This is a genomic window from Mesorhizobium sp. M1142 (assembly GCF_040318565.1).
Taxonomy (GTDB): domain Bacteria; phylum Pseudomonadota; class Alphaproteobacteria; order Rhizobiales; family Rhizobiaceae; genus Mesorhizobium.
On the sequence record NZ_JAMYMK010000027.1, the window covers coordinates 1 to 43,807 of the forward strand.

Here is a 43,807-nt window from a genome sequence, read left to right on the forward strand (position 1 = left end):
AGCACGCCCATGAACTCACGTTGCTCAAGCCCGCAAGCGGGCTTGAGTGGCGGCATGGACTTCTAAGAAGTCCATAAAGCACGCCCATGAACTCACGTTGCTCAAGCCCGCAAGCGGGCTTGAGTGGCGGCATGGACTTCTAAGAAGTCCATAAAGCACGCCATGAACTCACGTTGCTCAAGCCCGCAAGCGGGCTTGAGTGGCGGCATGGATTTCCAGTCCAGCCCATCTACCTTCAGATACGGAAAGGGCGGCCGAGAGGTCGCCCTTTTTGTTTGCTTTGCTTAGCGGTTTGCCCGCTCAGACGGCGGCGTCAATCCGCCGAGGGTGAGATTTGGCAGGCAAAGCACCCTCAATCAGCGCCGCGACTTCATCGGCTACTGCCAGCACAGGGGCACGGTCGTGGGTGGCGCGTGCGATCACCATCAGCCCTTCCAGCGATGATTCGACCAGCAATGCGAGCGCGTGCGCGCGGCGCTCGGGCACCCCTGCCCTGACGAAGGCGGCCCTGAGCAAGCCTATCCACTGCTCGAAAGCCGAGCGGCACAATTCGGCCAGTTCCGGCACGTCTGCCGGCGAGTCCAGCACCACGGGCGCGATCGGGCAACCGAGCGTGAACTGGTTGTCTTCCAGCATGCGCGCGACCGACTGGTAGATGTGGTGGACAGCCACCGCCGGGTCCTTTTCGGCGGCGAGCGCGGCGTCCAGCCTCTGCGTGACATCGGCGACGCTGTCGCGCGTCACCTCGATGACCAATTGGTCCTTGCCGCCCGGAAAGTGAAAGTAGAGCGAGCCTCTCGGTGCGCCTGAGGCGCTCAAGATGTCGTTGAGCGACGTGCCGTGGTAGCCGCGCTGCCTCAGCAGCCGCGCCGTCGTCTCGATCATGCGGGTGCGGGTGTCGTTCGCCATGCCAACCTCTGTCAGGAGTGAACACTATAGGCCTTGCCTCGAATATAGCAATCGATCTACATAATATGTAGATCAGTCTACATATTCGAAAGAGAAGGCCGATATGCATAGTTATCGCCTTGAAGGAACCGGCGGAATCGAACGCCTGGTGAGGCGCGACGAGGCGCAGCCGGCGCCGAAGCAACACGAGATCGCCGTGCGTGTGCGCGCCGCTTCGCTCAACCGCCGCGACACGATGATCCTCAACGGCAACTATCCACTGGCGCCACGCCAGGGCGTTATCCCGCTGAGCGACGGTGCCGGCGAAGTCGTTGCCGTCGGCGATTCCGTCACCCGCTTCGCCGTCGGCGACCGCATCACCGGCAGCTATTTTGCGCGCTGGACCGACGGCCGCATCAATGCCGGGCTGATCGACCAGCTCGGTTGCACGCTGGACGGGATGCTGACCGAATACGCGGTGCTCGATGAGCAATGGGCGGTGCGGCTTCCCGATCATCTCGACTGGCATCAAGCGGCGACGCTGACCTGCGCCGGCCTGACCGCCTGGAATGCGGTGACGGCGGCCGAGATGCCGAAGCCCGGCCAATGGGTTCTTGTCATCGGTTCAGGTGGCGTCGCGCTGTTTGCGCTGCAATTCGCCAAGCTGCTCGGCTGCCGGGTCGTGGCCGTCAGTTCGCGCAGCGAGAAGCTGGACCGGATGCGGGCGCTGGGCGCCGACCTCGTCGTCTCGACAGCCGGCATGCCGGAATGGGGTGCTGCGGTGCGCGAGCAGACCGGCGGCATCGACCTCGTCGTCGAGACCGGCGGCCCGCCGACCTTCGCGCAATCGATGATCGCCTGCGCGCTTTACGGGCGCATCGTGCTTCTCACCATACAGGATGCGAAAGGCGGGACGGTGCAGATCCCCGGCCCGATCTACCAGCGCAGCCTCGCCACCATCAGCCGGCTGTTCGTCGGCAATCGCACCAACCTCGAAGCCATGCTGCGCGCCATCTCGGTGCATCGGCTTAAGCCTGTCATCGACAAGGTGTTCGCCTTCGACGAGGCCCAAAACGCCTACCGCTATTTCCAGCAAGGCGACGTCTTCGGGAAAGTGGTCGTCGACGGCGCCTGACTGGTTCACCCCCAAAATTCGATCGAGCCTCAAACTAAAAGGAGAGACGCAATGACCATTCGTGAAGCAGAAGCTCAATGGCAGGGATCGTTGAAGGAAGGTTCGGGTCGGCTGAGACTAGGTAGCGGCGTCTTCGAAGGTGCCTACTCCTTCCCGTCGCGTTTCGAGAACGGTCCCGGCACCAACCCGGAGGAATTGATTGCGGCGGCGCATGCCGGCTGCTTCTCGATGGCGCTAAGCGCCATTCTCGGCCGCGAAGGCTACACTCCCGCGCGCATCCACACGATCGCGAAAGCGCATCTCGGCGCCACCGCGGCCGGACCGACGCTGACCCGTATCGAGCTGGAGACGGAGGCAAGCGTCGCCGGGCTGGCGGCGGGGGATTTCGAGCGGCTGGCGCAGACGGCCAAGGAGAGCTGCCTCGTATCGCGGGCGCTGGCCGGCGTCGCCGTGATCACGCTCACGGCCCGCCTCATCGAAACCGCTACTGATCACCGAAGGGAAAGGAATATGCAATGACACAGGAACTCATCATCGACATCGCCGCGGCCAAACGCTCCGCCGAAACGGCCGAGATCATGCGGCGCTACAACGACGTCTTCCAGCGCCACGACCCATCGGCGCTCGACGATCTGGTGGCGGAAGACTGCGTGATCGAGAACACCACGCCGGCCCCGGACGGCGCCCGCCGCATCGGCAAGGGCGCCTGCGTCGAACTGTGGTCGGCGATCGCGACCGGACCCGGCACGCGTTTCGACATCGAAGAAACCTTCGTCGCCGGCGACCGGGCGACGATCCGCTGGCGCTACTGGATGGCCGACGGCAATTCCATCCGCGGCGTCAACCTGATGCGCGTGGCGGACGGGCAGATCGTCGACGCAATGGGCTACGTGAAGGGATAACGCTTGGCGCGACCAGCTGCATTCAGCCAAGCTGCATTCAGTGAGGCCGCGCTCAGGCCCAGCCCGGAATCCCCAAAGTTTAGGATTCCGGGCAGGGCGCGGTTACCGCACGACTTTGTGAAGCTTCACGAAGGTCTTGGGACTGCGCTGGATCGTCTGGAAGATCACGCAGTAGCGATCGGTGAGCTCGAGCAGGTCAGTCAGCCGGTCTTGCGCAACGTCGGTCTCGATGTCGAACCGCAGGCGGATCTCCTTGAAGCCGACCGGCACACCTTCGGTGACGCCGAGCGTGCCGCGAAGATCGACGTCGCCCTCGGCGGAGATTTCGGCCGACTTGATCGGTATTTCGAGAACGGCGGCCGCGGCCCTCAACGAGACGCCGGCGCATGCGACAAGGGCTTCCAGCAGCATGTCGCCGGAACAAAGCTCCTGTCCGCTGCCCCCGGCCTTCGGATGGATGCCCGCCAGCGCGAGCCCACGTCCTGTCTCGACCTTGCAAGTGACCTTGGAGTCGTCGGCACTGCCCTTGGCCTTCAGCGTAAGAAGTGCCGCGCGCGCATCCTTGCGATAAAGATCCTTGATCGGCTCCTGCGTGGCGCGAAATGTCGTGATGCCCATGCGTATTCTCCTGTCGTGAGATGTGGCTGTTGGAAATCGTGTGTCATTGCCGGGTTACTCCGGCACGCTCACGCCCGAGCCCCTGAGTTCGGCGGGGAAGTCTTTCAGCTTCGGCAATCCGTCCTTCATCGGCAGGACCGTCTCGGCGTAGTTGACGTGAACCCCCGGCGTGAACTTCACCGTCGGTATCGTGGCCGCATAGACGTCGACCAGTCCGAGCGGCGGATGATCGGTCATCAGATGGCCGCCGCACTTCGTGCAGAACTGACGGTCGCTCATGTTTGACTTCTCGAAGCCGGACAGGAACTCCTCGCCCTTGGTGACCTTGACGTTTTCCGGCTTCCACAGCGTGAAGGCGTTCACGGGAGACGCCGACCACGAACGGCAGGAACTGCAATGGCAGTAGCCCATCGCCTCGGCTGCTCCGTGCACTTCGATTTCCACGGCGCCGCAAAAACACCCGCCCTTATGTACCGTCATGACTTAGATCCTCATTTTTCTTGAGTTCGACTGCGCTCAGCAGCTGATTTGAGACAGAGCTCAGCACCGACGGGTGTAAAGCTTCCGGCAATGAACGGAATGACGGGGCGTCCGCCTTACTTGACAGCGCGTCCGGAACTCGAAAGGGATGTCGCGCCGGGTTGCCGCGCAACTTACGGGATATAGATGGAATGGCCGGGGACGCTCTGTCTGACCTCTTGAAAAAGGTGCGTCTCACCGGCGCGACATTTTTCGACATCGCGGCCCAGGACCCCTGGGCGGTCTGCTCGCCCTCCCCCGCCTCGATACTGCCGAGGATACTGCCGGGCGCGGATCACCTGATTTCCTACCACGTGCTCACGGCCGGCCGCTGCTTCGCCCGCATCATCGGCAAGGAGGCGATACCCGTGGAGGCCGGCGAAGTCGTGGTCTTCACCAGGAGCGATCCGCATATCATGTCGAGCAATCCGGCCCTGCGCGCGGATCCGCCGACCGCGGATGTGCTGGATATCGCCGCCGCCAGCCAGACACCGTTTCCCATCAACTACGTCAAGGACGGATCGCTGTCGGCCCGGCTGGTATGCGGCTATCTCGCTTGCGATGCGCTGCCCTTCAATCCGCTGCTCGAAGCGCTGCCGCCGGTCATCAAGGCCGGAGACGTGAAAGGCGACGGCGGCTGGCTCGGCCAGTTCATCAAGCTGGCGGTGTCGGAGGTCGCGGAAAAGCGTGCGGGCAGCGAGACGGTGCTCACCAAGCTCAGCGAATTGATGTTCGTCGACGTGCTGCGCCGTTATGTGGAGTCGCTGCCGCCACAACAAACCGGCTGGCTGGCGGGCCTGCGCGATCCGCATCTGAGCAAGGCGCTGGCGCTGATCCATGACCGGCCGGCGCACAATTGGACGGTGGAGGCGCTGGCGAAGGAGGCCGCGCTGTCGCGCACCGTGCTGGCCGAGCGCTTCACGAAACTCGTCGGCATGCCGCCGATGCACTATCTCGCCAAGTGGCGGATGCAGATTGCCTCGGAATTGCTCAGCGCCGGCAACACTAACGTCGCAAACATAGCGGCGGAAATCGGCTACGAGTCGGAGGCGGCGTTCAGCCGTGCCTTCAAGAAGATGATCGGCGTCCCCCCGTCGGCCTGGCGGCTGGGTGTTCGCGCTGCGCCCGGTTTCGGAGGCGGCGAGGCTTCCGAAACCGCAGGCGGGCCGGCCGATCCGCAGCGGTAAGCAATTCCAGGAAAGGTGTGAAAACGGTTTCCCGTCCGGAATTGCGTCAAAAGAGCGAGAGCTAGCGATCCGCCAGCGCCAGTTTGGCGCCGAGCATTACAAAGGCTCCGGCGAAGGTACGGCGCATCCAGGTCAGCACCTTTGGCCGCGACACGACATGGCTGCGGATTGACGCCGCGAAAACGCCGTAGCCGACAAAGACCAAGAAGGTGAGCAGCATGAAGACGCTGCTGAGTTCCAGCATCTTCGACAGCGCATGCGGTTCGGTGGTGCTGACGAATTGCGGGAGGAAGGCAAAGAAGAAGATCGACAGCTTCGGATTGAGGATGTTCATCAGAATGCCGGAGGCGATCACTTTGCCGGCGGATCGCGGCGCGACATCTTCGTCGACGCCCAGGCCGCCCCTCTCCTTCAGCGTGTTCCAGGCCATGTAGAGAAGATAGGCGACGCCAAGATATTTCAGCGTTTCGAAGGCGACGGCGCTGGTGTGCAGCAGTGCCGCGAGGCCGGTGATGGCGGCCGCCATGTGCGGGATGATGCCGAGCGTGCAGCCGACAGCGGCAATGATGCTGGCGCGCGCACCACGCGAAAGCCCGGCGCTCAGCGTATAGAGAACGCCGGTGCCGGGCGAAGCCACGACAATCAGCGACGTCAACAGGAATTCGATGCTCACGGATGGTCTCCCGGCGTTGGCCCTGCCGCCGGCAGCGCGAAAGCGGCGCGACAACTCTTCTTTGTGCGAGATATTCACTCGACGGCGTCGGGCCATATCCGATGGTTTCGCTGTTTCCTCCGCTGATTCATTTGACCCGGAATCAGATCCACACCAGCGAGCCGCTGCGGCTTGCCCTGGAACTTCTACAGGTCGAAGCGAAAGGCAATCTCGGCGGCCACGACATTGTCGCCCCACGCCTTCTCGACAGCACATTGATCTTCTTGTTGCGTGCCTGGATCGAACATCAGCCACTCGGAACAGGGGGATGGTTTGGCGCCTTGCGCGACAAAGGCATTGCGCAGGCCTTGCGCCTGATCCACGAGCGGCCGGGCAATCCCTGGACCATCGCTTCCCTTGCCAGCGGCGCGGCACAGTCCCGAGCCACCTTCGCGCGTCGCTTCGCTCAACTGGTGGGACAGCCGCCGCTGTCCTATGTGACCCGGTGGCGGATGAACCTTGCCGCCAGGGCTCTGCGCGAAACGAACCAGCACATCGGCGAGATCGGGCGCGCCGTCGGATATGAATCGGTGCCGTCGTTCTCGCAGGCATTCAAACGGTTGACCGGACGATCGCCCGGCCTCTACCGCAGCGACTTTCGATCATCCGACTGAGGAAATTTAAACTGGGGACGCCAGCGCGTGTGCTGTCATTACAGCGTCGGCAGTCCGTGAGCCCGGCGCGCCATCAGGCAGTCGTCATCGCCCGGCATGCACGCGCGGCAGACGTCGGGACGGATCTCATAGATTCCGCAGGCGGTCGACTTGCCGACCTCGCCGCGCAGTGCCGAACAGCGCGCGCCGTCGCAGCGCATGCCGGCTTCGTCGGCAGCCACGTATTTTTGCGGGATAAGGTCGAGCTGAGCGTCATCCTCGGTTGAAAAGCGCGGCCATCTTGACGAGTAGGCGCAGCAGGCGCCACAGGTCTGGCAATCGAAGGCAACCGGGTCGGCGCCCTCTTGTGGCGACGAAAAATCCTCTGCGACCGCCAAGGCAAGCAGCCTTGGCGCCGATTTCCGGCCGGCATCCTGCTGCAAGGGCGCTATTTCTTCTTCGGCTTGCGCGGCGGCGCTTCGGCCGGCGACCTGAACAGATCGGTGCCCGCTTGGGCGGCTTCGCCGGTTTTTGGCGCGGCGGCCGGCTTGGCCGGCTTCACGGCGGCAGCAGGTGCTGCCGGTTGCCCCTTGGCGGAAAACTTGATTGCCATATCAATCCTCGTCAGAGAAACGCGATGATGGCGCGTTCGGATTGCGAAGGCGGCCGATGAGCGCCGAAACGGCCGTGATGTTCATTTCTTCGGGCGACCAGTTCCTGGCCTCCTCGATGTGCCGGGGGGCCAGTTCGCGATGCGTGCTGCCGCTGTAGGCGGCGTCCTGAAAGGTCACGCGCTCGTGCGTCTTGGCGTTTTCCCGGACGTATTCGATCAGATAATTGGGGCATTCGGCGCGGCCGCGCACGCCGAGCCGCACCTGGGCATCGCCGTGGACACGCCGGCAGCGCTCGAGCTTTTCGAGCACGCGCCGGACATATTCGACCGGCTTGTCGAGTTCGCCCACGACATCGGCGATGGTCGAATCGGCGGCGATCGCCTTTTGAGGCACACGTTTGGTGGCCATCAGCGTTTGCCCGCGCGTTTCGGCGAGGCCGCGAGCGCAACCGCCGCCGCCATGTCGTCGGCTTCCTTTTCCAGGCGCAGTTCGCGCAGCCGTGCGGTCTTGGCTTCGCGGGCCTGGCTGACGGCATCCCGTTCGGAATTGATGCGGTCGAGCGACATCGACTGGGTCCGCGTCTTGCTGAAGATGGATTCGGCCTGGTCGCGAGGTTTTTTTGAAGGTTCGGTCAAGGTCTTTCTCCCGGTTCGGAGCGCGCCGCCCAAACGGTGACGAGACTGGTCTTCGGCCAGGATCCCGCACAAAGCAATACGGCAGCCGGTTTCAAATTGCTGGGAAATTCTCCTCTGACGGCCATTTGATGGCGTTTTCCGCGCTTCCGGTGCTCACGGGCCAAATGTCCGCTGCGCTCCGGTTCTCGAACCCACCATATGACTCGCCAGAGCGAATTTCGAAACAGCCTCTTAGCACGTCCGGGCCGTCGAGCAGCGCTCTTTCGGCGGTCGAAGCGCAAAAATGAAAAAGGCCAGGCACCGCCTGACCTTCCATGAGAGCGCCTGCGCATCCCGAGAGACGCGCAAAGAGACGCTCTTCTCATGCGCATGAACTGGGACTTAGCCTCCCCGCGATCATGCGCTGGAATTAGCCATTCACCGGTGCCAGTACATCCGTGGTCACCGGTGAGGCTGAATTCCGTTTTAGGCCGCCTTCAACTGGTCGGCGGACATCTTGCCCGACTTGTTGTCGCGGACCATCTCGTAGCCAAGCTTCTGGCCCTCGACGACGTCGCGCATTCCGGCGCGCTCGACGGCTGAGATGTGGACAAAAACGTCGGCAGAACCGTCGTCAGGCTGAATAAAACCAAAACCCTTGGTGGCGTTGAACCATTTAACTGTGCCTGTGCTCATAACGAACCCTTTCCATGGCAAATATTCGTTCGTCGTCATGCGGATGCACGACAACGTTTGTCTCGATTTTGATGGGGAAGTTCGTCAAAGGCGCGCCTTGGCACGCGGATAACAAAAGTCGGTCAAACAAACATCGACAAAGTTCTTATAGGACTTCTTTGCGCGCCGTGTCAAATTTTTTGATTTGCGACACTCGTGGAGACGCGCGGCGGCGACCCTCGCGCCGGCGAATCCGACAGCAAGGGCCGGACTATTGCCTGCCAAAAAACCACTTGGAGCTCTTTGTTTTTGCGCAATTCCGGACGGAAAATCGTTCACACTTGTCCTGGAATTGCTCCAGCCGGGAACCATTTTGGCGCCGGGGCATTTTTTCGGTGTCGAAAAGCCTTTCTCGAAAGAGCGATCTTGAGAAAGGCGGACGACAAACAGGACGCCCCCCGCGCAGATAAAAGGCACGAGGGGCGTTCCTGTGTGATGCGACCATCCCGCCGCTGCTCGTGCTCCTCACAGCATGCCGCGGCTGAGGCCGCCATCCACCGGCAACGCCACGCCGGTAATATAGGCGGCGTCGCTGGCCAGGAATGCGGCAACAGCGCCGAACTCGGCGGGGGTGCCATAACGCTTTGCCGGGATTTCGGCCTGACTCTCGGCGGCGATCACGGCGGCGTCGACACCCCTGTCGGCTGCGTCCATGGCGTCGAACTCTTTCGTCCGATCCGTCGCAAAACGGCCCGGCAGCAACAGGTTGACGGTGACGCCGTCCGCCGCCACTTCGCCGGCCAGCGTCTTGGCCCAGCCGGCGAGCGACGCACGCAGCGCATTCGAAGCGGTGAGGCCGCGGATCGGCTCGCGGACGGAAGTCGAAGAAACGGCGATGATGCGCCCCCAGCGCTGCGCCCGCATGCCTGGCAGGAAAGAAATGGCGATGCGCATCTGGCTCAGCACCATGCTGGTGAACTGCTTCTCCCAGACGCTCGCATCGAAGACGCTGGCCGCGAAGGGCGGCGGGCCGCCGCCATTGAGCAGGACGATGTCGATCCGCTGATGCTCGTCCTCGACGGCACGGATCAGTCGGGAGACGCTGTCGTTGTCCGAGAGGTCGGCGCTGAAGGTCGAGCAGATGTGGCCGGCGGCCTCGATCGCGCGCCGTGCCGCATCCAGGGTCGCCTCCCCTCGTCCGACCAGAATGATCTCGGCACCTTTCGTCGCGAGCGCTTCGGCAACGCCGAAACCGAGGCCCTTGCCTCCGCCAAGAACAAGCGCCTTCCGTCCCTCAAGATTTGCACTTATCAAGCCAAGCCTCCTCCTGGTTCGACTGCGTAGCCTCGGGTTAGGCCCGAGGGCATGCTTTGGGGGTGCATCAGCGGACATGCACGATAGCGTCGGCTTCGACCGGAACATTGGCCGGCAAGCCGGCCATGCCGAGCGAGCAGCGGGCGTGCTCGCCACGCCCGCCGAAAACATGGAGCAGAAATTCGGATGCTCCGTTGCCGACCTCCGAATAGGCCGAAAAGCCGGCCGCCGCATTCACATAGACGGTCAGCTTGGCGAATTTCACGACGCGGTCGAGATTGCCGTCCAGTTCCTTGTCCAGCCAATAGACGACGTTGGCCGCGCAAAGCCGGGCGGCGTTGCGCGCAGCAGCCAGATCGATCTCTGCGCCAACCCGGCCGATTGCGGCGATATCCGACCCGATCTCGGGTATCTGGCCGGAGACATAGACGATGTCGGCGACGCGAACCGTCGGCGAGAACGGCAAAGCGGGCCGCTCGAGCGACGGCCAGGCGACACCGAACTCCTCAAATCTTCTTCTGTAGGACAAGGTGGCTGCTCCTGTTTTCGTTCGCGCGAGCAGACCTTGAATTCAGATCTGGCTTTCGGATAGCCTGATAATGCTGACACAGCTATCAGGAATTCTTATGACCGGAGATATCGACGTCAGACTGCTGCGCGCCTTCGTCACCGTGGCCGATACCGGGACGGTGAGCCGGGCAGCCGATCGGCTTGCCCGCACCCAGGCGGCGGTGAGCATGCAGCTTCAGCGCCTCGAGGGCGAAGTCGGCGCGGAGCTGCTGCACCGCTCGCCGCGGGGCGTGACGCTGACCGAGGCCGGCGAGATCCTGCTCGCCTTCGCCCGCAAGGCCATCGCGATCGGCGACGATGCCAGGCGTGAGATTGAAGGCCGCAGGCTGGTCGGCCGTGTCCGGCTGGGCATCGTCGAGGATTTGGCGGTAACGCGGCTGCCGTTGATCATCGCCGACTTCCGGCGCCGGCATCCTTCCGTGGAGATCGAACTGACATCGGCCAGCAGCAGCGATCTCAGCAAGGCGTTGGGCGAAGGAAGATGCGACATCGTCATGGCCGATCCAGCGCGCTTCACAATGGCGCCGCGAGGCCATCTGTCGCGACAGCTGGTCTGGGCGGCAAGCCGCATGATCGAGATCGACGACGAGGTCGACCTGCCGCTGATCATCTTCGACGGCGCCTGCTCCTGGCAGGACAGGATGCTGGCTTCGCTCGCCGAGGCCGGGATCGGCTGGAAGATCGGCTGCCGCGTGTCGACCTTCGCGACACTAATCTCGGCGCTGAGGGCCGGGCTTGGCATCGGGCTTCTGCTGCAGGAGGGGCTGCCGCCCGATTGCCAAAGCCTCAACGGACGCTTCAACCTGCCGCCGGCGCCGACGGCGGATTTCGGCGTCTACCTCGCGACGGACCCGTCGCGGCTGGTCGAGGAATGTGGGGACTTCCTGCGGGCGGGATTCGAGGCGTAGCGAAAAGATCCGACGCCGTTCATCGTTCCTGGTCGGTCGGGCGGATGACGATCTCGTTGACGTTGACGTGCGGCGGCTGGCTCACGGCGTAGAGAATGGCCGCGGCGATGTCCTCGGCGGTCAGCGCCTCCATGGCGGCGAGCCGCTTGTCCAGATCAGCCTTGAACGCCGGATTGGTGATGTGGTCGCCGAGCTCGGTGCGCACCAGGCCGGGCTCGATGACGGTGACGCGAACCTTGTCGGCGTAGACTTCGCGGCGCAGCGATTCGGAAAAGCCGACGACACCGAACTTGGTTGCTGCGTAGCCGCTGGCCCCCGGATTGGCGACACGGCCGGCGACCGACGAGACGTTGACGATGTGACCCTTGGCGGCCCTGAGATGCGGCAGCGCCGCCTTGGTGACCCCCATCAGCGCCAGCAGGTTGAGCTCGACCATGCGGCGCCAGTCGTCGAGCACCGCTTCGGCGGCCGGCGACAGAAGCATCACGCCGGCATTGTTGACGAGGATGTCGAGGCGGCTCCATTCGTCGACAACCTTGTCGACCATGCCGGTGACATCATCGTTGCTGGTGACGTCGGCCTCGATGCGGAGCGCCGCGCCGCCGGCCTTTTCTATACGCGCGGCCAGCGCTTTGAGGCGATCGGCGCGGCGCGCCGCAATCGCCACCTTGGCCCCGGCGGCGGCCAAAGCCGCAGCGGTCGCCTCGCCAATGCCCGACGATGCGCCGGTGACCAGCGCAACCTTGCCGGCCAATGCGGAAGGAACAGATATCATTGTGAAGTCTCCAAGGCCCCAGCCCGATCTTCAGATAGGCCGCGGGCGGCGAAGTGGAAGACCAGCTTTGCTCGGCTCTATTCGTCTGGGCCGGGCTCCGGCCAAGGCTCTTTCGCCGCCTCGGCATACCAGTGGCGCATCGCCGGCATCGAAAGCACGGCGTCGACATAGGCGCGGGTATCGGTTGCCAGCGTGCCGCCATAGGTGTCGAAGCGGGTGACGACCGGCGCGTACATGGCGTCGGCCGCGGTGAAATGGCCAAACAGGAACGGGCCGCCTTTGCCGTATTTTTCGCGGCATTCGCGCCATAGCTCCTCGATGCGCGCCCGTTGTGCCTCACCTTCGGCGTCGAGCGGCTTGTGGCCTTTTGGCCGGCGCAAATTCATCGGCCAGCGGTAGCGGACCTCGCGAAAGCCGGAATGCATCTCTGTCGCCGCCGAGCGGGCCAGCGCGCGGGCGCCGATGTCGGCCGGCCAGAGCTTTTTCCCGGGAAACAGCTCGGCGAGATATTCAAGGATGGCAAGGGTTTCCCAGACGATCCGGACCTCGCCATTCGGCAGCCGATGGTTCAGCGCCGGCACCTGGCCTGTCGGCGATATCCTGGCCAGATTGGCCGCGGTCTCGGGCGTGCGCAGGCGCACAAGACCTTCCTCGAACGGGATCTCCAGATACTTCATCGCCAGCCACGGCCTCAGCGACCACGACGAAAAACATTTGTTGCCGATGAAGAGCGTGAATTCAGCCATTGTCCCTCCGGCCCCTGTCTGTTCGGGCGTCCTGGCGCACCCTATCCTGTCGGCTCCGCGGCCGGAAGCTATCCCAATCGACGGGCAGAACCCGGAACCTAAGCGATCCGCAACCGTTTCTCCAGGCGAACGGTTCAGGAGATGCGAGATGGTGAACAAGGATCAGGTTGCCGGCGTTGCCAAGCAAGCCAAGGGCTCGGTCAAGCAGACCGCCGGCAAGGCCACCGGCAACAGGCGCACCGAGGCCGAAGGCGACGTCGACAAGGCGACCGGCAAGATGCAGAAGGCTTACGGCGACGTGAAGCACAAGGTGAAGAAGGCGCTTTGACGCCGAGCCCTTCGCAAACCAGAAAAAAAGGCGGCTCGGCCGCCTTTTTTTGCGCCCTCTCCTTCCCGTCAGAAAGTCAGACTTTTGCTGTACGCATTGGTGAAGGCGACCTCGCCATGATCTCCGGCGGCTTCGCCCAGCACCACATCCATGCTGCTGCCGGTCACCGCGCCAACGCGAAGCCGCCCATGAAGGCAGCCTTCGGCTTGAACAAATCGAGCCCGTCACGGTGGTAGATCATCGGCGTCGCGTGCTGATGGCCATGGAAGATGCCGACGACATTGTAGCCCTTCAGCACGGCCAGCAGCGCCTGCCTGTCGGCTTCGCTCCACCAATGCGGTGGGCCCGTGCCGTTGTCGTCGAAGGTCTTCTCGGCGGCATCCCATCTTTCGATCGAAAAAGTATCCCAACCATAATGCTGGAACAGGATGACCGGGCGGCCGTCGCCGGCATAGGTCGCCAGGTCCTGCTTCAGCCATGGCAGGCTGCTGACTGCGCCATGGCCGGTATCGCCGGCGAAACGGTGCGTCTGGACAAGATGCAGACCGCCCCAATCCCATGAATAGCAATCGGTCTCGAGATCGTAGTTGGTCGCCGGCGCGGGCGGCTTGAAGAAAACGCCGGGGCGGTGATTGACCTCGACGTAGTCGCGCATTTCGCGGCGGTACCAGTCGACATGCGAGCGCGGGCCGTTCTGGTCGAGGTCGTGATTGCCGAGGCCGACATAGACCGGCATGTGCACGCGGTCGGGGCCAACGCCCTGCTGGTAGCGCTGGCTGAACTGGAGCAGCTGCGTGCCTTCGCTGGGCTGGGTGATCTGGCCGCCACCATCATCGGTGATGTCGCCGCCAACGACGAGGCCGAGCGGCGTGCCGATATTGCCCGTCGAATGCAGACCGGTGGCGACGCCGTTGATTTCAACCGGCCATTGCCTGTCACCGACGCCGTTGAGCGCGGCGACATTGCGCAGCAGGGCGGCGTCGGTCTTGCCCTCCTGCTCGCAGTGCGGGCTCAATCCGTTCGCCATGCGGCAGGCATGGACATCAGCGATAAACAGGAAGGTGGCGTCGATCGGCGGAATGCGCTGCCCGGTCTGGCCGAAGGCCGGGCGCGAAACGGCGCCGGCCGCGGCAACGGCCGCTGCCTTCATCAGGAAACTGCGCCGGGAGACCGGTCGGGCGGAAATGCGATGCATCATGCGCTAAAATTCAGCACGACGCGAACCGGCAGTCCAGTTGCTCGCAAAGTGTGTCGACACGTTCTCCCAGGTCTGGCATTGCTTTCGGAATTCAACTTGCGCGGGCAGAGGAGGACGCCATGAAAACTGCATCCATCGGCATGACAATGGCGATCCTGGCGATGACGAGCGCAGCGCACGCCTCCGCGTGCATCGACGCCAAATCGGCCAAGGCCGGCTTCGTTCTCGAAAGGCCTGGCATCCACAGCGAATTTCGTCCGGCGGCGGGCGGAATGGTGGCGGTTGCCAACAAATACCAGTCGCAATCGCCGCAGTCGCAGTACCTGTTCGGCGGGCTGATCGAAGTGTTTCGCGACAGCAGCACAGGGCAGATGGCGATGATCCCGTTTTCCGATCTCAGGAAGGTGTTCCCACTGAAGGCGGGGGCCAAGAGCAAGATCGTGTTTGCCCGTCTTGCACCGAACAAGCCGCCGAAGGGCACCGAGACGCTGGAGATCAACGTCAAGGGCAAGGAGACGTTCAGCCTGGGTGATTGCAAATACGCCGTGCTTGCGGTCAAGCAGACGATCAGGAGCGAGGCCGGCGCGACGCGGGACGAGTTCACCGCGCTTTACGCACCCGATCTGCAGGCAGTTGTGGCCAGGCGCTATGACGAGGGCACCAGTGCCGAAAGCGTGGTCGGCTACGAGTTGATCAAGCCGCTGCCGAATTAAGCGTTCGGCCTCCCGCCTCGGTCATAGTGAGCGACTGTGCTGCCGGCGTCAAAGGGCTCTGTGCAGTATCCTGCTACGTCGCCTCGTTCCCGTTTTGGACGACATAACTCCCTGCTCCAACCCCATCAGGCAGTCGCGCAGCACGCTTGCGTCCTGTGCGGTCTTGGCCATCGACATGGCGCCCGAATAGCTGGCGACGGCGAGCGCTGCGAAGCGCTGCGGATCAGTGCCCAGCTCCCGTCCCGCCCGCTGGTCGGCGCTGATCTTGTCGGCGATCGCCTGGCGCCAGGCCGAAAAAATGCCGGCAAGGGCAATGCGGAAATCCGGATCGGCAAGCGACAGTTCATGCGCCAGGTTGTTGAGCGGGCAACCGCGCACGAAACCTTGCCGCTCCAGCTCCGCCGCGACGGCCGCGAACACGGAGCGCACGCCCTCGCGCGCTGAGGGAGCCATCCGCACCGGTGCGATCCATGTCTCTTCGACCGCGGCGGCGACCCGCTCCTCGATCACTGCAAGCGCCAGCGCCTTCTTGGTCGCGAAATGGTGGTGCAGCGCACCACCGGTGACGCCCGCCGTCGCCATCAGGTCGCCCATGCTGGACGCATGATAGCCGCGTGCCTGAAACGCCTCCTCGGCGACGTCGAGCACTTTCTTGCGCATGCCTTCGGGGTCGTTGGTGCGTTTTTGAGCCCGCGACCTTGGGCGAGCGGATATCTCTGCTGACATCTTCACACGGTAGCAGATTGACAAAACAGGACAACCGGTCTGTTTTGTAAAACAGGATGACTGTCCTGTTTTGGAGCTCGCGCGATGAACCTGCCTTTGAACGCCCTACCTAATCCCGATCTGCTCGCCTCGCCCGTCGTCGAACTCAGGCAATACACGCTGAAACCCGGCCGGCGCGAGACGCTGATCGGCATCTTCGACAATCACCTGATCGAGGGGCAGGAAACCGCGGGAATGACCATCATCGGCCAGTTCCGCGATCTCGACCGGCCGGACATGTTCGTCTGGCTGCGCGGCTTCGACGGCATGGAAGCGCGGAAAAACGCTCTGACCGCCTTCTATGACGGACCGGTCTGGGCAGCCTGGCGCGACGCCGCCAACGCCACGATGATCGATTCCGACGACGTGCTGCTGCTGAGGCCGGCCTGGCCGGGCGCCGGCTTCGATCTCTCGGGATCGCAACGAGCAATCCAGACGGATCTCGAAGAACCAAGCACAAGCAGTGCTTTGCAGACAATTGTTGTCATCAAGATCCATCATCTGCGACCGGGCCTGGAAGCCGGCTTCGCCAGGGACTTCCAGATCGCGGCTCTTCCGGTGCTTGCCGCACTTGGCGCACAGCCGCTGGCCGTCTTCGTCACCGAACATGCCGAAAACAGCTTTCCGCGGCTGCCGGTGCGGGCCAGCGAAAACGTCTTCATCAGCGTCACGGGTTTCGCCAGCGCCGAAGCGTATGCCCGGCACGAAGCGGCCTTGGCCGCCTCCCCGGACTGGCAGGCGCTTCAGCAGACCGTACAAGGGGAATTCGCCAGGCCCGCGGAGGTTTTGCGTCTGTTACCGACGGCGCGATCGCTGCTCGGGCAGCACCCAATTTCGGTATGAACCAACATCGTCGACGCCCCCTACGTCGCCGGAGCCTCCTGGTTCATGCCTGAAAGTGTCTGGCATGGATCGCCTGGTAACGCGCCGTCCATGCGGTTGCCTGCTCCAGGTCAAAGGAAACGCGCAGCAGCCGGTGATCCTCGTTCTTGCGGCCAATAAGCTGGATGCCAATCGGCAGGCCGCCCTTCGACGGAAAAAGCGGCAGGCTGGCGGCCGGTTGCCCGGTGACATTGAAGATTTCGGTGAAGGGCGCAAAGCCGTAGGCCCGGCTCGCCCAAGCCTCGTAATCGAAGAGAGCACCATCGCCATGGATGGCGCCAAGCCGGGGCGTAAGCTCGGCCGTCGTCGGCGTCATGATCAAGGTCGAACCCATCGAACGCCATCGCCATCGCCAGCGAAGCGCTGTGCACATGGTCCTGCGCCCTGAGATAATCGGCGGCCGAGGATCGCCGAAAACTGTCGAGAGCGTGACGAGTCAGGCTTTCGATTTCGCCGGCCCCCGGCATCCGCCCGATCTCGTCGGCGCGCTCGTCAACCAGCCGCGCGACCTCCGACATCCAGAAGATGCTCCAGTCCGCTTCGGCACTGGCTTCCCGCGGGAACCGCGCCTCTGTGACCTCGTGTCCCATTTCCTCGAGGAGGATCATGGCTTCCTGGAATTTTCCCCCGATCTCGGACGCGACGGGCGTGCCATCCGGCCGGTGCGCCAGGCACGCGACGCGCAGACGCTCGCCGGGGGAAGACAGCGAGTCCAGGTAGGACGGCACCGATTTCGGCACGGAGTAAGGCGCTCCTTGTTCTGGACCGGCAGTCATGTCCAGCATGGCGGCGCTGTCCCGAACGGTGCGGGATAGGACACTGTCGGCGTAGAGCCCGGCGCCGACCTGACCTCGATAGGGGCCGACCGGCGTGAGCCCGCGCGACGGCTTCATGCCGAACACGCCGCAACAGGCAGCCGGCACCCGGATCGAGCCGCCGATGTCGGAACCGTGGGCGACCGGCACCATGCCGCTTGCCACCGCGGCGGCAGCTCCGCCGCTTGAGCCGCCCGCCGTCAGCGAAGGATCCCAGGGGTTCAAGGTGGGGCCGCGAAAGCTGGGTTCGGTGACGAAGTCGTTGGCAAATTCAGGCGTGTTTGTCTTTCCCAGCAAGATCAGACCGGCGGCCCGCCAGCGCCGGACGATCTCGCTGTCGGGCTTCGGCGCGGCATCCTTGAAGTAGAGCGACGAGTGCGTCGTCGGCCACTCCCGTACATTGACGCCGGTGTCCTTGACCAAGAAGGGAATGCCGGCGAGTGCGGCCTGCCGGTTGCAGCTTGCCGCCGCGGAAAGCGCCCGGTCCGCATCGATCAGTGTCACGGCATTGATGGCGGGATTGATGCTTTCGATCGCTTCGATAGCCGCCTCAACGACCTCGACAGCCGACAGTTCACCCGAGCGAACATGCCCGGCCAGGGCGACGGCATCCAACGCCACGTATTCGGAAAGGTGCATGACTGCTCTCAGCTCAGATTGCCGGTCGCTTCGAGGTCGGCTTCATTCCAGACCTTGAAATACCGGGCGATGGCTGCCGCAACCAATGCCGGATCCTCCCAGTGCGGGTTGTGTCCGCATCGCACCGCGCTTACAAACGCGGCGGCGGGGATTTCTTCGAGGAGCCGCCGTTGGTGCGTTTCGTCGAAGAGCAGGTCGCGCCCGCCCGCAATGACAAGCGCCGGCAGGTGCAGCGTGCGCGCCTTGTCGGTCAGATCGACGCGCCGAACCTGCTCCAGGATTGCGCACCAAAGTGCCGCCGGCATGGCTGACGCTTCCTTTGCAGCCATGGTCAGGAAGTCCGCTGGAACCTCGGCCTCGCAGGCATGCCAATATTCATAGAACGGATCGGCCGGCGATATCGGGTCTCGAAGTGCCCGCACACCAACGGTCATCGGGTGATCCTCACCGATCTGCGGCCGCAGCGTTCCGGCCATCAGCACCAGGCCACCGATCATCTCGGGGTAGCGCGCGGCTGCCTCGATCGCCACCATGCTGCCCAGGGAATGCCCGACCAGAACCGGCCGCTCGAGCCGCAATCGCTCGATCAAACTCGCCACATCTTCCGCGAAATCCGCCGGGGCGAAGCCGCGTGTCCCGGCCGGCGAGGCGCCATGCCCGCGCAGGTCTGGAATGACACGCCGGCGCCCGGCGAGATGCGGCGCCAGCAGCGAGAAGCTGCGGCTCGTGTCGGAGAAGCCGTGCACCAGCACCAGCGCGGGCTCCTGCCCGGCGATTTCGACGCAGGCCGTTTCAGTGCTGCCGATACCGACCTTGCGCTTGCGGCCGTTCCAGCCCGCCTGATCGGCCGATATCACAGGCCGAGCTGCTGCTTGACTGCGTCGAGCGCGGGCTTGCCATCGAATGTGGTGACACCGGCAAGCCAGGCGCCGAGCCTATCCGGATTCTCCTTGACTGCCTTGAGGCCGGCTTCCTCCGGCTTCATGCCGTCATTGATGAGATAGCTCATGCCGAGATTTTCGAAATCGATGTCGAAGGCGAGATTCTTCAGCAACTGCCCGACATTCGGGCATTGCTGCAGATAGCCCTTGCGCACCTGCGTCGTCACCGTCGCGGCGCCGAAGTTCGGGCCGTAGAACTTGTCGCCGCCGCTCAGATATTTGAAGTCGTACATCGTGTTCATTGGATGCGGCGCCCAGCCCTGGAAGACGATGAAGCGCTTTTCCTTGATCTCGTAGCCGACCTCGGAAAGCATGCCGGCTTCACTCGATTCGACGACCTGCCAGCCATCGAGGCCGAGCGACTTATCAGCGATGGCGTCCATCATCAGCTGGTTCGAGCCCGGCTCGATGCCGTACATCTTCCTGCCGAACTTGTCGGCGAACTTTTGCAGGTCGGCAAAATCCTTGACGCCGGCCTCCCAGACGTAAGTCGGCACGGCAAAGGTGTATTTGGCGCCGACGAGATTGACGCGCACATCGTCCACCGAGCCGTCCTTCTTGTAGGGCTCGTAGTAGGTGATCATCGCCGGATCCCAATAGCCAAGGAACACGTCCAAATCATTGTTCTTCAAGGATTCATAGATGACGTTGATGCCCAGAAGCGAGCTTGCCGGCTTGTAGCCGAGCGCATCGAGCAAGACGCTGGTGACGCCGGTGGTGAAGGCAAGGTCGTTCCATCCAGGCTCGGCCATGCGCACGACCTTGCATTGCTCGGGTTCGGCCGCAAAGGCCGGCTGGATCGCCAGCAGGACGCAGAGCGAGGCGCCTATTCCAAGGCAACGAAGCATTTCGGTTCTCCTCATTTCACCAACGACGTTGACCATTCGGTTTTTAAATTGTCCCAACGGTCAATCATTGATCTCGGCGGACAAAAATGTCAACGTCGGTTTTCGATGCATGGATCCCGCGCCGTGAAACTCAAGCGTCTCAGCGACATACGCCGCAAGGAGCTGCGGCAAGCCGCCTTTGCCGTGCTTCAGCGCGAAGGCATAGCTGGCGCCACCATAGAAAAAGTGGCGGCACAGGCCGGCGCGTCGAAGGGCATCGTGCTGCACTATTTCAATAGCAAGCGGGAGCTTTTCGAGCATGCCATGCGCGAATCGAACCTGGTGCTGCGTCATGCGGTGGTGGAGCGGTTGAGGCAGGCGCGTACGCCAATGCAACGGATAGATGCCATCATCGAAGGCAATTTCGAGCCGCATCTCTTCCAGCCGTCCCTCTGCCACGCTTGGCTTTCGCTTTGCGCGGAGGTGCCGCGCGACGAAAAGCTTGCCCGCATCCAGAAGGTGATCCATGCGCGCATGCGCTCCAACCTGCTGTCCGGCCTGCGCGGTCTGGCGCCGGCGCGCGATGCTGATGAGATCGCTTTCGGCGTCACCGCCCTGATCGACGGGCTGTGGGTGAGGCTTGGCCTGCAGCCCGGCAGCGTTACGCGTGAACAGGCCATTCATCAGGTCAAGGATTTTGTCGCTACCCGGCTGGCTGTTCGGCGCGGTGCAGCCGCTGCCGAATAGCCAGGCGCATCAGCCGAAAGTTCATATTGTAGGATAAGCCGGAGGCTTGACCACAATCGGCAACGGCGCTGCTCTCCTTACCAGACAAGACGGCAAAGCGCGGAGTGTTGGATGAGACTAGGCGGCAAACGGGCACTGGTCACCGGCGGTTCGGAGGGGATCGGGCTGGCAATCGCCGAGGCTTTCTCGCGCGAAGGCGCTGGCGTGCTGATCGTCGGCCGCGACGGCAAAAAACTCGACGTCGCCCGCGAGCAGCTCGGGAATAATGTCGAAACGCTGTCGGCCGACCTGTCGGCCAGCGCCGGCATCGACGCCGTGGTCGAGCATGCCAGGCGCGGCCCACCTCTCGATATCCTCGTCAACAACGCCGGCGTGGCATTCCTGGTGCCGTTCGAGACCGTCAGCGAGGACCAGTTCCAGCAATCGTTCGCGCTCAACGTCACGGCCGTATTCTTCCTCACCCAACGGCTGTTGCCGCATCTCGCGCAAGGCAGGGCTTCCGTGATCAACATCTCGTCCTATTTTGCGCACAAGATGATCCCGAAGCGGCCGTCCAGCCTCTATTCGCTGTCGAAGGGCGCGCTCAATTCGCTGACCAAATCGCTCGCCTTCGAGCTCGGGCCGCGCGGCATAAGGGTCAACGCCATCGCGCCCGGCACGGTCGACACAGCGATGCGGCGCAGGTCGATCGAAAACCTGCCGGAAGCCGCGCAAGCCGAGCTCAAGGCCTATGTCGAGCGCAGCTATCCGCTCGGCCGCATCGGCCGGACCAGCGACCTTGCCGGCATCGCGGTCTATCTCGCCAGCGACGAGGCGGCGTGGACCAGCGGCGGTATCTTTGCCATCGACGGCGGGTATACGGCGGGGTGAGGAGCGCGCCCTCCTCCTCGCTTATGGGAGAAGGAAAAGGCGCGGCTTCAACCGATTTGCATCTCCATCGCCCGCAATCTCCGCTTGAAGGCGTTTGTGCAACGCGATACGCCGTTTGCAAATTGCAAACCGGAGAGACTGCGTGAGCGCGCCAGAGACCAGAACCGAAACCGACACGTTCGGTCCCATCGAGGTCGCCGCGGACCGCTATTGGGGCGCGCAGGCGCAGCGTTCGCTGGCCAATTTCAAGATCGGCTGGGAGAAGCAGCCGGCCTCGATCGTGCGGGCGCTGGGCATCGTCAAGCGGGCGGCCGCCGAAGCCAATATGGAGCTGAAGCGGCTCGATCCGGCGATCGGCAAGGCCATTATCGAGGCCTCCCAGGAGGTCATCGACGGCAAGCTGAACGACCATTTCCCGCTGGTCGTCTGGCAAACCGGCTCAGGCACCCAGTCCAACATGAACGCCAATGAGGTGATTTCCAACCGCGCGATCGAGCTTTTGGGCGGCGTCATGGGGTCGAAGAAGCCGGTGCATCCCAATGACCACGTCAACATGAGCCAGTCGTCGAACGACACCTATCCGACGGCCATGCACATCGCCTGCGCAGAGCGCATCATTCACGACCTGCTGCCGGCGCTAAGGCATTTGCATGCGGCACTCGACGCCAAAACCAGGGCTTTCGCCCACATCGTCAAGATCGGCCGCACCCACACGCAGGATGCGACGCCGCTGACGCTCGGCCAGGAATTCTCCGGCTATGCGGCGCAGGTCGCCTCGTCGATCAAGCGCATCGAAATGACCCTTCCCGGCCTGCAGGAATTGGCGCAAGGCGGCACCGCGGTCGGCACCGGCCTCAACGCGCCGGTCGGTTTTGCCGAAAAGGTGGCGGCGCGCATCGCCGCGATCACCGGCATCGATTTCGTCACCGCGCCGAACAAGTTCGAGGCCCTGGCCGCCCATGATTCCATGGTGTTCTCGCACGGCGCCATCAATGCCTGCGCGGCGGCGCTGTTCAAGATTGCCAACGACATCCGCCTGCTCGGCTCCGGCCCGCGTTCGGGCCTCGGCGAATTGTCGCTGCCGGAAAACGAACCGGGCTCGTCGATCATGCCTGGCAAGGTCAATCCGACCCAATGCGAGGCGATGACACAGGTTTGCGTGCAGGTGTTCGGCAACAATGCGGCGATCAGCTTCGCCGGCAGTCAGGGCCATTTCGAGCTCAACGTCTACAATCCGCTGATGGCCTATTGTTTCCTGCAATCGGTACAACTGCTGGCCGACGCTTCGGTGTCCTTCACCGACAATTGCGTCGTCGGCATCGAGGCCCGCGAAGACAACATCAAGGCGGCGCTCGACCGTTCGCTGATGCTGGTGACGGCGCTTGCGCCGACGATCGGCTACGACAACGCCGCCAAGATCGCCAAAGCGGCACATAAGAACGGCACCACGCTGCGCGAGGAAGCGCTGGCCACCGGGCTGGTCAGCGAAGCCGACTATGAGCGGCTGGTGCGGCCGGAGGACATGACGCATCCGGGCTAGGCGGCGTGGACAAATTTGAGCGGCCTGCAAATCGCTCGTTGTGTGATTTTCATGGCTTTGGTTAGATGAGGCATGCAAGCAGCCACACGCTCCTCTTGGAAAACGCTCCCCCTCCCAGCGCAGCAAGATCGGATAGATCTTGCATTGCTGTATTCGGACGCCGAAGGCGAGAAGATCAGGCTTGGGCACGTTCCGCGGGATATGGACGATAAGTGGTTCATATTTTTTGAGAATGGCTGGCTCTAATTTCATCGTTCGTGGACAGGAGCCTGCATCTATGGCGTCCGTCTCGAGGGTTCGCCGAATGGTATTCGTGTGACTGATGCATGGGTCAGCGGGGATAAAGAGTGGTACCAATCGCCCGGCCCTGAGCACGACGCACGTTTGATCCAGCAACTCATCTCCGGCCGCCTGCTGTCGTAAGGTCGACACGCACTGCCAAGCCTTGCGCAGCGGCTATTGACGACGTCTCACTGTATTGATTCAAGGCTGCTTTTGGAGGCGGACTTGAGCAGAGGCGATCTGACAGAGGCGGAATGGCGAATTCTGAAAGGATTGCTGCCGATCAATGGTCCATACCGCCACCGCCAGATACCGGCTAAAATTTGTCCACGCCGCCTAGGGTGTTGATATGCCTGGATCACAACATCCATGTTCATCGCGAAAACGTTACCTGGGTGAACAATCCGTAACCAATCTGACGTCTTTGGTGAACAGTCGACCTGCGCTAACTAGGCGGGTATCCCAAGCCGTTTGGCCAAACCCTTCTGGAGAGTTACGCATGTCCACCAATACGTCCACCAACACTTCGTTTGCCGGTTCCGGCACCGCCGCCGGCGCCTCGGGCACGATCCTGCTCGGCCGCATCCTGCTTTCTGTCATCTTCCTGCTTTCCGGTTTCGGCAAGCTGACGGCGATTGCCGGCACCGCCGGCTATTTCGGCAGCCTTGGCCTGCCGCTGCCGATGGTGACCGCCATTGTCGTCGGCCTTATCGAACTGCTTGGCGGCCTGGCCATCCTCGTCGGCTTCCAGACCAGGATCGTCGGCTGGGTAATGGCGATCTTCACCGTCGCCACCGCGCTGGTCGCCCACACCGGCTGGGCCGATCAAATGCAGATGATCAATTTCATGAAGAACCTCGGCATTGCCGGCGGCTTCCTCGTGCTCGCCTCCTCGGGCCCAGGCGCGTATTCGATCGACGCCAAGCGCGGCTGAAGCAGTCCAGCGTTCCTGAACAAAGGGGCGCGGAATTTTCCGCGCCCCTTTTTCGTTGTCGGTTCATATCCGCTGGCTGGAACTCTGCTAGGATCGGTCGCCGATATCGGAGGAGACCATGCCTCGCAATGCGCTGCTCTTGCTTTCCCGGCTGCTGCTCGCCGCGCTGTTCGTGCCGTCCGGCTTCCATGCGCTTGCCGACATCGCGGGCACATCAGGCTATTTCGCCGGCCTCGGCCTGCCGCTGCCGACGCTGGTGGCTTGGGCGACAGGCCTGTTCGAGTTGATCGCCGGGCTGCTCATCCTCGTCGGCTTCAAGACGCCGGTCGTGGCGCTGCTGCTCGCTGCCTTCTGCATCGCGGCGGGCTTCCTCGGTCATTATGGCCAGGGCGGCGACGATCCGACGCTGACCTTCATGCATTCACAGATGCTGATGAAGGACATCGCCATAGCAGGCGGTTTCCTGGCGCTGGCAATGGCTGGTGCGGGCGCCTGGTCGGCCGACGGGCGGCTGGTTGCAGCGAGCGCCTAAGCTGCCGCCCGGTTTATTCGGTGTTCAGAAAAACGAACTTTGCGAGACGGCTCACATTGACGGGCCAGCGAAGAGGACGAAGATCCCGGCAACCAACAGCTGCAGAACCTGCCTGGATTTCACGGCGTTTTCCTTCTTTCCTGAACGGTCGCGACGCGACAGCGCGGGCGTCTATTTGACAGACATGCCAGGCCCGCCCTCGACCGCCAGCACCAGCCGGCGGTTGGTGACCCTTGCCAGCTGTGCCAGCCGGCCGGCCGGCCGCTCGCCGTAAAGATCGGCCAGCGCTGCCGGCAGCACCAGCGCCAGTACGCCATTGCCGCGGTTTTCCCATTTCAGTCGCGGCATGACGCCGGGCATTGCCGCGCTCAGCAAATAGACGACGCGCAGCAGCGCGGCCAGCACGCGGGCGCGCTCGAGATAGCGCGGTGTCGCCAGCCCGCGGATTTCCGGAGCGGCTTCATTGAACACGCCCTCGTGGCGAAACAGGCTGACAAGCGCCAGGAAGGCGCGGCCGGGATGGTCGACGCCAATAAACGAGGCGTGAGCGATGATGTTGAGCGATTGCTTGCCGCGATATTCGGGATGGGCACGCCAGCCGATATCGGCGAGCAGGCAGGCGGCGTGGCGGTAGCGCGCCTCATCCCTGGTCTCGTCGATGCCGAAGGCGGCGAATGCCTTGCCGGTCCATTCGACAAGCTCATGCGCGTGGTCGACCGAGCGCGAGCGCAGGCGGGCAAGCTCTTCCGCAGCCGAGATCAGCGGATCGGCCTTCTGCTCGGCCTTGTCGAGCAGCGAATAGAGAAAGCCCTCGCGCACGCCCAGCGCCGACACGATGATCTTCGACGGCTGCATCGCCGCCATGATCTCCTGCAGCACGATGGCGCCATAGGGCAGCAGCGAGCGGCGGTTCTTGGAGATGCCCTCGATGCCTTTGATCTTGTCGATCTCGGCTTTGGCGGCCTGCCGGAGGAAGTTCGCGGCGCTTTCGATGCCGATCTCGTAGTGGTGCATGACGCCGAGCGGGTAGTTGGTCATTTCCATGTGCAGCCGGGCCAGGTTTCGCCAGGTGCCGCCGACTGTGTAGAAGGCCCTGCCCTGCCCGCCCTTCAGCAATTTCGCCCGCGCCAGTTGCTCGCGCGTGATCCTTGCCGCCTGGGCCAGCGAGTTCTTCGCCATGTCCTGCAGGCGCAAGCCGCCCAACGGCAGCGTGATGCCGTCACCGATCGTCACACCGTCGATATCGATCAGTTCGAGGCTGCCGCCACCAAGGTCGCCGGCGATGCCGTTGGCCGGATGGAAACCGGAGATGACGCCGAGTGCTGAATAATGAGCTTCCTCGCGGCCGCTCAGCACCTGGATCTCGGTCCTGAGCACATCCTCGGCGCGGTGGATGAAGTCGGGGCCGTTGACCGCCTCACGAGCGGCGGCGGTCGCCAGCACATACATGCGCTCGGCGCCGGCCTGGTCGGAGAGCGCGCGGAAGCGGCGGAACTCTTCCATCGAACGAGTCACCGCCTCGGGATCGAGCTTTCCGGTCGAAACGATGCCGCGGCCGAGGCCCGCCAGCATCTTTTCGTTGAACAGCAAGGTCGGCGAACGCGCCAGCCCCTCATAGATCACAAGACGGATCGAGTTCGACCCGATATCGATGATGGACAGCGGTCGGCGGTCCTGGAGCCGGCCCTGGGACGCTGAAATCATCAGCCCGTCGCTGCGTTCTGTTTCTTGCGGCGTTTGAACTGCGCGATGCGCTTGGGCGCATGCGACTTCAACGCATCGCCCCGTCCGGACAGGCTCGGATTGGTCATGAAATATTCCTGCGCGTTGAACGGTTCCTCGCCCTCTTCCAGCACGACGCGCCGGGAGGTTCCATCAGCCAATACGTCGAAACTTTGCTGGTTGTCCATGATGTTGCCGAGCATGATCTGGCCGAGCACCTGCTCATGCACAGTTGGATTGGTGATCGGCACCATGGTCTCGACGCGGCGATCGAGATTCCGCGGCATCAAATCGGCCGAGGAGATATAGACGATCGCCCCGTCCGAGGGCAGGCCGTGGCCGTTGCCGAAGCAATAGATGCGGCTGTGCTCGAGGAAGCGGCCGACGATCGACTTCACCCTGATGTTCTCCGATAGGCCGGGCACCTGCGGTCTCAGGCAGCAGATGCCGCGCACGACGAGATCGATCTCGACGCCGGCGCGGCTGGCATCGTAGAGGGCATCGATGACGATCGGGTCGACCAAGGCGTTCATCTTCATCCAGATGCGGGCCGGTCTGCCCTCCAGCGCGTGGCTGATCTCATCCGAAATGTGCTGGAGGATGCGGTCGCGCAGCGTGAACGGCGAGATGGCCAGCCGCATCTGCTCGGCCGGCTCGGCATAGCCGGTGATGAAGTTGAACAACTGGGCGACATCGCGCGCGATTGTCGGGTCCGTGGTGAAGAAGGACAGATCGGTGTAGATGCGGGCGGTGACCGGGTGGTAGTTGCCGGTGCCGAGATGCACGTAATTGCGCAGCCTGCCGTCCTCGCGCCGCACGACCAGCGACATCTTTGCGTGGGTCTTCAGTTCGAGAAAGCCAAAGACGACCTGGACGCCGGCGCGCTCGAGGTCGCGCGCCCAGCGGATGTTGGCCTCCTCGTCGAAGCGCGCCTTGAGCTCGACCAGCGCCGTCACCGACTTGCCGGCTTCCGCCGCATCGACCAAAGCCCGTACGATCGGGCTGTCGTTGGAGGTGCGGTAGAGCGTCTGCTTGATCGCCACCACTTCCGGGTCGGCCATTGCCTGGCGCAGAAACTGCACCACCACGTCGAAGGATTCGTAAGGGTGGTGGACGATGATATCCTTCTCGCGGATCGCGGCAAAACAGTCGCCGCCATGCTCGCGGATGCGCTCGGGAAAGCGCGGATTGTAAGGCGTGAACTTCAGATCGTCGCGGGCGACGGCGACGATCTCCGAGATCTGGCTGAGCGCCAGCGGACCGGTGAGCACGCTGATCCGGCTGGCCGAGACGCCGAGCTCGCCGGCGACGAAATCGCGCAATTCGGCCGGCATCGACCTGTCGAACTCGATGCGGATGACCGAGCCGCGGCGTCGCCGCTTCAGCGCCGTCTCGAACAGCCGCACCAGATCCTCTGATTCTTCCTCGACCTCGATATCGCTGTCGCGGATGATGCGGAACGTGCCGGAGCCCTTGACCTCATAGCCGGGAAACAGCTTGCCGATATAGAGACTGACCGCCTCTTCGAGTGGAATGAAGCGGACATGATGCTTGCGATCCGGCAAACGGATGAAGCGCCTCAGCGCCACCGGCAGGCGCAAAAGCGCGCTCATTTCCTCGCCGTTCTTGCGGTGGCGCAATTGCAGCGCCATCGAGAAACCGAGGTTGGGAATGAACGGGAACGGATGCGCCGGGTCGATCGACAGCGGGGTCAGGACCGGAAATACCTGCTCCTGGAAATGGTCCTCGAGCCAGGTCTTCTCGTCCTTGGTCAGCGCATCGCGGGTGATGCTTTCGATGCCTTGTTTGTCGAGCAGCAGCATCAGCGCCGAAAGGCTGTTCTGCTGGTCCTCCTGCAGGCGCTCGACCTCGCGCAGCAATTGTTCGAGCTGCTGCTCGGGAGTGCGCCCATCCGGGCTCTTCAGCACGATGCCCTCGCGCACCTGGCCGGCAAGACCGGCGACGCGGACCATGAAGAACTCGTCGAGATTGGCTGCCGATATCGACAGGAAGCGAACGCGCTCGAGCAGCGGATGATTGGCGTTCAGCGATTCTTCGAGCACGCGCCGGTTGAATTGCAGCCAGGAAAACTCGCGGTTGACGAAGCGGTCGGGGTTGCCGCCTTCGCGGCTCGCCGCCTCGACGGTGATGAATTCGCTCTGCACCGGCTTCAGTTCGTTCATGGTTTCCGCTCTTCCCACACCGTTCGACGACCACAGCCTTAACCGGCTTAACTTATCCTCTGACAGGCTTTTGCGACAGTTTCATTTCATCGATCTTGCAAAGAGATGGGTTATGATCCAGATGCAATCGACAAGATCAGGAGACGACGATGGCAGGCGGTTCCATTCCCCATTTCCAGAACGATGCGGGCTATCCGGCAATCGACATCGGCGTCAAGGAATTCATGTGCACCGGCGCCAATCCGCCTTTCGACCACCCGCATGTATTTCTCGATATGGGCGACGACAATGAAAAAGTCTGCCCCTATTGCTCGACGCTCTATCGCTATTCGCCCAAGCTGAAGGCATTGGAAACGCAGCCGCCGGGCTGCCTCTATATCGACCAGGCCGCCTGATTCTTCCGCGACAAGCCTGATGCGAGAAACGCAGTCCCGGCAGGTGGTCATCGCCGGGGCGGGCGTCGCCGGACTGACCGTGGCACTGGCCTTCGCCGAGCGCGGCTATCGGACAAAACTGTTCGAACAGGCGCAGCACCTCGAGGCTGCCGGTGCCGGCATCCAGCTTTCACCCAACGCGACATGCATCCTTCGACAATTCGGCCTACTCGATCGGCTGCTGCCGACGGCGGTGCGGCCGGAGGCGGTCGTGCTGAAGGATGCCGTCACGCTGCGCGAGCTGGCGCGCGTACCGCTTGGCCAGGCGGCTGAAACGCGCTGGGGAGCACCCTATCTCGTCGCCCACCGCGCCGACCTGCAGTCAGCGCTGATGGCGCGGATAGCCGAGCGCTCCGAGGTCGAGCTTGTCACTGGTGCCCGCGTCGGCGGCGTCGCAACCGGACCGAATGGCATCACCGCAACAGTCGAGATTGCCGGCACGACCATCGAAGCCGAAGGATCGTTGCTGGTCGGAGCCGATGGCGTCTGGTCGTCGGTGCGAGAAACGCTCGCCCGCAAGGCGGCCGATTTCCGGAGAAGCCGCTTCTCGGGCGAGCTTGCCTGGCGCGCAACGGTGGCCGCGGACAGCCTCGCCGGACAAGCCTTCAGGGTGATCGGAGCGCCCGATTGCGTTACCGCATTCCTCTATCCAGGCTTCCATATGGTCGCCTATCCGGTCAGCCGTGGCGCGGTCTTCAACCTCGCGGCCTTCACCAAGGGCGAGCGCATCGCCGAGAACTGGTCGGGGCATGCCGACCCCGCCATCCTCGCCAACGCCATGCGCGGTACCGCGCCGGCGCTGGTCCGTCTGGCGAGCGAGGCCGCGCCATGGACGGCATGGCCGATCCATACCGTCGAGCAGCGGCGGTGGACGACGCCGGAGGGCATAGCGCTGATTGGCGATGCGGCGCATGCGATGACGCCGTTTGCCGCACAGGGAGCGGCGATGGCGATCGAAGACACGGTAACCCTTGCCGGTTTCGTTGCCAGCTCGCCTGCCGACCTCAGCAGCGCGCTTGTCGCCTGGGAACAGGCGCGGCGGCCGCGCGTATCCCAGGTCGCCCGCCGCGGCGCCCTCAACCGCCTCGCCTGGCATGCGGCCGGGCCGGTGGCGATGGCCCGCAACCTGTTCCTGGCGATGCGCTCACCCGAAAAACTCGCCGCTGATCTGGACTGGCTCTATGGCTGGCGGGCGGACGCTCGGCGGTCCTAAGTCATCGGAGCCTTGTCAATTGTAAAGCCGCATCGACAGGCTAAGCGAGGCCGGCAGCGGGTTCCACCAGCCGGTGCGCAGGCCGGCGGTGCGCAGTGCCGCCGCCGCCCAGGTGTTGCAGCCGACCAGCGCGTTGAAATGGCCATTGGCTTCGAAGAAACGATCGAAACGGGAGTAGGCCGCATCCTCGATCGGCATGGCCCCGTTCGGTCCCTGCTGAAAACTCGCTGCAATGAAATCGAGCAGCGCCGCAAAGCGTTCCTCACTTACGTCGAAGCCGGCGACGTCGGGATGCGGCTCGGCGATTTCGCCTGAAATGTCGACATGCATCACCGAGGCATCGACGGTCAGCGCCTTCATCACCGGCACTGCCTTCAGTTCCGACCAGGTCGGCGTCTCGAGATAGAAGGCGCGGCCGCCCCAGCCGAAGACGATGTAGCGGACCTCCGCCATGTCGGCCGGAATGCCGGCATCGACCAGGAAGTGGAAGCGCCGGCGCACATCGTCGTCGACCGGGATGGCGATGTCGGTGTGGATCGGATTTTTCAGCACCACGATGCGGTGGCTTGCGCCGATCGGATCGGCAGCGGCCGCCGGCCAGAGCGGGCGCGGCAGCAGCGTGCCCAGCGCCACCGCAAGGACTGCTGCAACGACCAGCAGGTCGAGAAAACGAGCAAGCTTCTTCATGGGGAAGGCATAGGCCAAGCAATGTTCAAGGTGAAGCCTCTCCGGAAATTGCACAGCTGACTTAGCGCTTGACGCGTGTCCTCCCGGGGAGGATATGCAGAGGCATGTCAGATCACCTCCACGCTTCGCATCCTTCCATCATAAAGCGCCTGAAGCGCGCGCAAGGCCACCTCGCGGCGGTGCTGGCGATGATCGAGGCGCATCGCCCTTGCGTTGATCTGGCGCAGCAGCTTCATGCCGTCGAACGGGCCATCAGCAGCGCCAAGCGCGAGCTGATCAATGATCACATCGAGCATTGCCTGACGGACAGCGTCGAAACCGGCGGCAACTCGCTGGCGGAACTCAAGCAGCTGGCGAAATATCTATGAATGCCATCGTAGCCCGCATTCTGGAATGGCTCGGGTTCGGCTCGCACGCCGCACATCATCACGGCGATCACGGTCCGCACGGCCACAGCCATGGCGTCATCGATGCGACAATTGCCACCACCGATCGGGGCATCTGGGCAATCAAATGGTCGTTCGTGATCCTGGCGATCACCGCAGCATTGCAGATGGTCGTGGTTGTGCTGTCGGGGAGCGTGGCATTGCTGGCCGATACGATCCATAACATCGGCGATGCGACCACGGCGATCCCGCTATGGATTGCGTTCGTGCTGGCGCGGCGCAAGCCGTCGCGGACCTTCACCTATGGCTTGGGCCGGGTCGAGGATCTGGCCGGCATCATCATCGTGCTCATCATCCTGTTCAGCGCTGTAGTCGCCGCCTACCAAGCCATCGACAGGCTGATCAATCCACAAGCGGTGACGCACCTGGGCTGGCTGGCGGCGGCGGGCATTGTCGGCTTCCTCGGCAACGAGGCGGTTGCCGTGTTCCGTATCCGCGTCGGCCGCGAAATCAACAGCGCGGCACTGATTGCCGACGGCTATCACGCCCGCACCGACGGACTTACCAGCCTTGCCGTGGTCATCGGAGCCACCGGCGTCTGGCTTGGCTTTTCCTTGGCCGACCCGATTGTCGGCCTGCTGATCACGATTGCGATCTTCGGTATCGTCTGGCAATCGGCCCGCTCGGTGCTGACCCGCGTGCTGGATGGAATCGAACCCGGTGTGATGGATGAAATCCGACATGCCGCCGAGCACGTTCCGGGCGCACGCATTGTCGATGCCAAGGCGCGCTGGATCGGTCATAGATTGCACGCCGACATCGCAATTGCCGCAGACGAAACCCTGCCGCTGTCGGAAGCGAATAACATCGCGGCGGCGCTGAAGGACGAACTGTCCCAGCATATGCCGGCCTTGGCTACGGCGAATGTGCGGTTTTCAACCGAACGTGGAGAGAACGACCATCCTCACCCTCACGAGACGTGCATGACGAAAACCACGGCCACGAGCACTGAAGGTCCCTTTTAGACGGCTACGGTCAGGTGACATCGATGACGACCATCAGCCCGCCGCCGCCCTTCTCCTCGACATTGTTGTTCGTGGTGTGATGCGGGATGTGGCAATGGATCAGCCATTTGCCCGGACGCTGCGCCTTCCAGATCACGTCGTAGCGCTGACCCGGCCCGACATTGACCGTATCGGCAAGGAAACGACCGGGGGCAGGGATCGTTTCGCCGTCGCGGGCAACGACCTCGAACGGTCCGCCATGGATATGCATCGGATGGATGAAGCCGTTGTTGGTGCCGATGAGCCGCACCTTGAGCGTCTCGCCAACCTTCATCGGGATCGTCTCGGTCGAGGGATAGGCCTTGCCGTTGATGGTGAAGAAATTCGGCATGCCGCCGTCCATCGGCATCGACGGGTAGGTCAGCCCTTCTCGCACCAGCCATTCCTGAAGCTCGATGACGTAATCCTGGTCGGCCGCGACCTCGTCGGCGGGATTGGCGGGATCGATGATCAGCGCACCGTAGAGGCCGAGCGCCTGGGTTCGGTCCGGCTTGGCATGTGGGTGATAGAAATAGGTTCCGTGCTGGGTTGCGGTGAATTCGTATGAATAGGATTGCCCGGGCTCGATCGGCGCCTGCGTGATCTCGGCCGGTCCATCCATCTGGTTCGGCAAGATCATCCCGTGCCAATGGATGGTCGTTTCCTCAGGCAGGCCGTTGGTGACGTTGATCCTGACCCGATCGCCCTGGCGAACGTGAATTCGCGGACCAGGAATCTGGCCGTTATAGGCATAGGCGTCGACCGCAACGTCCGGCAGGATCTGCCAGCGGACCACTGAAGGCCTGAGCTCGAATACCTTGACGCCTTTCTCAACTCGAAACGGCAGGTCCTGGTCACCCCTTGTCGACAGACCATAAGAGGCGGCCACGAGGCGCGGATCGGTGGCGGCCATGTCGCGCATTGCGTCGGCCGGCGTGTCGCGATCCATGATCATGCCTCGCGGCATGATCACCCCGCCGACGTCGCGTGCCGACAGCGTCAGGTTCAGCCAGTTCGCCGGCGCGATCATGCCGATGGCGAGCGCCAGCAGGGAGACGGCACCTAGGGCAGCGACCTGCGGCGTCGTGGCATCTGTCTCCATGTGATGGCCGCCGCCTTTGCCTTTGTGGGAAGCCATATCGTGGCGCTGCCCGCGATGGCCGCTGGCGTCGGCCTGCTGCATTTGCATCTGCGCATGTTGCCTCGTGGCAGGCTGCTCCCGGCCATCGATGCCGGCTGCCTGCGCGCGCTGCGTCATCAGCCCATGCTTCAGCCCCCGGGCGACCAGCCAGACATTGGCCGGGTAGGCAAGCGCAAAGCCGGCGATGACGCCGATCGACATCACGCCCCAGAACAACAGCTCCGTCGGTTCCATCGCGCGCATGTCGCGGCCCATCATCAGGAAGCTCATGACCGGTGCCATGCCGGCCATCATGAAGTTCATGGAGATGAACTCGGGCAGGAAGCTCTTGCGCACGTTCTCCCAATAGGTGCCGCCCATCATCGATTTCATGAACAGCGATTGGAAGATGAACAGGCCGAAGGCAAAGCCGGCCAGATATTCGACAATCAGGTCGATCCACATCGGCAGGCCGAGCGCCGCCGTGACGGCGGCGGCAAGAATGATGCCGGTGGCATCGCCGGCGACGCAGTGGATGGTGGAGCCGACGCCCTGCTTCCAGAGCGGCCGGGTGAAGAGTTCATGCTCGCCGGGCCGGGGCTCCTTGTCGGCGAGCACGTAGAGCAGCAAGCCGAGCGGACCCATATAGAGGGTGACCAGAATGAAGCCCCATTTCATCACCACCGGCTCGGGATTGTTGCGATATTGGTCGAAGCCGACATAAAGCGTCGAAGCCAGCGCCAGCGCGAACCAGACGACGAGGAAATAATCGATCGGTTGGATGAGCATCAGGATGAACCCGTGACCTGCCGCCGCACGCGCCCACGCGGCTCGCTATACAACTCCCAATGGCAATGAACGCAGCCAGCGCGCTTATGATCCGCGCCGGCCTTAGTTACCAGGTTGCAACGTGACCACTCGAACGACCTGAAGCACGCTTGCTATCTTCTCGCGCAACGCAAGGTCAGCGCTCGTCGAATATGCTCGGAGCCGAGCGAGACAGAGAGGCTTGATCCGCCGCTCTTGTCCCGAACCCGGCGTACAGGATCAATGCAGGATCTGCGACAGGAACAGTTTCGTGCGCTCGTGGCGCGGGTGGTCGAAGAACTCGGCCGGCGTGTTCTGCTCGACGATCTGGCCTTGGTCCATGAAGATCACCCGGTTGGCGACTTTGCGCGCAAAGCCCATCTCGTGGGTGACGCAGAGCATGGTCATGCCTTCCTCCGCCAGCCCGACCATCGTCTCCAGCACTTCCTTGATCATTTCCGGATCGAGAGCCGAGGTCGGCTCGTCGAACAGCATGATCCGCGGGTTCATGCACAGCGAGCGGGCGATCGCCACGCGCTGTTGCTGGCCGCCGGAAAGCTGGCCGGGATATTTGTTGGCCTGTTCCGGGATCTTGACGCGCTTGAGGAAATGCATGGCGATTTCCTCGGCCTGTTTGCGCGACATCTTGCGCACCCAGATCGGCGCCAGCGTGCAATTCTCCAGAATGGTCAGATGCGGGAACAGGTTGAAGTGCTGGAACACCATGCCAACCTCGCGGCGCACCTCGTCGATCTTCTTCAGATCGTTGGTCAGTTCCTTGCCGTCGACGATGATTTTGCCCTTCTGGTGTTCCTCCAGCCGGTTGATGCAGCGGATCATCGTCGATTTGCCGGAACCCGACGGGCCGCAGATGACGATCCGCTCGCCGCGCATCACCTTTAGATTGATGTCCTTCAGCACATGGAATTCGCCGTACCATTTGTGCATGGCGATGATGTCGATGGCGACATCGGTGGTGGAAATGTGCATCTTGGCGGCATTGACCTTGATCTCTTCCGCGCTGACGGCGTTTTCTATGGCCATGACAAGGTCCCCTTTTTAGCGTTTGTGGCCGGTGTCGAGACGGCGTTCCGTGTACATTGAATAGCGCGACATGCCGAAGCAGAACAGCCAGAAGATGAAAGCCGCGAACACCAGGCCGGATCTGGCCGTCTGCGGCGTCGCCCAACTGGCGTCGGAGAAGTTCTGCTTGACGATGCCGAGGAGGTCGAACATCGAGATGACGATGACCAGGCTGGTGTCCTTGAACATGCCGATGAAGGTGTTGACGATGCCGGGAATGACCAGCTTCAGCGCCTGCGGCATGACGACCAGACCTATCTTCTGCCAGTAGCTGAGGCCGAGCGAATCGGCGCCCTCATACTGGCCTTTGGGGATCGCCTGCAGGCCGCCGCGCACCACTTCGGCCATGTAGGCGGCGGCAAACAGCGACACGCCGATCAGCGCGCGCAGGAACTTGTCGAAGCTGACGCCGGCCGGCAGGAACAGCGGCAGCATCACGCTGGCAAAGAACAGCACCGTAATCAGCGGGATGCCGCGTACCGTCTCGATGAAGATCACGCACAGCAGCTTGACGATCGGCATGTTCGAGCGCCGGCCGAGCGCCAGCACGATGCCGACCGGCAGCGACACGGCTATGCCGACGAAGGACAGGCTGAGTGTCACCAGCAGTCCACCCCAGAGCGGGGTTTCGACATAGGGCAGGCCGAACATGCCGCCGACCAGCAGAACGAAGGCGACGACCGGCAGTACGAAAAAGAGAAGAATGGCGTTCAGCCCCTTGCGCGGTACGCGCGGAATGAGCAGCGGCACCAGCAGCGCCACGAACAGGATGGCCACCAGGATCGGGCGCCAACGCCCTTCCAGAGGATAGCGGCCGAACATGAACTGGCCGAACTTGGCGTTGACGAAGGCCCAGCAGGCCCCGGTCCAGCCGTCCGGCTGGATGCCGCCCTGCGCCACGGTGGCGCAGACCGTGCGGTCCGGTCCCGTCCACTGGGCGTTGATGAAAGCCCAATTGATGATTTGGGGCAGGATCATAGCGACCAGCGCGATGCCGACGATGGTGAGAATGGTGTCGCCCGTGGTGGCAATCAGATTCTTGCGGACCCAGGCGGTGAGGCCACGCTCGCTCGATGGCGCCGGTTGGGCCAGCGCCATCTCCGTCCGCACCCAGGACATGTCGTGTTCCTGCATGTCCCTACCTCTCCACCAGCGCCATCCTGGCGTTCACGACGTTCATAATCGCCGACGTGATCAGGCTGAGCGCGAGATAGACAGCCATCATGATCACCACGCCTTCAACCGCCTGCCCGGTCTGGTTCAAGACCGTGCCGGCAGTCGCTGTCAGGTCCGGATAGCCGATGGCGATGGCGAGCGAGGAATTCTTGGTCAGGTTGAGATACTGGCTAGTCAGCGGCGGAATAACGATGCGCATCGCCTGCGGCACGACGACAAGCCTGAGGATCGATCCCGAGCGCAGCCCGAGTGCCGCGGCCGCCTCGGTCTGGCCTGCGCTGACGCCCCTGATGCCGGCGCGCACGATTTCGGCGATAAAGGCGGCCGTATAGCAGGACAACGCCAGATAGAGGGACAGGAACTCGGGCCTGACCTGAAAACCACCGACGAGATTGAAGGTCGACTGCTTTGGAAATTCGAAGCTCAGCGGAAAGCCGCTCAGCGCGTAGGCCAGCAGCGGCAGGCCGACAATCAACGCTATGGATGTCCAGAACACCGGGAATGGCTGTCCCGTCGCCATCTGCCGCTGCCGCGCCTTGCGGGCCACGAACCAGGCCATGGCGATGCCGAGGAGCAGTGCGACCAGGATCAGCCAGGAGCCCTCGCCCAATATTGCGCGGGGAAAATAGAAGCCGCGCTGGTTGAGGAAGGAGCCGAACGGCAGATTGATGCTCTCGCGCGGCGGCGGCAGCACGGCGAGCACGCCGGAATACCAGAAGAAGATGACCAGCAGCGGGGGGATGTTGCGGAACACCTCGACATAAACGGTGCAGATCTTCCTGATCAGCCAGTTATGCGACAGCCGGCCGATGCCGACGATGAAACCGATGATGGTGGCGGTGATGATGCCGACGACGGCCACGATCACGGTGTTGATAAAGCCGACCAGGATGGCACGGAAATAGGTCGAATCCGATGAATAAGCGATGGCGCTTTCGCTGATGTCGAAACCGGCGCGGCCCTTGAGAAAGCCGAAGCCGGAAGCGATGTGCAGCCGCGTCAAATTGGCGATGACGTTGTGGGTAACCCACCAGACACCCGCTACCAGCAGGACGAGGACCAGCGCTTGAAAGAATATGCCGCGCACGCGCGGATCATTGATGAAGGAACCGCGGCTTGGCTCCTCGCGAAGAACTTCCTGCGATGCCATTCGACAGTCCCCTGGAAAGAGAGACCGGAAGGCAGACGATCTGCCTTCCGGATCCATTTTCGATCAGCGGATCGGCGGAGCGTACTGCAGGCCACCCTTGGTCCACAGCGCGTTGATGCCGCGGGCGATCTTCAGCGGGCTGCCGGAGCCGACATTGCGTTCGAACATCTCGCCGTAATTGCCGACGGCTTTGACGATGTTGACGACCCAGTCATTGGAGACGCCGAGATCGGTGCCGATCTTGGTGTCGGCTTCCTGGCCGAGCACGCGCTTGATCTCGGGATTGTCCGAGTTCTTCATCTCGTCAACATTGGCCTGGGTGATGCCCAGTTCCTCGGCGTTGAGCAGCGCGAAATAGGTCCACTTGACGATGTGGTACCACTGGTCGTCGCCCTGGCGCACGGCCGGCCCAAGCGGTTCCTTGGAGATGATCTCGGGCAGCACGACGTGGTCGGCCGGCGAGCTGAGCGTCAGGCGAATGCCGTAGAGACCCGACTGGTCGGTGGTGTAGACGTCGCAGCGGCCGGCGTCATAGGCGGCGTTAACCTCATCCAGCTTTTCGAAGACGACGGGGTTGTACTCCATCTTGTTCGACTTGAAATAGTCGGCAAGGTTGAGCTCGGTCGTGGTGCCGCTCTGCACACACACCGCCGCGCCCGAAAGCTGCAGTGCCGAATTCACGCCCGGAAGCTTCTTGGCGTTGATCATGAAGCCCTGACCGTCATAATAGGTGACGCCGACGAAGTTCAGGCCAAGCGCCGTGTCGCGGTTGATGGTCCAGGTGGTGTTGCGCGACAGGATGTCGACCTCGCCCGACTGCAGCGCGGTGAACCGCTCCTTGGCACTGAGCGGCGTGAACTTGACTTTGCTGCCATCGCCGAAGACGGCGGCCGCCACGGCGCGGCAGAAATCCACATCGATGCCTTTCCATTCACCCTTGTCGTCAGGCGCCGCGAAGCCAGCAAGACCCGTATTGGTGCCGCACTGGATGAAGCCTTTCGCCTTGACGTCGTCGAGCGTGCTCGCCGACGCAGCCGAAGCCGCGAATCCAAACGCGGCGGCGCCCAAAACGCCGATTGCAATGTGTTTCATGACCCACAGACCCTTTTCTGTTTTTTCCAGGCGAACCTGACTTTTTCCCGTGTGAACGCAGCTATGTAATCCCGGCCCATCACCGGAATCGCGCATCGTAACCGACGCGCTGCCTCCCATTCACGAACAACATCGAAGGCGATTATTCCTGTGAGGTCAAGGGAAATGACCAAATCCGAAAGACTTTGAAAACCAACCGCCTGAAATGCCTGAATTGCAGACAAACGCGCTCGCAAATTGGTCAGCGCGCCAATTAAGCCGGCAAAGTCCGACCGTGACTTGCCAAGCGCACCTGGCAGCCGTTCAGAGGATCTACGGCGCATTGCTGAATTGGCATATTCAAGACCTTGGCCTGGCGAGGGCGGTGCGGTTGCGCGGCCAATGCCGCCGCACTATGGCTAACGACCAACCCATGGGACGAAAAGCAATGGCAAAAGACGGCAGCGAGATGGGCGTCAACACGCGGCTCGCCCATTCCGGCAACAACCCGCATGACTATTTCGGCTTCGTCAATCCGCCGGTGGTGCATGCCTCGACCGTGCTCTATCCCAATGCGGCGGCGATGGCTTCACGCAGCCAGAGATACACCTACGGCACGCGCGGCACGCCGACCACCGATGCGCTGAACAGCGCGATCGATGCGCTGGAAGGTTCGGCAGGCACGGTCGCGGTACCGTCCGGCCTGGCGGCGGTGACGCTGCCGCTGCTCGCCTTCCTGTCGGCCGGCGATCATCTGCTGATCGTCGATTCCGTTTATCATCCGACCCGCAACTTCGCCGACACGATGCTGAAGCGGCTGGGCATCGAGGTCGAGTATTACGAACCGCGCATCGGCGCCGGCATCGCGGCGCTGATCAAGCCCAACACGAAGGTGGTGTTCACCGAATCGCCGGCCTCCAACACTTTCGAGGTGCAGGACATACCGGCCATCGCCAAGGCAGCACATGCCGCCGGCGCCATCGTCATGATGGACAACACCTGGGCGACGCCGCTCTACTTCCGCCCGCTCGACCACGGCGTCGACATCTCCATCCACGCGGCGACGAAATACCCGGCCGGCCATTCCGACGTGCTGCTCGGCACGGTGTCGGCCAATGCAGCTTGCTGGAATCAGCTTTGCGAGACGTTCAACACGATGGGCTGCTGCGCCGGACCGGACGACGTCTACCAGGTGCTGCGCGGCCTGCGCACGATGGGCGTGCGGCTGGAGCATCATCAAAAGAGCGCGCTTTCCCTCGCCGGCTGGTTGGAGGGTCAGCCCGGCGTAGCGCAGGTGCTGCATCCGGGGCTGCCCAGTCATCCCGACCACGCTATGTGGAAGCGCGATTTTTGCGGATCGAGCGGCATCTTCTCGATCGTTCTCGCGGGCGGCGGACAGAAGCAGCAGCACGCCTTCCTCGACGCGTTGAAGTTTTTCGGTCTCGGCTATTCCTGGGGCGGCTATGAGAGCCTTGCCGTGCCGGTATTCCTTGGCGACCGCACAATCGCCAAGGGCCCGTATGACGGGCCGCTGGTGCGCCTGCAGATCGGGCTCGAGGATGTCGAGGATTTGAAGGCCGACCTGGCGCGCGGGCTGGCGGCGGCCGCTGATGCCTGAGCCAGCACCTTTCCAGACTGAGTCAGAAAATCGGCGTAACAGCCTGGAAAAATTGCGATCCTGAGCGATATCACGGCGACCGATCGGTCGACTCTACAAAACAGGGGCGGCAGTGTGGTGAAGGCGGTAGAATAGCCTCTGCTGGCGCTTGAAACGGATCGAGGCTGGCCGGCGGAATCGGTCGGGAACCTTTTGTCGGCCGATGCATCCAATGTCCGATGAGAAGCCTATCAGGAGATCGGCCATGCCTGCTGCGTTGACGGCGACGCCCGCCGCTTCCGGCGATATGCTGCTTGTCGGCCGCGCGCTGGCACGTGATGGCGATGCATTCCGCACCATCATCAAGACGCACAACCAAAGGCTCTACCGCATCGCCCGCGGCGTTGTGCGGAACGACAGCGAGGCCGAGGACATCGTCCAGGAGGCGTATGTCAGCGCCTTTGCCCATCTCGAGTCCTTTCGCGGCGATGCCTCGCTCGCCACATGGCTGTCGCGTATCGTCATCAACGAAGCCCTCGGCCGCTTGCGCAAAAGGCGGCGAATGGTAGCGATGCCTGAAAACCCGCAAGCCGAAATCATCCGGTTTCCCCTCAACCCGAGCGACGATCCGGAGCGGACGATGGCGCAACGGCAGATCCTTGAGCTTGTCGAACGGGCAACCGACAGTCTTCCCGATGTCTACCGGATGGTGTTCGTGGCGCGCGTCATCAAGGGATTGAGCATCGAGGAGACCGCCGAACTGCTTGGCGTGCGACCAGAAACCATCAAGACGCGGCTGCACCGCGCCCGCGCGCTGGTGCGCAAGGCGCTGGACGACCAGATCGGCCCGGTGCTGCTCGACGCCTTTCCGTTCGCGGGCCGGCGCTGCGAACGGCTGACCAATGCCGTGATGCAGCGGCTTGGTCTTTCCGGATAGGCCGCGGCGATTTTCGCGGGAACGTTTTCCCGTGACCTGCATCCAATGAGCATCACTGAAAACGAAGCCCGATGCAGTTCCGCGTCGGGGCGAAGGAGAGCATCATGTTTATTCGATCGACCACGGCACTGGCCGCAATTTTCCTGCTTGGCGCGGCGCCCTCGTCGCAAGCTGCCGACAAACCGACCGACCCGCAGATCGCACATATCGCCTACACAGCGGGCGTGCTTGACGTCGAGGCGGCCAAGCAGGCGCTGAAGAAATCCAAGAACAAGGAAGTCGTGGATTTCGCCAAGGACATGGTGCGAGATCACGAGGCGGTCAACAAACAGGCTCTCCACCTGGTCAAGAAGCTCAAGGTCACGCCTGAGGATAATCCGACCAGCAAAGCGCTGACCAAGGCGGCGGCCGAGGAACGTGCCAAGCTTGCCAAGCTCAAGGGCGCAGCGTTCGACAAGGCCTATGTCGCCAGCGAGGTGGCCTACCACAAGCAGGTCAATGGCGCGCTCGAAACTCTGCTGATCCCGTCCGCCAGCAATGCCGAGCTGAAGAGCCTGCTGGAAACCGGCCTGAAAATATTCCAGGGCCACGAACAGCACGCCGAACACGTCGCCGGCATGCTGAAGTGAGGATCGAGCCAATGATGTCGCGGCGGCATCTGTGGGTTGCTCTGGCATTGGCCATGGGTGCCGCGCCGGCCAAGGCCGAAACCATCGAGGTGACGATCGAGAAGCTTGTGTTTTCGCCGGCGAAGATCGAGGCGAAGGTCGGCGACACGATCAGGTGGGTAAACAAGGACGTGTTCGCCCACACGGCAACCGTCAACGGCGCCTGGGAAGTGATGATCCCGCCGAAGAAGGCGGCGAGCCTGACGGTGAAGAAGGCGGAATCGGTCGATTATTTCTGCCGCTTCCATCCCAACATGAAAGGCCATCTGACGGTGACATCGCCCTGACCGGCTAATGCATGCCGCGCAAAAGTGTGCAGCGGTTTTGCGATAACGACATGATGAAAAAGAGCCTAGTGCGCGCCGCATGAGGTCGGTCGAATGCGACGCGCTTCTAGGCCGCCAGCCATGCCGTCCCGGCAAGAAGGGTGACCAGCGTCAACGGCAGGCCGACCTTGAAGAAGGCGATGAAGCCCAGCGGTTTGCCGGAGACCCGCGCGTGCTCGGCAACGATCAGATTGGCGACCGAGCCGAGCAACGTGAAATTGCCGGCCAGCGTCGAGCTCATGGCGACGACCAGCCAGGCCCGCTCGGGATTTTCCAGTCCGGGCACGAACGGCTTCAGCGCCAGCACGGCCGGGACATTGCTCATGATGTTGGACAGCACCGCGGTGAAGCCGGACAGCCGCCACACATCATTCAGCCCTAGGTCCTTTGCCGAAGCGACGATGTCGGGCGTAAGCAGCGTCTTCTCGGCTCCGGCGACGACGATGAACAGCCCGGCGAACATGAACAGCAGCGGCCCATCGATCTCGCGATAGATGCGCTCAGGTTTGATGGCGCGGGTCAGCAACAGAATCGCGCCGCCGATCAGCGCCGCCTTGGCAACCGGAACGCCGGCAAAGAAGGCGATGGCCAAACCGATACAGACGACCACCGCCTTCAGCACCTGTCCCGGCAGCATGCGGCCTCGGTAGACTTCGGGGCTGAGCTCGGCCTTGCGCGAAAATTCGGCATGGTAGACGATGCGAATGATGACGATGACGGCGACGAGGCCGAACAGGGCCACCGGCGCAAGCGCCGCCGAGAAGGCCGGATAGGAAATCCCCGACAGGGCGCCGATGACCATGTTCTGCGGATTGCCGGTGATGGTCGCGACACTGCCGCAATTGGATGCGGTCGCCGTGGCGATCAGGTAGGGAACCGGGTTGCGGTTGATGACGCGGGTGACATGGACGACGATCGGCGCCATGACCAGGCAGATAGCGTCGTTGACGAGGAATGCCGACAGGACGCCGGTCAACAGCGTCACCATCACCAGCAGCATGAACGGCGCATGCGCATGCTCGATGGCGAACCCGCCGAGCGCGCGGAAGGCGCCGGACACTTTCAGATGCGCCACGACGATCATCATGCCGAGCAGAAGCGTGATGGTGTCGAAGCTGATGGCGCGGTAGGCGTCTTCCATGTCGAGCGCGCCGATGGCGATCATCGCCGCGCCGCCGAGCAGTGCTATCCCTGCCCGGTCGAGGCGCAGCCCGGGTACCCTGCCGACAGCAACGCCGGCATAGGTCAGGACAAGGATCAGCAGCGCCGCCGCGCTCATCGCTGTCATGTGTTGGAAATCCTGTGCGACTGGCGAGTGAACCTGTCCGGAATGGACCTGTGAGCGGCCCGAGACATAGGTGACGATTTGTACCGGACACATAGGTAACACTTTTCGGTTTTTGCCGGGAGGTGTTGATGCC

At 62.9% G+C, this 43,807-nt stretch carries 48 protein-coding genes and 3 pseudogenes; 22 read left to right on the forward strand and 29 right to left on the reverse strand.

Annotated elements, in window-relative coordinates; genetic code table 11:
* Nucleotides 1–300 precede the first annotated feature (300 nt).
* The gene (locus NKH42_RS28225; protein WP_352508846.1) at nt 301–909 is read right to left on the reverse strand and encodes a TetR/AcrR family transcriptional regulator; all 609 of its coding nucleotides are present in this window, start codon (nt 907–909) and stop codon (nt 301–303) included.
* 103 nt (nt 910–1,012) lie between these two features.
* On the opposite strand from NKH42_RS28225, the gene NKH42_RS28230 reads away from it, so the two are divergent.
* The 3 genes from NKH42_RS28230 to NKH42_RS28240 are packed head-to-tail and all read left to right on the forward strand — an operon-like array spanning nt 1,013 to nt 2,925.
* The gene (locus NKH42_RS28230) at nt 1,013–2,023 is read left to right on the forward strand and encodes a zinc-dependent alcohol dehydrogenase family protein (RefSeq protein ID WP_352508847.1); all 1,011 of its coding nucleotides are present in this window, start codon (nt 1,013–1,015) and stop codon (nt 2,021–2,023) included.
* Nucleotides 2,024–2,074: 51 nt separating this feature from the next.
* The gene (locus NKH42_RS28235; RefSeq protein ID WP_352508848.1) at nt 2,075–2,542 is read left to right on the forward strand and encodes an OsmC family protein; all 468 of its coding nucleotides are present in this window, start codon (nt 2,075–2,077) and stop codon (nt 2,540–2,542) included.
* A complete protein-coding gene (locus NKH42_RS28240) occupies nt 2,539–2,925 on the forward strand; it encodes a nuclear transport factor 2 family protein (protein WP_352508849.1) in 387 nt (128 codons plus the stop codon). Before NKH42_RS28235 ends, NKH42_RS28240 begins: the two co-directional genes overlap by 4 nt.
* Nucleotides 2,926–3,027: 102 nt before the next feature.
* Here the strand turns inward: NKH42_RS28240 and NKH42_RS28245 are convergent, their stop codons facing one another.
* A complete protein-coding gene (locus NKH42_RS28245) occupies nt 3,028–3,543 on the reverse strand; it encodes an OsmC family protein (protein ID WP_352508850.1) in 516 nt (171 codons plus the stop codon).
* A gap of 54 nt (nt 3,544–3,597) precedes the next feature.
* A complete protein-coding gene (locus NKH42_RS28250) occupies nt 3,598–4,023 on the reverse strand; it encodes a GFA family protein (protein ID WP_352690700.1) in 426 nt (141 codons plus the stop codon).
* Nucleotides 4,024–4,214: 191 nt separating this feature from the next.
* Here NKH42_RS28250 and NKH42_RS28255 point away from each other — a divergent pair, with 191 nt between their 5' ends.
* A complete protein-coding gene (locus tag NKH42_RS28255) occupies nt 4,215–5,249 on the forward strand; it encodes an AraC family transcriptional regulator (RefSeq protein ID WP_352508851.1) in 1,035 nt (344 codons plus the stop codon).
* Nucleotides 5,250–5,310: 61 nt separating this feature from the next.
* Here NKH42_RS28255 and NKH42_RS28260 read toward each other — a convergent pair whose 3' ends face one another.
* Entirely contained in the window at nt 5,311–5,922 is a 612-nt protein-coding gene (locus tag NKH42_RS28260) for a LysE family translocator (RefSeq protein WP_352508852.1), read from the reverse strand.
* A 2-nt stretch (nt 5,923–5,924) separates the two neighbouring features.
* Between NKH42_RS28260 and NKH42_RS31330 the strand changes: the two genes are divergently transcribed.
* A complete protein-coding gene (locus tag NKH42_RS31330) occupies nt 5,925–6,575 on the forward strand; it encodes an AraC family transcriptional regulator (protein ID WP_502906433.1) in 651 nt (216 codons plus the stop codon).
* A gap of 38 nt (nt 6,576–6,613) precedes the next feature.
* Here the strand turns inward: NKH42_RS31330 and NKH42_RS28275 are convergent, their stop codons facing one another.
* The 8 genes from NKH42_RS28275 to NKH42_RS28310 form a co-directional block, all read right to left on the reverse strand.
* Nucleotides 6,614–6,952: a YkgJ family cysteine cluster protein gene (locus tag NKH42_RS28275; RefSeq protein WP_352508882.1), complete on the reverse strand. Its 339-nt coding sequence runs from the start codon at nt 6,950–6,952 to the stop codon at nt 6,614–6,616.
* Nucleotides 6,953–7,002: 50 nt separating this feature from the next.
* Entirely contained in the window at nt 7,003–7,167 is a 165-nt protein-coding gene (locus NKH42_RS28280; RefSeq protein ID WP_352508854.1) for a hypothetical protein, read from the reverse strand.
* 1 nt (nt 7,168) lies between these two features.
* Nucleotides 7,169–7,576, reverse strand: a complete 408-nt coding sequence (locus NKH42_RS28285; RefSeq protein WP_254820653.1) for a hypothetical protein — start codon at nt 7,574–7,576, stop codon at nt 7,169–7,171.
* The gene (locus NKH42_RS28290) at nt 7,576–7,803 is read right to left on the reverse strand and encodes a hypothetical protein (RefSeq protein WP_352508855.1); all 228 of its coding nucleotides are present in this window, start codon (nt 7,801–7,803) and stop codon (nt 7,576–7,578) included. The genes NKH42_RS28285 and NKH42_RS28290 overlap by 1 nt, the downstream gene beginning before the upstream one ends.
* A gap of 465 nt (nt 7,804–8,268) precedes the next feature.
* Nucleotides 8,269–8,478 carry a cold-shock protein gene (locus NKH42_RS28295; protein ID WP_352974677.1) on the reverse strand — a complete coding sequence of 70 codons (210 nt, stop codon included), beginning with the start codon at nt 8,476–8,478 and terminating at the stop codon, nt 8,269–8,271.
* Nucleotides 8,479–8,562: 84 nt separating this feature from the next.
* Entirely contained in the window at nt 8,563–8,934 is a 372-nt protein-coding gene (locus NKH42_RS28300) for a hypothetical protein (RefSeq protein WP_352508856.1), read from the reverse strand.
* Nucleotides 8,935–8,982: 48 nt separating this feature from the next.
* Nucleotides 8,983–9,771 (reverse strand): SDR family oxidoreductase, encoded by a 789-nt coding sequence (locus NKH42_RS28305; protein WP_352690699.1) that lies wholly within the window; start codon nt 9,769–9,771, stop codon nt 8,983–8,985.
* Between the two features lie 67 nt (nt 9,772–9,838).
* Nucleotides 9,839–10,300: a RidA family protein gene (locus NKH42_RS28310; RefSeq protein WP_352508858.1), complete on the reverse strand. Its 462-nt coding sequence runs from the start codon at nt 10,298–10,300 to the stop codon at nt 9,839–9,841.
* A 97-nt stretch (nt 10,301–10,397) separates the two neighbouring features.
* Here NKH42_RS28310 and NKH42_RS28315 point away from each other — a divergent pair, with 97 nt between their 5' ends.
* Nucleotides 10,398–11,249 carry a LysR family transcriptional regulator gene (locus NKH42_RS28315; RefSeq protein WP_352508859.1) on the forward strand — a complete coding sequence of 284 codons (852 nt, stop codon included), beginning with the start codon at nt 10,398–10,400 and terminating at the stop codon, nt 11,247–11,249.
* 19 nt (nt 11,250–11,268) lie between these two features.
* Here the strand turns inward: NKH42_RS28315 and NKH42_RS28320 are convergent, their stop codons facing one another.
* Nucleotides 11,269–12,024, reverse strand: coding sequence for an SDR family NAD(P)-dependent oxidoreductase (locus NKH42_RS28320; RefSeq protein ID WP_352753252.1), 756 nt, complete (start codon nt 12,022–12,024; stop codon nt 11,269–11,271).
* A 77-nt stretch (nt 12,025–12,101) separates the two neighbouring features.
* Nucleotides 12,102–12,770 (reverse strand): glutathione S-transferase family protein, encoded by a 669-nt coding sequence (locus NKH42_RS28325; RefSeq protein ID WP_352753254.1) that lies wholly within the window; start codon nt 12,768–12,770, stop codon nt 12,102–12,104.
* Nucleotides 12,771–12,918: 148 nt separating this feature from the next.
* On the opposite strand from NKH42_RS28325, the gene NKH42_RS28330 reads away from it, so the two are divergent.
* Complete coding sequence (locus tag NKH42_RS28330) at nt 12,919–13,098, forward strand: CsbD family protein (RefSeq protein ID WP_352479307.1); 180 nt, start codon at nt 12,919–12,921, stop codon at nt 13,096–13,098.
* A gap of 68 nt (nt 13,099–13,166) precedes the next feature.
* Here NKH42_RS28330 and NKH42_RS28335 read toward each other — a convergent pair.
* Nucleotides 13,167–14,296: pseudogene (locus tag NKH42_RS28335) on the reverse strand (metallophosphoesterase).
* A 119-nt stretch (nt 14,297–14,415) separates the two neighbouring features.
* Between NKH42_RS28335 and NKH42_RS28340 the strand changes: the two are divergent.
* Complete coding sequence (locus tag NKH42_RS28340; RefSeq protein WP_352508863.1) at nt 14,416–15,009, forward strand: hypothetical protein; 594 nt, start codon at nt 14,416–14,418, stop codon at nt 15,007–15,009.
* Nucleotides 15,010–15,057: 48 nt separating this feature from the next.
* Here the strand turns inward: NKH42_RS28340 and NKH42_RS28345 are convergent, their stop codons facing one another.
* Complete coding sequence (locus tag NKH42_RS28345) at nt 15,058–15,669, reverse strand: LmrA/YxaF family transcription factor (RefSeq protein ID WP_352508864.1); 612 nt, start codon at nt 15,667–15,669, stop codon at nt 15,058–15,060.
* 150 nt (nt 15,670–15,819) lie between these two features.
* Here NKH42_RS28345 and NKH42_RS28350 point away from each other — a divergent pair, with 150 nt between their 5' ends.
* The gene (locus NKH42_RS28350; RefSeq protein ID WP_352508865.1) at nt 15,820–16,617 is read left to right on the forward strand and encodes an NIPSNAP family protein; all 798 of its coding nucleotides are present in this window, start codon (nt 15,820–15,822) and stop codon (nt 16,615–16,617) included.
* 43 nt (nt 16,618–16,660) lie between these two features.
* Here NKH42_RS28350 and NKH42_RS28355 read toward each other — a convergent pair whose 3' ends face one another.
* The 4 genes and pseudogenes from NKH42_RS28355 to choX all read right to left on the reverse strand — a co-directional run bounded on the left by NKH42_RS28355 (nt 16,661) and on the right by choX (nt 19,899).
* The gene (locus NKH42_RS28355; protein WP_352974680.1) at nt 16,661–17,029 is read right to left on the reverse strand and encodes an amidase family protein; all 369 of its coding nucleotides are present in this window, start codon (nt 17,027–17,029) and stop codon (nt 16,661–16,663) included.
* A 31-nt stretch (nt 17,030–17,060) separates the two neighbouring features.
* Nucleotides 17,061–18,110: pseudogene (locus NKH42_RS28360) on the reverse strand (amidase); the annotation flags it as partial.
* A gap of 8 nt (nt 18,111–18,118) precedes the next feature.
* Nucleotides 18,119–18,967 (reverse strand): alpha/beta fold hydrolase, encoded by an 849-nt coding sequence (locus tag NKH42_RS28365; RefSeq protein WP_352508867.1) that lies wholly within the window; start codon nt 18,965–18,967, stop codon nt 18,119–18,121.
* Nucleotides 18,964–19,899, reverse strand: coding sequence for a choline ABC transporter substrate-binding protein (gene choX, locus NKH42_RS28370; protein ID WP_352508868.1), 936 nt, complete (start codon nt 19,897–19,899; stop codon nt 18,964–18,966). Before choX ends, NKH42_RS28365 begins: the two co-directional genes overlap by 4 nt.
* Before the next feature lie 123 nt (nt 19,900–20,022).
* On the opposite strand from choX, the gene betI reads away from it, so the two are divergent.
* The 5 genes from betI to NKH42_RS28395 all read left to right on the forward strand — a co-directional run bounded on the left by betI (nt 20,023) and on the right by NKH42_RS28395 (nt 24,783).
* Nucleotides 20,023–20,625: a choline-binding transcriptional repressor BetI gene (betI, locus tag NKH42_RS28375; RefSeq protein WP_352508869.1), complete on the forward strand. Its 603-nt coding sequence runs from the start codon at nt 20,023–20,025 to the stop codon at nt 20,623–20,625.
* A 111-nt stretch (nt 20,626–20,736) separates the two neighbouring features.
* Nucleotides 20,737–21,495 (forward strand): SDR family NAD(P)-dependent oxidoreductase, encoded by a 759-nt coding sequence (locus tag NKH42_RS28380; RefSeq protein ID WP_352508870.1) that lies wholly within the window; start codon nt 20,737–20,739, stop codon nt 21,493–21,495.
* A gap of 142 nt (nt 21,496–21,637) precedes the next feature.
* Nucleotides 21,638–23,035, forward strand: coding sequence for a class II fumarate hydratase (gene fumC, locus NKH42_RS28385; RefSeq protein WP_352479297.1), 1,398 nt, complete (start codon nt 21,638–21,640; stop codon nt 23,033–23,035).
* Nucleotides 23,036–23,816: 781 nt separating this feature from the next.
* Nucleotides 23,817–24,251, forward strand: coding sequence for a DoxX family protein (locus tag NKH42_RS28390; protein WP_352472646.1), 435 nt, complete (start codon nt 23,817–23,819; stop codon nt 24,249–24,251).
* 118 nt (nt 24,252–24,369) lie between these two features.
* Nucleotides 24,370–24,783, forward strand: coding sequence for a DoxX family protein (locus NKH42_RS28395; RefSeq protein ID WP_352508872.1), 414 nt, complete (start codon nt 24,370–24,372; stop codon nt 24,781–24,783).
* 171 nt (nt 24,784–24,954) lie between these two features.
* Here NKH42_RS28395 and ppx read toward each other — a convergent pair whose 3' ends face one another.
* Together ppx and NKH42_RS28405 are read right to left on the reverse strand one after the other, a co-directional pair.
* A complete protein-coding gene (gene ppx / locus NKH42_RS28400) occupies nt 24,955–26,487 on the reverse strand; it encodes an exopolyphosphatase (RefSeq protein WP_352508873.1) in 1,533 nt (510 codons plus the stop codon).
* Complete coding sequence (locus NKH42_RS28405; protein ID WP_254820633.1) at nt 26,487–28,688, reverse strand: RNA degradosome polyphosphate kinase; 2,202 nt, start codon at nt 28,686–28,688, stop codon at nt 26,487–26,489. Before NKH42_RS28405 ends, ppx begins: the two co-directional genes overlap by 1 nt.
* A gap of 149 nt (nt 28,689–28,837) precedes the next feature.
* On the opposite strand from NKH42_RS28405, the gene NKH42_RS28410 reads away from it, so the two are divergent.
* Entirely contained in the window at nt 28,838–29,083 is a 246-nt protein-coding gene (locus NKH42_RS28410) for a zinc-finger domain-containing protein (protein WP_254820632.1), read from the forward strand.
* Between the two features lie 19 nt (nt 29,084–29,102).
* Complete coding sequence (locus tag NKH42_RS28415) at nt 29,103–30,335, forward strand: FAD-dependent monooxygenase (RefSeq protein WP_352508874.1); 1,233 nt, start codon at nt 29,103–29,105, stop codon at nt 30,333–30,335.
* Nucleotides 30,336–30,350: 15 nt separating this feature from the next.
* On the opposite strand, the gene NKH42_RS28420 is transcribed toward NKH42_RS28415, so the two are convergent.
* Nucleotides 30,351–31,022 carry a TIGR02117 family protein gene (locus NKH42_RS28420; protein ID WP_352508875.1) on the reverse strand — a complete coding sequence of 224 codons (672 nt, stop codon included), beginning with the start codon at nt 31,020–31,022 and terminating at the stop codon, nt 30,351–30,353.
* Between the two features lie 104 nt (nt 31,023–31,126).
* Here NKH42_RS28420 and NKH42_RS28425 point away from each other — a divergent pair, with 104 nt between their 5' ends.
* Nucleotides 31,127–31,390: a metal-sensing transcriptional repressor gene (locus NKH42_RS28425; RefSeq protein WP_023719742.1), complete on the forward strand. Its 264-nt coding sequence runs from the start codon at nt 31,127–31,129 to the stop codon at nt 31,388–31,390.
* 5 nt (nt 31,391–31,395) lie between these two features.
* Nucleotides 31,396–32,349 (forward strand): annotated as a pseudogene (locus NKH42_RS28430) (cation diffusion facilitator family transporter); the annotation flags it as partial.
* A 94-nt stretch (nt 32,350–32,443) separates the two neighbouring features.
* Here the strand turns inward: NKH42_RS28430 and NKH42_RS28435 are convergent.
* The 5 genes from NKH42_RS28435 to NKH42_RS28455 form a co-directional block, all read right to left on the reverse strand.
* Nucleotides 32,444–34,360 (reverse strand): multicopper oxidase domain-containing protein, encoded by a 1,917-nt coding sequence (locus NKH42_RS28435; protein WP_352753262.1) that lies wholly within the window; start codon nt 34,358–34,360, stop codon nt 32,444–32,446.
* A 258-nt stretch (nt 34,361–34,618) separates the two neighbouring features.
* A complete protein-coding gene (locus tag NKH42_RS28440; protein WP_502896247.1) occupies nt 34,619–35,368 on the reverse strand; it encodes an amino acid ABC transporter ATP-binding protein in 750 nt (249 codons plus the stop codon).
* Nucleotides 35,369–35,437: 69 nt separating this feature from the next.
* A complete protein-coding gene (locus NKH42_RS28445; protein ID WP_352753265.1) occupies nt 35,438–36,595 on the reverse strand; it encodes an amino acid ABC transporter permease in 1,158 nt (385 codons plus the stop codon).
* A 4-nt stretch (nt 36,596–36,599) separates the two neighbouring features.
* Complete coding sequence (locus NKH42_RS28450; RefSeq protein WP_352753267.1) at nt 36,600–37,787, reverse strand: amino acid ABC transporter permease; 1,188 nt, start codon at nt 37,785–37,787, stop codon at nt 36,600–36,602.
* Nucleotides 37,788–37,850: 63 nt separating this feature from the next.
* Complete coding sequence (locus NKH42_RS28455) at nt 37,851–38,879, reverse strand: amino acid ABC transporter substrate-binding protein (protein WP_352649730.1); 1,029 nt, start codon at nt 38,877–38,879, stop codon at nt 37,851–37,853.
* A gap of 427 nt (nt 38,880–39,306) precedes the next feature.
* Between NKH42_RS28455 and NKH42_RS28460 the strand changes: the two genes are divergently transcribed.
* The 4 genes from NKH42_RS28460 to NKH42_RS28475 all read left to right on the forward strand — a co-directional run bounded on the left by NKH42_RS28460 (nt 39,307) and on the right by NKH42_RS28475 (nt 42,347).
* A complete protein-coding gene (locus NKH42_RS28460) occupies nt 39,307–40,476 on the forward strand; it encodes a cystathionine beta-lyase (RefSeq protein WP_352756566.1) in 1,170 nt (389 codons plus the stop codon).
* Between the two features lie 244 nt (nt 40,477–40,720).
* Nucleotides 40,721–41,392 (forward strand): RNA polymerase sigma factor, encoded by a 672-nt coding sequence (locus NKH42_RS28465; RefSeq protein WP_352974678.1) that lies wholly within the window; start codon nt 40,721–40,723, stop codon nt 41,390–41,392.
* 104 nt (nt 41,393–41,496) lie between these two features.
* Complete coding sequence (locus NKH42_RS28470; protein WP_352753271.1) at nt 41,497–42,021, forward strand: DUF4142 domain-containing protein; 525 nt, start codon at nt 41,497–41,499, stop codon at nt 42,019–42,021.
* Between the two features lie 14 nt (nt 42,022–42,035).
* The gene (locus tag NKH42_RS28475) at nt 42,036–42,347 is read left to right on the forward strand and encodes a cupredoxin domain-containing protein (protein ID WP_352508883.1); all 312 of its coding nucleotides are present in this window, start codon (nt 42,036–42,038) and stop codon (nt 42,345–42,347) included.
* A 106-nt stretch (nt 42,348–42,453) separates the two neighbouring features.
* Here the strand turns inward: NKH42_RS28475 and NKH42_RS28480 are convergent, their stop codons facing one another.
* Entirely contained in the window at nt 42,454–43,674 is a 1,221-nt protein-coding gene (locus NKH42_RS28480; RefSeq protein ID WP_352753272.1) for an anion transporter, read from the reverse strand.
* Nucleotides 43,675–43,807 lie beyond the last annotated feature (133 nt).

What these genes read in the sequence shown, in the direction of transcription:
- NKH42_RS28330 (WP_352479307.1), top strand. Translation starts at nt 12,919, where the DNA reads ATGGTGAACAAGGATCAGGTTGCCGGCGTTGCCAAGCAAGCCAAGGGC.
- NKH42_RS28440 (WP_502896247.1), bottom strand. Translation starts at nt 35,368, where the DNA reads ATGCACATTTCCACCACCGATGTCGCCATCGACATCATCGCCATGCAC.
- NKH42_RS28295 (WP_352974677.1), bottom strand. Translation starts at nt 8,478, where the DNA reads ATGAGCACAGGCACAGTTAAATGGTTCAACGCCACCAAGGGTTTTGGT.
- NKH42_RS28435 (WP_352753262.1), bottom strand. Translation starts at nt 34,360, where the DNA reads ATGCTCATCCAACCGATCGATTATTTCCTCGTCGTCTGGTTCGCGCTG.
- NKH42_RS28280 (WP_352508854.1), bottom strand. Translation starts at nt 7,167, where the DNA reads ATGGCAATCAAGTTTTCCGCCAAGGGGCAACCGGCAGCACCTGCTGCC.
- NKH42_RS28245 (WP_352508850.1), bottom strand. Translation starts at nt 3,543, where the DNA reads ATGGGCATCACGACATTTCGCGCCACGCAGGAGCCGATCAAGGATCTT.
- NKH42_RS28380 (WP_352508870.1), top strand. Translation starts at nt 20,737, where the DNA reads ATGAGACTAGGCGGCAAACGGGCACTGGTCACCGGCGGTTCGGAGGGG.
- NKH42_RS28240 (WP_352508849.1), top strand. Translation starts at nt 2,539, where the DNA reads ATGACACAGGAACTCATCATCGACATCGCCGCGGCCAAACGCTCCGCC.
- NKH42_RS28320 (WP_352753252.1), bottom strand. Translation starts at nt 12,024, where the DNA reads ATGATATCTGTTCCTTCCGCATTGGCCGGCAAGGTTGCGCTGGTCACC.
- NKH42_RS28425 (WP_023719742.1), top strand. Translation starts at nt 31,127, where the DNA reads ATGTCAGATCACCTCCACGCTTCGCATCCTTCCATCATAAAGCGCCTG.
- NKH42_RS28355 (WP_352974680.1), bottom strand. Translation starts at nt 17,029, where the DNA reads ATGTGCACAGCGCTTCGCTGGCGATGGCGATGGCGTTCGATGGGTTCG.
- NKH42_RS28480 (WP_352753272.1), bottom strand. Translation starts at nt 43,674, where the DNA reads ATGACAGCGATGAGCGCGGCGGCGCTGCTGATCCTTGTCCTGACCTAT.
- NKH42_RS28450 (WP_352753267.1), bottom strand. Translation starts at nt 37,787, where the DNA reads ATGGCATCGCAGGAAGTTCTTCGCGAGGAGCCAAGCCGCGGTTCCTTC.
- NKH42_RS28315 (WP_352508859.1), top strand. Translation starts at nt 10,398, where the DNA reads ATGACCGGAGATATCGACGTCAGACTGCTGCGCGCCTTCGTCACCGTG.
- NKH42_RS28250 (WP_352690700.1), bottom strand. Translation starts at nt 4,023, where the DNA reads ATGACGGTACATAAGGGCGGGTGTTTTTGCGGCGCCGTGGAAATCGAA.
- NKH42_RS28415 (WP_352508874.1), top strand. Translation starts at nt 29,103, where the DNA reads ATGCGAGAAACGCAGTCCCGGCAGGTGGTCATCGCCGGGGCGGGCGTC.
- NKH42_RS28470 (WP_352753271.1), top strand. Translation starts at nt 41,497, where the DNA reads ATGTTTATTCGATCGACCACGGCACTGGCCGCAATTTTCCTGCTTGGC.
- NKH42_RS28255 (WP_352508851.1), top strand. Translation starts at nt 4,215, where the DNA reads ATGGCCGGGGACGCTCTGTCTGACCTCTTGAAAAAGGTGCGTCTCACC.
- NKH42_RS28410 (WP_254820632.1), top strand. Translation starts at nt 28,838, where the DNA reads ATGGCAGGCGGTTCCATTCCCCATTTCCAGAACGATGCGGGCTATCCG.
- NKH42_RS28340 (WP_352508863.1), top strand. Translation starts at nt 14,416, where the DNA reads ATGAAAACTGCATCCATCGGCATGACAATGGCGATCCTGGCGATGACG.
- NKH42_RS28345 (WP_352508864.1), bottom strand. Translation starts at nt 15,669, where the DNA reads ATGCGCAAGAAAGTGCTCGACGTCGCCGAGGAGGCGTTTCAGGCACGC.
- ppx (WP_352508873.1), bottom strand. Translation starts at nt 26,487, where the DNA reads ATGATTTCAGCGTCCCAGGGCCGGCTCCAGGACCGCCGACCGCTGTCC.
- NKH42_RS28460 (WP_352756566.1), top strand. Translation starts at nt 39,307, where the DNA reads ATGGCAAAAGACGGCAGCGAGATGGGCGTCAACACGCGGCTCGCCCAT.
- NKH42_RS28395 (WP_352508872.1), top strand. Translation starts at nt 24,370, where the DNA reads ATGCCTCGCAATGCGCTGCTCTTGCTTTCCCGGCTGCTGCTCGCCGCG.
- NKH42_RS28475 (WP_352508883.1), top strand. Translation starts at nt 42,036, where the DNA reads ATGTCGCGGCGGCATCTGTGGGTTGCTCTGGCATTGGCCATGGGTGCC.
- NKH42_RS28325 (WP_352753254.1), bottom strand. Translation starts at nt 12,770, where the DNA reads ATGGCTGAATTCACGCTCTTCATCGGCAACAAATGTTTTTCGTCGTGG.
- NKH42_RS28445 (WP_352753265.1), bottom strand. Translation starts at nt 36,595, where the DNA reads ATGCAGGAACACGACATGTCCTGGGTGCGGACGGAGATGGCGCTGGCC.
- NKH42_RS28235 (WP_352508848.1), top strand. Translation starts at nt 2,075, where the DNA reads ATGACCATTCGTGAAGCAGAAGCTCAATGGCAGGGATCGTTGAAGGAA.
- NKH42_RS28225 (WP_352508846.1), bottom strand. Translation starts at nt 909, where the DNA reads ATGGCGAACGACACCCGCACCCGCATGATCGAGACGACGGCGCGGCTG.
- NKH42_RS28390 (WP_352472646.1), top strand. Translation starts at nt 23,817, where the DNA reads ATGTCCACCAATACGTCCACCAACACTTCGTTTGCCGGTTCCGGCACC.
- NKH42_RS28455 (WP_352649730.1), bottom strand. Translation starts at nt 38,879, where the DNA reads ATGAAACACATTGCAATCGGCGTTTTGGGCGCCGCCGCGTTTGGATTC.
- NKH42_RS28350 (WP_352508865.1), top strand. Translation starts at nt 15,820, where the DNA reads ATGAACCTGCCTTTGAACGCCCTACCTAATCCCGATCTGCTCGCCTCG.
- NKH42_RS28285 (WP_254820653.1), bottom strand. Translation starts at nt 7,576, where the DNA reads ATGGCCACCAAACGTGTGCCTCAAAAGGCGATCGCCGCCGATTCGACC.
- NKH42_RS31330 (WP_502906433.1), top strand. Translation starts at nt 5,925, where the DNA reads ATGGTCTCCCGGCGTTGGCCCTGCCGCCGGCAGCGCGAAAGCGGCGCG.
- NKH42_RS28465 (WP_352974678.1), top strand. Translation starts at nt 40,721, where the DNA reads ATGCCTGCTGCGTTGACGGCGACGCCCGCCGCTTCCGGCGATATGCTG.
- choX (WP_352508868.1), bottom strand. Translation starts at nt 19,899, where the DNA reads ATGCTTCGTTGCCTTGGAATAGGCGCCTCGCTCTGCGTCCTGCTGGCG.
- NKH42_RS28405 (WP_254820633.1), bottom strand. Translation starts at nt 28,688, where the DNA reads ATGAACGAACTGAAGCCGGTGCAGAGCGAATTCATCACCGTCGAGGCG.
- NKH42_RS28420 (WP_352508875.1), bottom strand. Translation starts at nt 31,022, where the DNA reads ATGAAGAAGCTTGCTCGTTTTCTCGACCTGCTGGTCGTTGCAGCAGTC.
- NKH42_RS28230 (WP_352508847.1), top strand. Translation starts at nt 1,013, where the DNA reads ATGCATAGTTATCGCCTTGAAGGAACCGGCGGAATCGAACGCCTGGTG.